The organism is Allobosea sp. P4_C6 (assembly GCF_056402015.1).
Map to the genome: position 1 here is coordinate 1 of NZ_JBFUIF010000025.1, position 55,446 is coordinate 55,446.

Annotated in this window: 56 protein-coding genes and 1 tRNA gene (1 of these 57 only partly in view); 34 read left to right on the plus strand and 23 right to left on the minus strand. The window is 66.0% G+C overall.

Going from position 1 to position 55,446, the window contains the following annotated elements; genetic code table 11:
- The first annotated feature begins 562 nt into the window (after positions 1-562).
- From AC1DVA_RS17825 to AC1DVA_RS17850, 6 genes are all read left to right on the plus strand, one after another.
- Positions 563-1,072, plus strand: coding sequence for an RNA polymerase sigma factor (locus AC1DVA_RS17825; RefSeq protein WP_265050204.1), 510 nt, complete (start codon positions 563-565; stop codon positions 1,070-1,072).
- Positions 1,073-1,171: 99 nt separating this feature from the next.
- The gene (locus AC1DVA_RS17830) at positions 1,172-2,014 is read left to right on the plus strand and encodes a FecR domain-containing protein (RefSeq protein ID WP_476806768.1); all 843 of its coding nucleotides are present in this window, start codon (positions 1,172-1,174) and stop codon (positions 2,012-2,014) included.
- Between the two features lie 213 nt (positions 2,015-2,227).
- Positions 2,228-3,481: a TonB-dependent receptor gene (locus AC1DVA_RS17835; RefSeq protein WP_476806769.1), complete on the plus strand. Its 1,254-nt coding sequence runs from the start codon at positions 2,228-2,230 to the stop codon at positions 3,479-3,481.
- On the plus strand, positions 3,478-4,500 hold the full coding sequence (locus tag AC1DVA_RS17840) for a TonB-dependent receptor domain-containing protein (protein WP_476806770.1): 1,023 nt from the start codon (positions 3,478-3,480) through the stop codon (positions 4,498-4,500). The genes AC1DVA_RS17835 and AC1DVA_RS17840 overlap by 4 nt, the downstream gene beginning before the upstream one ends.
- Positions 4,500-5,609 (plus strand): ABC transporter substrate-binding protein, encoded by a 1,110-nt coding sequence (locus AC1DVA_RS17845; protein WP_265050207.1) that lies wholly within the window; start codon positions 4,500-4,502, stop codon positions 5,607-5,609. Before AC1DVA_RS17840 ends, AC1DVA_RS17845 begins: the two co-directional genes overlap by 1 nt.
- Before the next feature lies 1 nt (position 5,610).
- Positions 5,611-5,943, plus strand: a complete 333-nt coding sequence (locus AC1DVA_RS17850) for a DUF2218 domain-containing protein (protein WP_265050208.1) — start codon at positions 5,611-5,613, stop codon at positions 5,941-5,943.
- 77 nt (positions 5,944-6,020) lie between these two features.
- On the opposite strand, the gene AC1DVA_RS17855 is transcribed toward AC1DVA_RS17850, so the two are convergent.
- From AC1DVA_RS17855 to AC1DVA_RS17865, 3 genes are read right to left on the minus strand one after another with little or no spacing between them, the layout of a single operon-like run.
- The gene (locus tag AC1DVA_RS17855) at positions 6,021-7,712 is read right to left on the minus strand and encodes an SUMF1/EgtB/PvdO family nonheme iron enzyme (protein WP_476806771.1); all 1,692 of its coding nucleotides are present in this window, start codon (positions 7,710-7,712) and stop codon (positions 6,021-6,023) included.
- 22 nt (positions 7,713-7,734) lie between these two features.
- Complete coding sequence (locus AC1DVA_RS17860; protein WP_265050210.1) at positions 7,735-8,178, minus strand: DUF4399 domain-containing protein; 444 nt, start codon at positions 8,176-8,178, stop codon at positions 7,735-7,737.
- Positions 8,175-9,428, minus strand: coding sequence for a DUF4399 domain-containing protein (locus AC1DVA_RS17865; protein ID WP_476806772.1), 1,254 nt, complete (start codon positions 9,426-9,428; stop codon positions 8,175-8,177). Before AC1DVA_RS17865 ends, AC1DVA_RS17860 begins: the two co-directional genes overlap by 4 nt.
- 149 nt (positions 9,429-9,577) lie before the next feature.
- Here AC1DVA_RS17865 and AC1DVA_RS17870 point away from each other — a divergent pair, with 149 nt between their 5' ends.
- From AC1DVA_RS17870 to AC1DVA_RS17900, 7 genes are all read left to right on the plus strand, one after another.
- On the plus strand, positions 9,578-11,035 hold the full coding sequence (locus AC1DVA_RS17870; RefSeq protein ID WP_265050212.1) for a caspase family protein: 1,458 nt from the start codon (positions 9,578-9,580) through the stop codon (positions 11,033-11,035).
- 48 nt (positions 11,036-11,083) lie between these two features.
- Positions 11,084-12,259: an OmpA family protein gene (locus tag AC1DVA_RS17875; RefSeq protein ID WP_476806773.1), complete on the plus strand. Its 1,176-nt coding sequence runs from the start codon at positions 11,084-11,086 to the stop codon at positions 12,257-12,259.
- A 445-nt stretch (positions 12,260-12,704) separates the two neighbouring features.
- Positions 12,705-13,223, plus strand: coding sequence for a (2Fe-2S)-binding protein (locus AC1DVA_RS17880; RefSeq protein ID WP_476806774.1), 519 nt, complete (start codon positions 12,705-12,707; stop codon positions 13,221-13,223).
- Positions 13,220-14,242, plus strand: a complete 1,023-nt coding sequence (locus AC1DVA_RS17885) for an FAD binding domain-containing protein (RefSeq protein ID WP_265050214.1) — start codon at positions 13,220-13,222, stop codon at positions 14,240-14,242. Before AC1DVA_RS17880 ends, AC1DVA_RS17885 begins: the two co-directional genes overlap by 4 nt.
- A gap of 13 nt (positions 14,243-14,255) precedes the next feature.
- Complete coding sequence (locus tag AC1DVA_RS17890) at positions 14,256-16,496, plus strand: xanthine dehydrogenase family protein molybdopterin-binding subunit (RefSeq protein ID WP_476806775.1); 2,241 nt, start codon at positions 14,256-14,258, stop codon at positions 16,494-16,496.
- A 99-nt stretch (positions 16,497-16,595) separates the two neighbouring features.
- Entirely contained in the window at positions 16,596-17,372 is a 777-nt protein-coding gene (locus tag AC1DVA_RS17895) for a transglutaminase-like domain-containing protein (RefSeq protein ID WP_476806776.1), read from the plus strand.
- Between the two features lie 13 nt (positions 17,373-17,385).
- Positions 17,386-17,901 (plus strand): cupin, encoded by a 516-nt coding sequence (locus AC1DVA_RS17900; RefSeq protein WP_476806777.1) that lies wholly within the window; start codon positions 17,386-17,388, stop codon positions 17,899-17,901.
- Positions 17,902-18,028: 127 nt separating this feature from the next.
- On the opposite strand, the gene AC1DVA_RS17905 is transcribed toward AC1DVA_RS17900, so the two are convergent.
- A complete protein-coding gene (locus tag AC1DVA_RS17905; protein ID WP_265050217.1) occupies positions 18,029-18,544 on the minus strand; it encodes an invasion associated locus B family protein in 516 nt (171 codons plus the stop codon).
- 377 nt (positions 18,545-18,921) lie between these two features.
- Here AC1DVA_RS17905 and AC1DVA_RS17910 point away from each other — a divergent pair, with 377 nt between their 5' ends.
- Entirely contained in the window at positions 18,922-19,665 is a 744-nt protein-coding gene (locus AC1DVA_RS17910) for an aspartate/glutamate racemase family protein (protein ID WP_476806778.1), read from the plus strand.
- 94 nt (positions 19,666-19,759) lie between these two features.
- On the opposite strand, the gene AC1DVA_RS17915 is transcribed toward AC1DVA_RS17910, so the two are convergent.
- Positions 19,760-20,674 (minus strand): NAD(P)-dependent oxidoreductase, encoded by a 915-nt coding sequence (locus AC1DVA_RS17915; protein ID WP_265050219.1) that lies wholly within the window; start codon positions 20,672-20,674, stop codon positions 19,760-19,762.
- 95 nt (positions 20,675-20,769) lie between these two features.
- Here AC1DVA_RS17915 and AC1DVA_RS17920 point away from each other — a divergent pair, with 95 nt between their 5' ends.
- Positions 20,770-21,846: a LacI family DNA-binding transcriptional regulator gene (locus AC1DVA_RS17920; protein WP_265050220.1), complete on the plus strand. Its 1,077-nt coding sequence runs from the start codon at positions 20,770-20,772 to the stop codon at positions 21,844-21,846.
- Positions 21,847-21,853: 7 nt separating this feature from the next.
- Here the strand turns inward: AC1DVA_RS17920 and AC1DVA_RS17925 are convergent, their stop codons facing one another.
- From AC1DVA_RS17925 to AC1DVA_RS17945, 5 genes are all read right to left on the minus strand, one after another.
- Positions 21,854-22,759: an NAD(P)-dependent oxidoreductase gene (locus AC1DVA_RS17925; protein WP_265050221.1), complete on the minus strand. Its 906-nt coding sequence runs from the start codon at positions 22,757-22,759 to the stop codon at positions 21,854-21,856.
- Positions 22,760-22,852: 93 nt separating this feature from the next.
- Entirely contained in the window at positions 22,853-23,755 is a 903-nt protein-coding gene (locus AC1DVA_RS17930) for a carbohydrate ABC transporter permease (RefSeq protein WP_265050222.1), read from the minus strand.
- Positions 23,748-24,704, minus strand: a complete 957-nt coding sequence (locus tag AC1DVA_RS17935; protein ID WP_265050223.1) for a carbohydrate ABC transporter permease — start codon at positions 24,702-24,704, stop codon at positions 23,748-23,750. The genes AC1DVA_RS17930 and AC1DVA_RS17935 overlap by 8 nt, the downstream gene beginning before the upstream one ends.
- A gap of 66 nt (positions 24,705-24,770) precedes the next feature.
- The gene (locus AC1DVA_RS17940) at positions 24,771-26,072 is read right to left on the minus strand and encodes an ABC transporter substrate-binding protein (protein WP_476806779.1); all 1,302 of its coding nucleotides are present in this window, start codon (positions 26,070-26,072) and stop codon (positions 24,771-24,773) included.
- A 113-nt stretch (positions 26,073-26,185) separates the two neighbouring features.
- Positions 26,186-27,238 (minus strand): ABC transporter ATP-binding protein, encoded by a 1,053-nt coding sequence (locus AC1DVA_RS17945; protein WP_265050225.1) that lies wholly within the window; start codon positions 27,236-27,238, stop codon positions 26,186-26,188.
- 237 nt (positions 27,239-27,475) lie between these two features.
- On the opposite strand from AC1DVA_RS17945, the gene AC1DVA_RS17950 reads away from it, so the two are divergent.
- The 3 genes from AC1DVA_RS17950 (at position 27,476) to AC1DVA_RS17960 (ending at position 30,160) form a co-directional block, all read left to right on the plus strand.
- Positions 27,476-28,252 carry a FadR/GntR family transcriptional regulator gene (locus AC1DVA_RS17950; protein ID WP_265050226.1) on the plus strand — a complete coding sequence of 259 codons (777 nt, stop codon included), beginning with the start codon at positions 27,476-27,478 and terminating at the stop codon, positions 28,250-28,252.
- A gap of 145 nt (positions 28,253-28,397) precedes the next feature.
- On the plus strand, positions 28,398-29,372 hold the full coding sequence (locus AC1DVA_RS17955; protein WP_265050227.1) for a 2-hydroxyacid dehydrogenase: 975 nt from the start codon (positions 28,398-28,400) through the stop codon (positions 29,370-29,372).
- Positions 29,357-30,160: an AprI/Inh family metalloprotease inhibitor gene (locus AC1DVA_RS17960; protein WP_476806780.1), complete on the plus strand. Its 804-nt coding sequence runs from the start codon at positions 29,357-29,359 to the stop codon at positions 30,158-30,160. Before AC1DVA_RS17955 ends, AC1DVA_RS17960 begins: the two co-directional genes overlap by 16 nt.
- A 170-nt stretch (positions 30,161-30,330) precedes the next feature.
- On the opposite strand, the gene hppD is transcribed toward AC1DVA_RS17960, so the two are convergent.
- Entirely contained in the window at positions 30,331-31,467 is a 1,137-nt protein-coding gene (hppD, locus tag AC1DVA_RS17965; protein WP_265050229.1) for a 4-hydroxyphenylpyruvate dioxygenase, read from the minus strand.
- A gap of 126 nt (positions 31,468-31,593) precedes the next feature.
- On the opposite strand from hppD, the gene AC1DVA_RS17970 reads away from it, so the two are divergent.
- The 5 genes from AC1DVA_RS17970 (at position 31,594) to AC1DVA_RS17990 (ending at position 35,867) form a co-directional block, all read left to right on the plus strand.
- A complete protein-coding gene (locus tag AC1DVA_RS17970; protein ID WP_476806781.1) occupies positions 31,594-32,064 on the plus strand; it encodes an Lrp/AsnC family transcriptional regulator in 471 nt (156 codons plus the stop codon).
- 99 nt (positions 32,065-32,163) lie between these two features.
- Positions 32,164-33,048: a tellurite resistance TerB family protein gene (locus AC1DVA_RS17975; RefSeq protein ID WP_476806782.1), complete on the plus strand. Its 885-nt coding sequence runs from the start codon at positions 32,164-32,166 to the stop codon at positions 33,046-33,048.
- Between the two features lie 217 nt (positions 33,049-33,265).
- Positions 33,266-34,156, plus strand: coding sequence for a UbiA family prenyltransferase (locus AC1DVA_RS17980; RefSeq protein WP_265050232.1), 891 nt, complete (start codon positions 33,266-33,268; stop codon positions 34,154-34,156).
- Positions 34,153-35,466 carry an FAD-binding oxidoreductase gene (locus tag AC1DVA_RS17985; RefSeq protein ID WP_265050233.1) on the plus strand — a complete coding sequence of 438 codons (1,314 nt, stop codon included), beginning with the start codon at positions 34,153-34,155 and terminating at the stop codon, positions 35,464-35,466. Before AC1DVA_RS17980 ends, AC1DVA_RS17985 begins: the two co-directional genes overlap by 4 nt.
- A gap of 107 nt (positions 35,467-35,573) precedes the next feature.
- On the plus strand, positions 35,574-35,867 hold the full coding sequence (locus tag AC1DVA_RS17990; protein WP_476806783.1) for a hypothetical protein: 294 nt from the start codon (positions 35,574-35,576) through the stop codon (positions 35,865-35,867).
- 86 nt (positions 35,868-35,953) lie between these two features.
- On the opposite strand, the gene AC1DVA_RS17995 is transcribed toward AC1DVA_RS17990, so the two are convergent.
- From AC1DVA_RS17995 to AC1DVA_RS18010, 4 genes are read right to left on the minus strand one after another with little or no spacing between them, the layout of a single operon-like run.
- On the minus strand, positions 35,954-37,402 hold the full coding sequence (locus AC1DVA_RS17995; RefSeq protein WP_265050235.1) for an aspartate aminotransferase family protein: 1,449 nt from the start codon (positions 37,400-37,402) through the stop codon (positions 35,954-35,956).
- On the minus strand, positions 37,399-38,403 hold the full coding sequence (locus tag AC1DVA_RS18000; RefSeq protein WP_265050236.1) for an NAD-dependent epimerase/dehydratase family protein: 1,005 nt from the start codon (positions 38,401-38,403) through the stop codon (positions 37,399-37,401). Before AC1DVA_RS18000 ends, AC1DVA_RS17995 begins: the two co-directional genes overlap by 4 nt.
- Positions 38,404-38,407: 4 nt before the next feature.
- A complete protein-coding gene (locus AC1DVA_RS18005) occupies positions 38,408-38,533 on the minus strand; it encodes a hypothetical protein (RefSeq protein ID WP_476806784.1) in 126 nt (41 codons plus the stop codon).
- A 7-nt stretch (positions 38,534-38,540) separates the two neighbouring features.
- Positions 38,541-38,909, minus strand: coding sequence for a DMT family transporter (locus AC1DVA_RS18010; protein ID WP_265050238.1), 369 nt, complete (start codon positions 38,907-38,909; stop codon positions 38,541-38,543).
- A 205-nt stretch (positions 38,910-39,114) separates the two neighbouring features.
- On the opposite strand from AC1DVA_RS18010, the gene AC1DVA_RS18015 reads away from it, so the two are divergent.
- The 4 genes from AC1DVA_RS18015 (at position 39,115) to AC1DVA_RS18030 (ending at position 43,433) form a co-directional block, all read left to right on the plus strand.
- A complete protein-coding gene (locus AC1DVA_RS18015) occupies positions 39,115-39,765 on the plus strand; it encodes a hypothetical protein (RefSeq protein WP_476806785.1) in 651 nt (216 codons plus the stop codon).
- Positions 39,766-40,047: 282 nt separating this feature from the next.
- On the plus strand, positions 40,048-40,989 hold the full coding sequence (locus AC1DVA_RS18020) for an ABC transporter ATP-binding protein (RefSeq protein ID WP_265050240.1): 942 nt from the start codon (positions 40,048-40,050) through the stop codon (positions 40,987-40,989).
- Positions 40,986-41,762 (plus strand): ABC transporter permease, encoded by a 777-nt coding sequence (locus AC1DVA_RS18025; RefSeq protein WP_265050241.1) that lies wholly within the window; start codon positions 40,986-40,988, stop codon positions 41,760-41,762. The genes AC1DVA_RS18020 and AC1DVA_RS18025 overlap by 4 nt, the downstream gene beginning before the upstream one ends.
- Before the next feature lie 48 nt (positions 41,763-41,810).
- Entirely contained in the window at positions 41,811-43,433 is a 1,623-nt protein-coding gene (locus AC1DVA_RS18030) for a peptide chain release factor 3 (RefSeq protein ID WP_265050242.1), read from the plus strand.
- 126 nt (positions 43,434-43,559) lie between these two features.
- On the opposite strand, the gene AC1DVA_RS18035 is transcribed toward AC1DVA_RS18030, so the two are convergent.
- The gene (locus AC1DVA_RS18035; protein WP_265050243.1) at positions 43,560-44,864 is read right to left on the minus strand and encodes an aminotransferase class V-fold PLP-dependent enzyme; all 1,305 of its coding nucleotides are present in this window, start codon (positions 44,862-44,864) and stop codon (positions 43,560-43,562) included.
- 95 nt (positions 44,865-44,959) lie between these two features.
- The gene (locus tag AC1DVA_RS18040) at positions 44,960-45,439 is read right to left on the minus strand and encodes an Lrp/AsnC family transcriptional regulator (protein ID WP_265050244.1); all 480 of its coding nucleotides are present in this window, start codon (positions 45,437-45,439) and stop codon (positions 44,960-44,962) included.
- A gap of 187 nt (positions 45,440-45,626) precedes the next feature.
- Between AC1DVA_RS18040 and AC1DVA_RS18045 the strand changes: the two genes are divergently transcribed.
- Positions 45,627-46,148: a cysteine dioxygenase gene (locus AC1DVA_RS18045; RefSeq protein WP_265050245.1), complete on the plus strand. Its 522-nt coding sequence runs from the start codon at positions 45,627-45,629 to the stop codon at positions 46,146-46,148.
- A 113-nt stretch (positions 46,149-46,261) separates the two neighbouring features.
- Positions 46,262-46,852 (plus strand): glycoside hydrolase family 19 protein, encoded by a 591-nt coding sequence (locus tag AC1DVA_RS18050; protein WP_265050246.1) that lies wholly within the window; start codon positions 46,262-46,264, stop codon positions 46,850-46,852.
- Between the two features lie 116 nt (positions 46,853-46,968).
- Here the strand turns inward: AC1DVA_RS18050 and AC1DVA_RS18055 are convergent, their stop codons facing one another.
- Positions 46,969-48,123, minus strand: coding sequence for a trans-sulfuration enzyme family protein (locus tag AC1DVA_RS18055; protein ID WP_476806786.1), 1,155 nt, complete (start codon positions 48,121-48,123; stop codon positions 46,969-46,971).
- Positions 48,124-48,264: 141 nt separating this feature from the next.
- Between AC1DVA_RS18055 and AC1DVA_RS18060 the strand changes: the two genes are divergently transcribed.
- The gene (locus tag AC1DVA_RS18060; protein WP_265052611.1) at positions 48,265-48,729 is read left to right on the plus strand and encodes an Lrp/AsnC family transcriptional regulator; all 465 of its coding nucleotides are present in this window, start codon (positions 48,265-48,267) and stop codon (positions 48,727-48,729) included.
- 433 nt (positions 48,730-49,162) lie between these two features.
- Here AC1DVA_RS18060 and AC1DVA_RS18065 read toward each other — a convergent pair whose 3' ends face one another.
- Entirely contained in the window at positions 49,163-49,741 is a 579-nt protein-coding gene (locus AC1DVA_RS18065; protein WP_265052612.1) for a L,D-transpeptidase, read from the minus strand.
- 176 nt (positions 49,742-49,917) lie between these two features.
- Positions 49,918-50,847, minus strand: a complete 930-nt coding sequence (locus tag AC1DVA_RS18070; protein ID WP_476806787.1) for a lytic transglycosylase domain-containing protein — start codon at positions 50,845-50,847, stop codon at positions 49,918-49,920.
- A gap of 137 nt (positions 50,848-50,984) precedes the next feature.
- On the opposite strand from AC1DVA_RS18070, the gene AC1DVA_RS18075 reads away from it, so the two are divergent.
- Positions 50,985-52,043 (plus strand): hypothetical protein, encoded by a 1,059-nt coding sequence (locus AC1DVA_RS18075; RefSeq protein ID WP_476806788.1) that lies wholly within the window; start codon positions 50,985-50,987, stop codon positions 52,041-52,043.
- Positions 52,044-52,057: 14 nt separating this feature from the next.
- On the opposite strand, the gene AC1DVA_RS18080 is transcribed toward AC1DVA_RS18075, so the two are convergent.
- Both AC1DVA_RS18080 and gph read right to left on the minus strand, forming a co-directional pair.
- Positions 52,058-52,132: transfer RNA gene (locus AC1DVA_RS18080), tRNA-Val, on the minus strand.
- Positions 52,133-52,168: 36 nt separating this feature from the next.
- Positions 52,169-52,858 (minus strand): phosphoglycolate phosphatase, encoded by a 690-nt coding sequence (gene gph / locus AC1DVA_RS18085; RefSeq protein ID WP_476806789.1) that lies wholly within the window; start codon positions 52,856-52,858, stop codon positions 52,169-52,171.
- A 168-nt stretch (positions 52,859-53,026) separates the two neighbouring features.
- Between gph and AC1DVA_RS18090 the strand changes: the two genes are divergently transcribed.
- The 3 genes from AC1DVA_RS18090 to AC1DVA_RS18100 all read left to right on the plus strand — a co-directional run bounded on the left by AC1DVA_RS18090 (position 53,027) and on the right by AC1DVA_RS18100 (position 54,838).
- Complete coding sequence (locus AC1DVA_RS18090) at positions 53,027-53,413, plus strand: hypothetical protein (protein WP_265052616.1); 387 nt, start codon at positions 53,027-53,029, stop codon at positions 53,411-53,413.
- Positions 53,414-53,521: 108 nt separating this feature from the next.
- Positions 53,522-54,223, plus strand: coding sequence for a ribose-5-phosphate isomerase RpiA (rpiA, locus tag AC1DVA_RS18095; RefSeq protein ID WP_476806790.1), 702 nt, complete (start codon positions 53,522-53,524; stop codon positions 54,221-54,223).
- A 117-nt stretch (positions 54,224-54,340) separates the two neighbouring features.
- Complete coding sequence (locus AC1DVA_RS18100) at positions 54,341-54,838, plus strand: DUF2059 domain-containing protein (RefSeq protein WP_476806791.1); 498 nt, start codon at positions 54,341-54,343, stop codon at positions 54,836-54,838.
- An 81-nt stretch (positions 54,839-54,919) separates the two neighbouring features.
- On the opposite strand, the gene AC1DVA_RS18105 is transcribed toward AC1DVA_RS18100, so the two are convergent.
- A protein-coding gene (locus AC1DVA_RS18105) for an APC family permease (protein WP_476806792.1) crosses the window boundary here: on the minus strand, positions 54,920-55,446 show its end. 712 nt of this gene lie beyond the right edge of the window; the window shows 527 of its 1,239 coding nt (coding positions 713-1,239); its start codon lies beyond the right edge, outside the window — the gene reads right to left on this strand; the stop codon is at positions 54,920-54,922.

The window sequence follows — 55,446 nt, forward strand, 5'->3', positions numbered from 1 at the left end:
GACAGAGCGGTGATGACGCCGACGCCAGGAGCCGTCATTAGCAACCGAGCCGTCTCCGCGACAAAATTTTTTGCCGGTGCGACAATCTGTCGTTCGTCTGGGCCTGCCACCGCTGGCAGTCGCCGCTGTTCGCAGAAAATTGATGGCCTTTATGGTGGCCTTCATGACCACGAGCCGACGCAGACATATTTTAATTCAGTCACTTAGATCAAAAATTCGATCCCGGCCAGGGGCACCACTACCTTCTTCACTGACCGACCCGATGCCCGCCCCCTGAAACCGCGAGTTTCCGGGGTGTTTTGCTCTATTTGCGTATGTTGACCGTCGTGTGAGCCGCAAAAATCGTTGGCCTCCCGCAGCGGCAGGCCAAAACATGCAGCCGAGCATCGCCATCGGGAATGCCAAAGCCCCGAGAGAGGTTTCGGGATCGGCATAAAACTCGTTGGAGAAGCTCCAACCTGGAATTGAAATCAATATAAAGTATTGATTTCGCAGTGTTTTCCCTTGTTACCGAGCCGGTTCGTCCAGCATAAGCGCGGCAATTGCCGAGAACCGCACGGGCATGAACGACAAGACGACCGGGATTGCTGCGATTTATGCAGCCGAGCGGCAGAATCTGCGGCTGCGGCTGATTCAACGCGGCCTCGATGCGCAGCAGGCCTCCGACGCCGTGCAGGATATCTTCCTGCGCCTGCTACGGTCTCCTCCCGCCGATCTTCGTGACCCCGGTGCCTACCTGCGTCGCTCGGCCGATACCATGGCCATTGACCACTGGCGGCGCCAACACCGCCATTTCGCTTTGTTCGCGCCCCTCCCGGCCGAGGAACTCGCGGTTTCCGACGAGGCGGCATCCATCGAAGGACAATTCGTGGCACGCGAACGCGACCAGCGTTTGCGACGCGCAATCGCGGAGCTCCCCCCGCGTAGCCGCGAGGTCCTGCTCCTCCACAAATACGAGGGCTTGAGCTACGCCGAGATCGCTCTCCGGCTCGGCATCGCGCGCAACACCGTCATGGTCCATCTCGCCAATGCGATGCGCAGCTTGCGCGCTGCGATGCGCGCCTCCGACTAATGCTTTCGCGCCTGCGGATCGTCTATTGAGAAGGGGCTATTCCGGGTGCCAAAGGTCAGGCCGTGGGCCGCAATGGTAAGTCCGGCCCAGGACATTGCTATGGAAGATCACGCTGAAGAAACGCCCGACGAGCAGGCGCTGCAATGGTTCGTCCGGCTGCGCGACGGCCAGGTGCGCCCCGCCGAGCAAAAGGCGTTCGACACGTGGTTGGCGACGAACCCTGATCATGCGCGCGCCTGGGCAGAGCTCGAGACCATCTGGCAGGACCTCGATCAAGTCGCACCCGCTGAACGGCCAGCCATCGCCGCGTCGTCGGTCGCGCCCGTGGCCAGACCGCGGCGGTGGCGGCAGGGCATTCTCGCGGTTGCGGCATCGCTTGTGCTGGCCGCGGGCCTGGCGAGCCTGCTCGCGCAGTCCGATTGGCTTGCCGATTACAGAACCGCAGCTGGAGAGCGCAGGATCGTCACCCTCACCGATGGCTCGCAGGTCGAACTGGCCCCTGCCTCCGCTATCGATGTCGATCTGACAACGACCCGGCGCACGGTCAGGCTGCTATCGGGCCAAGCTTTCTTCACGGTCGCGAGCGATCCGAACCGGCCCTTCTCCGTGACCGCGCGCGGGGGAACCCTGACCGCTCTCGGCACGGCCTTCGATGTCAAGCTGGGTCTTGGGGCAGCGGTTCGGTTGCAGTCGATGAGAGCCGCGTCGAGGTTCGGGTGCCGGGAGCTCCCGGCGTCGTCGTCGGCACTGGTCAGGGCGTCGGCTACGAAGGCACCGCGATCTCGCGGCCGGGCCCGCTCGACCCGGGCGAGATCGGCGACTGGCGCCGGGGCAGGCTGGTTTTCCATGATGTTCGGTTGGCCGAAGCTATTGCCGATCTTGAACGCTATAGCGGCGGCCATATCCAGATCCTGTCTGGCGCAGCGGCGCAGCGGCGCGTGACGGCCGTGCTCGACGCGCGCAGCCCTGCAGCCGGCATAGACATGCTCGCCAGCGGCCTCGGATTGCGGGTCGTACGCCCCTTCGAGTGGTTGACCTTGCTGCTGCCCTTCTGAAGATATTTTTCGCAACGCAATAATGACTCCGCCCGCCGCCGGCGTCTTACCCCTGCGAGGGCCCCGATAGTCACGGCCCTCGTATCGATGGGGATCGACGATGGGTATTCGGGTTGGGGCGCGGCTTGTCCGCCGGGCAGGACTGGCTGCGGCGCTGTGCGGGACCGCTCTCGCGGCGGGAATTGTCGCCGTCCCGGCGATGGCGCAAGGCGTCCGAACGGTCGATATCCCCGCTCAATCCGTTTCCTCCGCGCTGATCGCCTTTTCGCGGCAAACCGGCGTCGCCGTCGTCGCCCCGGCCTCGGCGACCGCAGGAAAGCGGTCCACTGCGGTCTCGGGCCCCCTATCGTCCGAGGCGGCCCTTGCTCGTCTTCTGGCCGGCACCGGGCTCAACTTCCGCTTCACCGGCGCGACAAGCGTGACCATCAGCGCAGCGGTGCCTGTTGCAACTGCCGGCGCAGCCATTCCCGAAGGCGTGATCGCGCTCGATACGATCGACGTGGCCGGCAACCCGCTCGCACGCGGAGGCGTCAGCGAGATCCTCATCGGACCACGCGAGCTGGAGCGCAAGAACCCCTCGGATATCCGCGATGTCTTTGCCAGCGAACCGCGCGTGAAGGTCGGCGGCTCCACCCCGATGTCGCAGAAGGTCTATGTCAACGGCGTGGAGGAGACCAATCTGGCCGTCACCATCGACGGCAGCCGGCAGAACAACAAGGTCTTCCACCACAACGGCACGACGCTGATCGATCCGTCGTTCCTGAGGGCGGCACGTGTCGATGCCGGCGTGGCGCCGGCCGATGCCGGCCCCGGAGCGCTCGCCGGCGCGATCGCCTACGAGACGAAGGACGCGCGCGACTTCCTGACGGGCAACGGCGTCGGCGCTTTCGCGAAGACGCAGTTCAGCAGCAACGGCCCCGTCTTCACCAACAACCTGGCAGGCTATGCCCGGTATGAAGGTTTCGACATCCTCGCCTACGGAACGCTCGGCAAAGGCGACAACTACAAGGCCGGCAACGGCCAGGAAGTCCTCGGCACCAAGACCGATCTGTTGAGCGGCCTGTTCAAGATGGGCTGGGAAGCTCCTTCAGGCGACCGCTTCCAGATCAGCCATGAGCGCGTCCGCGACGATGCCCTCAGGCCTTTCCGCGGCAATATCGGCTTCATCACAGGCCGCCCCGTCTGGGAGCCGCGGGTTCGCCGCTACGAGATCGACCGGCAGAACACGGTCTTCACCTATAGCCGCACCTCCGCGCTCGGCTGGTGGGACCCAAGGCGGTCCTCGCCTACAGCCGAACGGATGTCGACACGCCGATCTTCGAGCGGCCGGTCGGCGCCAGCCCCCTCCCCGTGACGTATCCGGGCACCGGCGTCACCGACAGCTTCAACGGCAAGGTCGAGAACCGCTTCGGCTTCGGCGATTTCGGCAGCGTCACCGCCGGCGTCGACTTCTACAAGGACAAGGCACTCTACAAGGACCGCAACATGCGGGTGAACGAAAAGGCCAGCAATCTCGGCGTCTACGCGCAAGCGCGGCTGAAGCCGTTCGAGCGCGCGCGCCTCTCCTTCGGCCTGCGCGGCGACCAGCAGTGGTTCACCGGAACAACCGGGCAAGAGTTCGACAATGCCGGCCTGTCGCGCAACATCTCGGGCGAGTTCGACCTCATTCCCGAGCACCTGACGGTCAGGGCCGGCTATTCCCATGTCTGGGGCGGCGTCCAGCTCGCCGAGAATTTCATCATGAATCCGGCCTGGCGCTACGGCAACGGCATGCGACCGGCGACCTCGGACAATGTGATGGCCGGCCTCGTCGCGCGCTGGCACGGCTTCACCCTGGAGGGCTCGGTCTTCCGCACCGAAGTGGAGAATGCCCGCGCCGCGCGCTTTGCCGTCGCCAGCGCCACCTTGCTGCGCGACATCGAATCCCATGGCTACGAGATCGGCCTCGGCTATGCCTGGGAGGACGGTTTCATCCGCGGCAAATATGCGAGCGTGAACGTCATGATCGACGGGCAGCGCGCGGATTCAGACACCGGGACCTATCTTGCCACACCGATCGGAGACGTCTTCACGCTGACGGCCGCCCATACCTTCCGGCAATGGGGCGTGACCGTCGGCGGCGATATCGAGATCGTGCGCGACTACAAGAAGGTCGCCCCCGGCAACCTGCCGCTCAAGGGCTACGAGGTCGTCAATCTCTTTGCCGAGTACAAGCCGCTGCAGCTGCAGAACCTGATACTGCGTGCCGAGGTCAAGAACCTGCTCGACCAGACCTATGCCGATCGCGCCACCTACGGGCAGGAGTTCGGCACGGTGACACCGCTCTACCAGCCCGGCCGGGCGTTCGTCCTCAGCGCATCGGCGCGCTTCTGATGCGCCTGCTCGGCATCCTGGCCTTCCTGATCCTGCTCCTTCCGTCCGCGGGGACAGGCCGGGAGGTCGTCGATCTCGCAGGGCGCAAGGTCAGCGTGCCGGACAAGGTCGAGCGCATCATCATCGGCGAAGGCCGCTACCTGCCGGCCCTCGCGATCCTCGACCGGGGTGATCCCGTGGCCCGGCTTGTGGGAATGATGGGGGATTACGAGGCCGTCGATCCCGTCAGCTATGCCCGATATCGCGAACGCTTCCCGGCCCTCGACAAGGTCAAGCGGATCGGTCGCAACACGCGCGACAGCTTCAGCATCGAGCAGGCCATCACGGCCTCCCCCCAGGTCGCGATCTTCAGCCTTTACGGCCACGGCCCGGACACGCGCTCCGGCGAGGTCATCCGCGCGCTCGAAGCGGCGGGTGTCGCCATCGTCTTCATCGATTTCCGCAACGATCCGCTGGTCAACACGCCCCGGTCACTGGAACTTCTCGGAACGCTCCTCGGCCGCGAGGCGGAAGCGGCGGAGTTCATCTCGGTATGGCGGGCGGCATTGGCGGCCGTGACGGAGCGACTGGCATCGGCGCGGCCGAAACCGACGCGCGTCTTCGTCGAGAGCCGCGTCGGGCTCGGGATGGGGTGCTGCGAAACCATGACCCGGGGCATGATGGGGCGCTTCGTCACCGCGGCCGGCGGCGTCAATATCGCGGAGGACATCCTGCCGGGCGAGGCCGGCGTCGTCAGCCTGGAATGGCTCATCTCCAACCCGCCCGAGGTCTACATCGGCACAGCGATCGGCAGCGGCCTGCAGCACGACGAGGCTCCGTGGCTGGCTCTGGGGCCGGGTGTGGAGGCGGCCGCGTCACGCGAGCGTCTCGCTCGCTCGATGGCGCGCACAGGCATAGCCGGGCTCGATGCGGTACGCGACGGCCGTGCCCATGCCGTCTGGCACCACTTCTACAACTCGCCTTTCAACGTCGTCGCCGTGCAGGCTTTCGCGCAATGGCTCCATCCGCAGCTCTTCGCCGATCTTGACCCGAAAGCGCTGCTGGCAACGATGCAGCAGCGCTTCCAGCCCGTATCGCTCGACGGCACCTATTGGACGAGCCTTCGCTGAAATGGACGAGATGAACGACGGCGCCAATCCGCGACACAGCCGAGCAGATATCGCGACCGGCAATGCCTCCCTTTATCTCCAGCAGCTCTGCAAACACTTCGCCCACAAACTAGACGTCGAATTCGACAAGCAGGTGGGAAGCGTCCGTTTTTCAATCGGGCATTGTAAGCTCCTGGCACAGGATGGCTGGCTTCGGTTGTGCCTGGATGCGCCAGATTCCGATGCTCTCCAGCAACTGCAAGAGGTCGTCGAACGTCACCTCGTCCGCTTCGCGTTTCGCGAGCACCTGTCCATCGAATGGCGACGGGACTTCCCGGTCAGGGATAGCCGATAGCGCGACACCTCATGCTGCGGCGACGTTCGTCCGCATCCAGCCGGATGCCGGGCGTCAGTTCCACGGTGGGATCTCGGCTATCTCTCGCGCGCGACGCGGAAACCGTTCGTATAGAAGCGCACATCGGCTTCGTATTTGAAGCGGGCGGCCGAGCGCAGGTAGCGCGGATCATTGTTGAAGGAGCCGCCCCGCAGCACACGTTCGCGGCATCCCGGAACCGTGTAGGCGCTGCCGTCGCGGGGCGCGCTGCGATAGGTTTCGCTCCAGCAGTCGGCAACCCATTCGGCGGCGTTGCCGGCCATGTCGTAGAGGCCGAAGGCATTCGGCGGAAACTGGCCGACCGGCACGGCGCTGCGGCGCGTCTGGTCGTTGCAGCCGAGGCAGTTCGCCCGGTCTTTCGTCATGGACTGGCCCCAAGGGTAGACTGTCGTCGTGCCCGCGCGCGCGGCATATTCCCATTCGCTTTCGGTCGGGAGGCGATATCGCTTGCCTGTCCGCGTCGAAAGCCAGGCGACATAGGCGCCCGCATCGTTCCAGTGAATGTCGGTGACCGGGCGTCTGCCGCGTCCCAGCCCGCGGTCATCCGGCCGATAGCTGCAGCCGCCCTGATCGACGCAGAGATCCCACTCCTCGAACGTCACTTCCCGCGTCCCGAGATAGAAACCCCGGACGGTCACGGGATGGACCGGCTTCTCGAACTCGTAGAGGTCGTTGGAGCCCATCTGGAAGGTGCCGGCCGGGATCTCGACCAGTTCCGGGCAGCCCGCACAGTCGCGTAGCGGTGCACCCGCGGGCTGGGATGACGACGAGGGACTCGAGGCCGCGGTCGGCGCAGCTGCAGCCGCCTTGCCGCGGTAGAGCTGCTCGCGGGTGCGGGCCAGTGCGGTGAAGCGCCCGTTCGGATAGGCGTCGAGATAAGCGCGGTACTCCGTCGCGTTCTCGCTGTTCCGGATCGATTCCCAGAAGGCGAGTTCATAGGCGTCCTGGGGTGCGCCCGCTGTTTCAGGAGGTGGAATCACCGCGCGGTTGGTCTGCGCCACCGCAACCGGGCGGGCGATGGGCGTGACCACGAGGCCTTTTGGCGGCTCGGAGGACAGCCAGGCCTGCTGGCTGCGCCGGCTTTCGCGCGCGATGGCGTCCCGCGTTTGCTTCAGCGCCGCGGTCATGTCGAGCCCGGGGGTTCGGATCGCCTTCAGCCAGGCTTCGACGGCGCGATTGCCGGCATCGGCAACGGTCCTGCCCGGTGCGGCCGGGAACAGCACGGCGATGCTTTCCATCGGCTCCAGCGGCAGCAGGCCCTTCCCCTTTCCCTGCCAGGGATTGTCCCGGCTGGCGTCGATGAAAAGCAGGGCGCTCGCCGGCCTGGCGACGATCAGCGGGTCGATGATCTCGTCGAGATCGACCGCGTCCTGGGCGCCGTTCTGCGGTGGCAGCAAAAAATTGCGGTTCCGCTGCTGGATCGCATGGCCGCTGTAGAAGACCACGGCCTGCGCCCCTCGCGTGAGCTTGCCCGTAAAGGCGGCTATGGCCTGCCGCAGCTCGGTGCGGCCGGCATTGTCGACGGCGACGACATCGAAGCCACCCGCGCGAAGGGTGTCGGCGACGGCGCGGCCTTGCGGGACCGCGTTGCCGATCGCCGCCTCCGGATAGGAGCCGTTGGCGACGACGAGCGCCACGCGCGCGGCCTCGCCCGTCTGCTGGGCGTGGCCGGGCACGGACGACAGCGCCTGCAGCACGACAGCCATGGCGAGGAAGCGCAACCAGCCCATCTGCAGATCGAATCCTTTCCGGCTAGCGCACATAAACCGTGATCTTCTGCGACATCACGGGCGGATCATGCGGCGTATGCGTATGGTCGCCCAGCAGCAATTGCAGCGTATGCCGCCCCTTGGGCAGCGTGACGACGACCTCGGTCTGGCCGTTGCCGAGGTGGATGTTGTTGTAGTCGGACGGGATGGGCTGGTCCGGCGGGCCGGGCTCGGTATCGATCAGCAGGTGATGATGCCCGGTCCTGGCATGGGCGACACCGGCCGGGGCAACGCCCATGCCGCGCAGGCCGATCCGCACTGTGAACCGTTCGGGGACGCTCAATCCGTCGAGCGGATAGTGGAAATAGACCTGGGCGCCGGCCGGAGCCTGCTGGCGTGCGGGCGTCTGTGCGGCGGCATCGGACGGCCATCCTTGCCAGGCGGCCAGCGCGATGAGAAGGGCGGCTGTGGCGGCTGAGCGGATCATCGACGCCTCGTCGCTCTGGGGCCGCCCGGCGCCACGGTCACCGTGATGCGCTCCGACATGACCGGCGGATCATGCGGCACATGGTTTTCATCGGCGAGCAGAAGCTGGAACGTGTGCCGGCCGGTTGGCAGCGTCAGGCGGTATTCGGTCTGGCCGCCGCCGAGATGGATATGGTTGAGGTCGGCCGGGATCGGATCGCCGAACGACGGCGGCTGCGTATCGACCAGCAGGTGATGGTGGCCGGTATTCGGCTTTGCGACACCGGCGGGGGCGACCCCCATGTTGCGCAGGCCGAAGCGGATCGTCGAGGTCGGGAAGATCGTGTCGCCGTCCTTCGGATAGATGAAGTAGACCGCGGCGTCGTTGGGCGATGCTGTCCGCGCGCGGCCGGCTGCGCCCGCCGGATTGGACGCGGCAGCCGCCTGCGCATCGGCGACCACGCGGACGCGGATGCGCTCGGACACCACAGGAGGATCGTGCGGCACATGCTCGTGATCGCCCATCAGCAGTTGCAGCGTGTGTTCGCCGGGCGGCAGGGAGAGCTCGACCTCGGTCTGGCCACGCCCGAAATGCAGATGGTTGAAGTCGCTCGGGATCTCGCGGTCGAGCGCCGGCAGCTCGGTATCGACCAGCAGATGGTGATGGCCGCCATTGTGGCTGGTCGTGCCGGCCGGCGTCACCGTGATGCCCGCCGCTCCGAAGCGTATTTTGGCCCGGCTGGAGATCGTCGCTCCGTCCTGGAGATCGATGAAGAAGACGCGGGCGCCGGGCTCGCCCGCCGAGCGCGGCTTCTCCGCCGCCGCCGAGACGTCCACCGTGATGCGCTCCGACACCACCGGAGGATCGTGCGGCACGTGGTTGTGGTCGGCGAAGAGAAGCTGGAGCGTGTGTTTGCCCGGCGTCAGGGCGATCTCGGCCTCGGTCTGGCCGCCGCCGAAATGGATGTGGTTGAAATCGCTCGGGATCGGCTGATCGAGCGGCGGCAGCTCGGTGTCGATCAGCAAATGATGATGCCCGGCATCGCGTTTCGCTTCGCCGGCCGGAGCGACGTCCATGCCGGAGATGGCGAACCTCACGGTGAATTTGCCCGGCACCTGCGCCTTGTCGGCGAGGCCGACGAAGGAGAGCCGGGCAGCAGCCGGGGCCGGGCTGCGCTGCCGGGCGCGCTCCTGGGCCGGCGCGGCGACGATCGGGATCGCCAGCGCCGCTGCCAGACTGAACCAGAGAACCGCCGGCGCAAGGCGAAGCATGAGCGTCTTCCTTCCCCGGGACGATGTGTCGAAGGCTATCAGCGGCGACTGGAGCCTTCAAGCAAAACGCCGTCACGTTTCGCCGAGGACTATGCTTTGTTCTGGAGGCGGCCAAGATCATGCATTAGCATGACGCAAGGAAGGCACCCATGATCTTCGTTGCCAGACTCTGCGGGCTCATCCTGCTCATCTTGTCCGGCTTGGCCATCGCCCAGCCGCTACCGGAGCGCCGCGTCGCGCTCGTGATCGGCAACTCCAGCTATCGAAACGCGCCCGTGCTGCCCAATACGGTGAACGACGCGCGCGACATGGTGGTGGCGTTGCGCAAGGTCGGCTTCGAGGTGGTCGACGGCATCGATCTGGACAAGCGCGGCATGGATGCGGCGCTCACGCGTTTCGCAAGGCTCGTGCAGGATGCCGACACCGCGATGTTCTACTTCGCCGGCCATGGCTTCCAGTTCAACGGCGAAAATTATCTGGTGCCTGTGGAGGCAAAGATCGAGGACGAGGTCGGCGTCCAGTACGAGACGACCCGGCTCAACGACGTCGTCACCGCCTTGAACTACGCCAAGGGCGTCAAGATCATGGTGCTCGATGCCTGCCGCAACAATCCTTTCGTTGGCCTCCTCGCCAAGCGGCAGGCAACGCGCGGCTTCTCCGTCGGCTCGGGCCTCGCCCCGGTCCAACGGGCGCAGGGAATGGTCATCGCCTATGCGACGCAGGCCAACGATGTCGCCGCCGACGGCATCGGCCGCAACAGCCCCTTCACGGCGGCGCTGGTGCGCGAGATCGATCACCCCGGGCTGGAGGTGGCGACCCTGTTCCGCCGCGTTCAGAAAAGCGTCTACGACGCGACGGCGGGCAAGCAGACGCCGGAACTGTCGCTTTCCCTGCTCGGTGATTTCTATCTCAACCGCGAGGAGACGGATGCCGATGTCTGGCGCCGTATCCGCGCCAGCGACGAGCCCGCCGCGCTGCAGGCGTTCATCCAGCGCTATCCCGCGAGCTTTTTCGCCATCGACGCCCGCACGCGGCTGGACCTGATCGAGCGCCGATCCTCCGCGTCGAGCGAGCGCGACAAGCTTGCGCGCGAGTTCGCCGAACGCGAACGCGCTCTGCTTCAACGTCTCGAACGGGCGGAACAGGGCCGGCGCCAGGCCGCCGACGATCTCGCCCGCAAGGATCTCGGCGAAGCGGTCGTCGCCGCGCCGCCTGCGAAACCCACGGACTCCCCGCCGCCCGCTACCGCTGCCCCCGCCGCCCCCGCGCCCCGCGCCCAGGACAAGGCCGAGAGGGCACGCCTCGCCGACGAACTGGCCCGTCGCGAAACCGAGCTCGCGGCGATCGAAGTGGAGAAGCGGCGGCTGTCGGAGGAGCGTCAGGCCGTCGAGCAGGCGATGGCGGCGCGGCTCGGCGCTGCACCGCTGTCGCAGGATCGATCGACCCAGCCGGTCGCGCTGCCCGGCAGCGCCTCGCGCCTCCCGGAGACCGCACCCGGAGCGATGCCGAGGGGACGGGCGTCGGCGGGCTGCGCCGAACTCCTGCTGCGGGCCCAGCTCGGCGATCTGACACCGGCCGGGCGCGAGCAATTGCAGCACTGCCGCTGAGACAACGGGGCGGGGCTCGGCCACCGTCCTGAACCGGAAAGGTTAGGCATGACAGGCTTGTTCCGCTTCAAGGGTCTCCTGATCGGCTTGGCCCTGCTGGCCGGTGGCACGTCGGCCTTGGCCCAGACGACCCCGCCCACGCCCGTTCCGTTCCCGGATGCGCTCCGGAAAGCGGCCGACGATCTGTTCGGCAAGGCAGCGGTTTCCGGCCAGCAGGTCGAACTGGTCATCGACCCGCTCATCGACGCAGCCTCGGGCGCGCAGTCGACGGCGACGCGTTCGATGCAGCAGAGCTTGATGGAGATCGTTCGCTCGGCCTATCCGCGCTTCACCGTCCTGCCTTTCGACAGCGAGGCCCTGGCGCGCAAGCCGGTGGTTCTGGTCGGCACCTTCACAGCCATCAACAACCAGGGCGTACCGGACGGGCCGCGCGACGCCTATCGGATCTGCCTGACGCTTGCCGACCTGAAATCCAACAGCGTCGTTTCCAAAGGAGTATCGCGCGCGCGTGTGGACGGCGTCGACGCCACCCCGACGCCGTATTACCGCGACGCGCCGCTCTGGTCCAAGGATCAGGCCACGGAGGCCTACATCAAGACCTGCCAGGGCACGAAGCTCGGGGACCCGATCGACCCGTCCTATGTCGAGAAGCTCACGGCGAATGCGCTGATCAACGACGGCATCCTCGCCTATGAGACGCAGCATTTCCGCGAGGCACYCGCCTTCTACAGGACGGCGCGCAAGCTGCCGGGCGGCGAGCAGCATCGCGTCAGGATCGGCACCTATCTCGCGGCCACCAGGCTCGCGCGACGGGACGACATGGTCGATGCCTTCGGCGATCTCGTCGATTACGGGCTGGGGGCTGACCAGCTCATGGTCAAGCTGCTGTTCAAGCCGGGCACCACGCAGTTCATCGACAACTCGCAGGTCACGGAGCCCTATCCGATGTGGCTGAGCCAGATCGCGACGCGGGCGCGCCAGAAGGGCGCCTGTCTCGAGATCGTCGGCCATACCTCGCATACCGGCCTGCCGCAGGTGAACGAGCGGCTTTCCGTCTTGCGGGCGCAATTCGTCATGGACCTCCTGCTGACCGGCGCGCCCGACAACCGCGGCCGCATGATCGCGACCGGCCGCGGCTTCAAGGAGAACCTCGTCGGAACCGGCAAGGACGACGCCAGCGACGCGCTCGACCGCCGGGTCGAGTTCAAGGTGATCGGCTGCTAGCAATAACCCTTCACCGGGCAACGATGGCGACGGGCGTCCCGACAATCGGGCAGTTGAGCGCTGCATCCACGGGCGCAGTCCCAACTGTGCGCCGGATTCCATAATCTCGCCTGCCAGGTTCAATCCTCGATCGTTAAGCTCTGAATTGCGCCCGGTTCTCGCAAGAACCGCGAGGCGGGCGATCCCGCCGGCAGGCGCAGCACGTCTATGGGATCCTCCATCGAGCTCGGGCCGGCACCGGGAGTTCCACCGGGCTCCCCGCCGGCAGCGGCATAGGAATTGGCCCACGAATACGCCGCATCATCTGCCGTCTCGRACTATTCCGATTTGAGGGAACAGTTCGCCTGCGGGCGCCGTTGTCATCGCTATCAGGCCGCCGGCTCCCAAGCCTGGCCGCAGCCTCCAGACTTTCACCGCCCCTCGCCTATCGCATAGGAGATCGACCGTGACGCTCCGAACGCTGGCTCCCGATGACAAGATCGAGATCACGCTCAACCTGAACGGCCGTCCGGTTCGAACCGAGGTTGGGCCTTCGACGACACTGCTCGACCTGCTGCGCAATCAGCTCGGGCTGACCGGTACGAAGAAGGGCTGCGACCACGGCCAGTGCGGCGCCTGCACGGTCTTGATCGAAGGCCAGCGCATCAACGCCTGTCTGAAGCTCGCAGTGATGATGGATGGACGGGAGATTACGACGATCGAGGGGCTGGCGCAGGGCGACGATATGCATCCCCTGCAGCGTGCCTTCATCGAACGCGATGCGTTCCAGTGCGGGTACTGCACACCGGGCCAGATCTGCTCCGCGGTCGCGCTCCTGGCCGAGGGGCACGCTCACGACCGCGAAGAGATCCGCGAGCTGATGAGCGGGAACATCTGCCGTTGCGGCGCCTATCCGAACATCGTCGATGCGATCGAGGATGTGATGGGGCAACGGCAAGGCTATATCCGGGAGGCGGCAGAATGAACCGCTTCTCTTACCTCAGGGCCGAAAGCGTCGAAGGGGCCCTGGCCGCCCTGGCCGCCGATCCCGCCGCGAAGATCGTGGCTGGCGGGACAAACCTCCTCGACCTGATGAAATACGATGTCGAGCAGCCGAGCCGCCTGATCGACATAACCCGCATCGAAGGCCTCGACGAGATCACTCAAAGCGAGCGCGGCATCATGATCGGCGCGCTCGTCTCGAACACGACGATCGCCTATCATCCGGCGGTTGCCGAGAATTTCCCGCTGCTGTCGAGCGCCATCCTGGCGGGCGCCACGCCGCAGCTGCGAAACGCCGCGACCGCGGGCGGCAACATCAACCAGCGGACGCGCTGCTATTACTTTTACGATGCCGCGCTGCCCTGCAACAAGCGCGAACCAGGCAGTGGCTGCCCGGCTTTGGAGGGCGTCAACCGCAACCACGCCATTCTGGGTGCGAGCGACGACTGCATCGCCACGCACCCATCCGACATGTGCGTCGCCCTCGCCGCGCTCGATGCCCTCATCCATATCGCCGGCCCGCAAGGGCAGCGGACGATTCCGATCGCGCAATATCATCGTCTGCCCGATGGCTCGCCGGAACGCGACACGACGCTCGGCGCCGATGAACTGGTGATCGGCATCGAAATCCCCGCCGAGGCCCGACGCTTCATGGGCAACCATACCTATCTGAAACTTCGTGACCGGCTGTCCTATGCATTCGCGCTGGTCTCGGTCGCCGCGGGCCTGCAGATGGAAGGAGATACCATCGCCGACGCGCGCATCGCGCTTGGCGGAGTCGCTCACAAACCCTGGCGCCGCCCGCAAGCCGAGGAGGTGTTGATCGGGCGCGCTGCCGACGAGACCAGCTTTGCCGCGGCCGCCGACGTGCTGCTGGAAGGCGCCCAGGGCCGCAAGCACAACGCCTTCAAGATCGAGCTGGCCCGTCGCGCCATCATTCGCGCTCTCGGCCAGGCTGCGGCCGGCACGCCGCAATCCCAGTCCGACAAGCGCATCGCCTGAAGGAGCCGGCATCATGCTCAGGAACGATCCCCATGTCGGCTCGCCGCGCAGCCGCATCGACGGTGTCGCCAAGGTCGCCGGCCGTGCCACCTACGCCGCCGAATTCGACGCGCCCGGCCTGGTGCATGGCTACATTGTCGACAGTGCCATTCCACGCGGCCGCATCGTAGCGCTCGATCTGAATGCGGCTCTTGCGATTCCTGGCGTCATCAAGATCTTCACACATGAAGACCGTCCCAAGACCGCATGGTTCGACAGGAGCTACCGCGACCAGGTCGCACCGCCCGGCAAGCCGTTGCGGCCTCTCTATGATGATCGGATCCACCACAGCGATCAGCCGATCGCGCTGGTGGTCGCGGAGACCCTGGAGGCGGCGCGCGAAGCGGCCTCGCTGATCGGCGTAACCTATGAGCGCGCGCCTCACGAGACCGATCTTGAACGCGCCCGCCATGACAGCTATGTGCCGCCCAAGAAGCGTTCCGGCATCGCCCCGCCGCCCGATCCCAAGGGCGATGCGGCCGGCGCCTTCTCAGAATCTCCGATCAAGGTCAGCGCCGAATACGAACTCGCGATCGAGCATCACAATCCGATGGAGCTCCACGGCACGACGGTGGTCTGGGAGGGCGGCGGCAAGATAACCGTCCATGACAAGACCCAGGGCACCCTGAACACGCATGGCTATATCTCCTCGGTTTTCGGCCTTGCGAGCGACGATGTCAGGGTTGTCTCGCCGTTCGTGGGCGGCGCCTTCGGCTCGGCGCTCAGGCCGCACCACCAGCTCTTTCTCGCCGTGATGGCTTCGCTGGCGCTCGAACGCTCCGTTCGCGTGGAGATGACGCGAGCCCAGATGTTCAGCCATGTCCATCGCCCGCAGGCGATCAACACGGTGGCGATCGGTGCGGACGCCGACGGACATATCCGCTCGCTGCAGCATAATGCAGTCGCGGCGACATCGCGCTACGAGGACTACCAGGAGAACGTCGTCAACTGGTCGGGCATGCTCTATCACAGCGACGCGACGCAGCTGGGCTACGAACTCGCCAAGCTCGACATTCCCACTCCCGGCGACATGCGCGCTCCGGGTGCGCCGACAGGGCTTTTCGCTCTCGAGAGCGCGATGGACGAGTTGGCCTATGCGACCGGCATCGACCCGATCGAGTTGCGCTTGCGGAACTATACCGATCGCGACGAGAACGACGACAAGCCGCTGACCTCGAAGGAACTGCGCGCCTGCTATGCCGAAGGGGCCGCCCGCTTCGGCTGGAGCAAGCGCAATCCAGCGCCACGTGCGACGCGCGCCGGCAAGGAACTCGTCGGCTGGGGCATGGCCAGCGGTGTCTGGGAAGCGATGATGATGAAATCATCGGCCCGGGCCAGATTGGGCCGCGACGGCCGCCTCGAAATCGGCTGTGCGACGTCGGATATCGGAACGGGCACCTACACGATCCTGGCGCAGATCGGGGCCGACGCGCTGGGGCTGGATCTCGATGCGGTGAGCGTGAAGCTCGGCGATTCATCGCTCGCGATGGCTCCCATCCAGGGCGGCTCCTGGACCGCCGCTTCCTCCGGCAGCGCGGTCATGCTGACCTGCAGGAAGCTTTGCGAAACCCTGCTCAAATACGCTGGGGCCGTTGAAGGATCGCCGCTCGCAGGCGCTGCGATAGAGGACATCGCCTTCGGCGGGGGCTACATCCGCTTGCGCACCGCGCCCGACCGAACTGTGTCCATCGCGGACGCGCTGACGGCCGCCGGCGTCGACCATGTCGAGGCGGAAGAGACTGCAAGCCCCGGCCTTATCGGCCCGCTGCGGCACGCCTCCTATACGCATTCCGCCGTCTTCGCCGAGGTTCATGTCGATGAGGAACTCGACATCGTGCGCGTGACGCGTGTGGTCAGCGCGGTCGCCGCCGGGCGCATTCTCAATCCGAAGACCGCACGCAGCCAGATCATGGGCGGCGTGGTCTGGGGCATCGGCATGGCCCTCCACGAGGAGACGATGACCGACCATCGCTTCGGCCGGTTCATGAACCGCAACCTCGGCGAATATCATGTGCCTGTTAATGCCGACATCGACGGGATCGAGGTGATCTTCGTCGAGGAGCACGACGAGAAAGTCAGCCCTATCGGCGTGAAGGGGCTCGGCGAGATCGGCGTCGTCGGGACCGCTGCCGCTATCGCCAACGCGATCTTCCATGCGACCGGCAAACGGGTCAGGAGCCTGCCGATCACTGTCGACAAGCTGATGGCCGCCTGACGGCGCATGCTTGCTACTCCGGTCGCTCGGTTCCCTGCCGCCGGCTGGGAACATCGTCCAGCCGTTCCCGTTGTCCGCAGGCTGAAAGAGGGGTGATCGATGCGGCTGCGGGCCAAGGCTGAACTGAAATATTCCTTTGCCGAGCCGACCCAGATCATCGGGCTGTTGCACGCGGCGAAATCGCCCGACCAACTGCTTTTGTCGGAGGTGCTCGAAGTCAGCCCGGACACACCGGTTTCCGTGGACGAAGGCCTTTCGGGAGATCGCCGTTTCCGTGCCTGCCTTTCGGGCGAAGTCTCGGTTGCCTATCAGGCCGAAGTCGAGAACAACGCCCGGCAACTGTTGCCCGTAGCGGGACGCCAACATGTCTGGGGCGAGTTACCCGTCGAGGTTCTCCCCTACCTGCTGCCGAGCAGATTCTGTCCCAGCGATCAGTTCCAGCGGTTTTCGCAGCGGGAATTCGGAGCGGCCGGCGATGGCGTCGCGCGCGTCATGGCGATCCTCGACTGGATCAATCGCCACGTCGACTATGTCCACGGCGTCAGCACGGCCGAGTCGACGGCAGCTCATACATTCACGGTCCGCGCGGGCGTCTGCCGCGACTTCACCCATCTCGGCATCACGCTCTGCCGGGCACTTTCCATCCCGGCACGGGCTGTGAGCGCCTATGCGTTCGAGCTTGATCCACCCGACTTTCATGCCGTCATGGAGGTCTATCTGGAAAACGACTGGTGGTTGATCGACACGACACGGCTGGCGCCCGTCGAAGGTCTCGTGCGCATCGCTCATGGCCGAGACGCGGCAGACATCGCTTTCCTGACCACCGACAAGCCCTGCCAGTTGATCAATCAGACCGTCCAGGTCGAACGGCTGTGAAGGAGAGTGCGCCGTGAACCAGGCAACCGTCACCGCGCTTCATCTCGAAGAACGGGATGGCGTACCGAACAATCCCCGGCTCCCGGTGCTGGTCTATGAGGCGGCCTTTTCGCCCGAGACACCCGATCTGGCTGCGGCGATGGAAAAGCGCTTTGCCGAGAACGGCTGGCCGCCACAATGGCGAAACGGCATCTACGATTTCCACCACTACCACTCGCAGGGACATGAAGTGCTCGGCATCGCCGCAGGATCGGCCGACATCACGCTGGGAGGCCCGTGCGGCCGAGACCTGACGATCCGGGCCGGCGATGTCTTGCTGCTTCCCGCCGGCACCGGTCATTGTCGCGTCGAAGCATCGGACGATTTCCTCGTGATCGGGGCCTATCCGCCCGGCCAGAGCGCCGACATCCTGCGCGATGCGCCGACTGCGGCGATCCGGGCTGCGATCGCACGTCTCTCGTTCCCTCCGACCGATCCGGTTCGCGGCGAAGACGGCCCACTCAGCCGGTACTGGGGCGAAATGCTCTGAGGCTCGGCGCTCGTTCTGAACGAATTGCGCCGTTCCGGAACCGTATCCAGCCATCTCTCCTCGTGCAGCGCCGACCAGCAGCACACCGGCACCTGCCGACGCCGGCAGGTGCCTGGGCCTCAGGCGCCTAGCTCTGCGTCGCGTCCGAATTGCAGCGCTGCAGCATGCGCGAGGCGGCCGTGACACCCGTCAGCGAGAACGTATAGGTCGTCGCGTTGCCGCGGGCGGAGCGTGCTTCCAGCACCATGTCATTGCCGGCCCGCATCGCGGCGAGCAGCGCCGGCTCGCGTTCGAGGCGTTCGATCCAGGCATTGCTACCTTCGGTCAACATGCGGAAGCTGTTGTCGCCGATGGTGACGGTCACGATGGAATCCTTGGCGAAATCGTAGCCCGCCTGGAAACTCGATTCCGTGTCGCTGCCGCGCGCACCCGTCTGCACAAAGAAGAGAACCTCGCCATGGCGCAGCTCCGATGGTTCTTCCATCTGCGGCTTGCTCATGATGAAGCAACGCTGCGTATCACCGTTTTCATAGGCAGCCGCATTCCAGGCGTTGAACTGCCCAAGCAGTTTTGGGGTGGCGGCTTCAGCTGCCGAGGCTCCCAGAACGACGAGGAATATCGCCGAGAGTGCATTTTTGATCATCGTCTCATCTCCTTTGCCCGATCAAGGTGGAAAGAAGAGCCTTACCGAGGCGTTAACATGGCCTCGATAATGTGTGCGTCGATGCAGCGCAGGTTTCCGATCGCGACGTGCTCACCCTCAGTGACAGCGCCTCTGCGGCTGATGTGAGAGAGGAAGTTCTGCGCCGTTTTCGAGGCCGGAGGAGGCGGCTAGACCGGCCATATCGTCGAGCCGGCCAAGGGCAGTGACCTTGCTGTGTGAAAGCCGGAATGCGAAAAGGGCTCGTCGTCGGCGTCCCGTCGGCTCGGCGCTGAATACTGCCTGGTCGGCAGCGTTTGCGCCCTGCGGGATCGGGCCGGCGCTCAGGATCGGATCGATCGTAGCGGCTGGACCAAACCTTGCGCATCCTCGTCATCAATCCCAACACCATGCCGGAAATGACGGCCCTGGTCGGGCGCGTGATCGAGCCCTATCTGCCGCCACAGGCGACGCTCGTGCCGGTGACAGGGCGTTTCGGTGCGCATTACATCGCCAGCCGCAGCGCCAGCGTCGTGGCCGCCCACGCCGCGCTGGAGGCCTTCGCCGAGCATGGGCAAGGCTGCGACGGTGTCTATCTCGCCTGCTTCGGCGATCCCGGCCTGCTCGCGCTCAAGGAAATGGCGCGCATCCCGGTCGTCGGCATGGCGGAAGCGAGCAGCCGTCTTGCCGCTGAACAGGCGGAGCGCTTCGCCATCGTCACCGGTGGCGAGCGCTGGGGGCCGATGCTGCACGAATTCGTCGGCTCGATCGGCCTCGGCGACCGCCTCGCCGCCGTCGAGACGGTCGCTCCCACCGGGGCCGACATCGCCCTCGATCCCGATGGCTCCATCGCGATGCTGGCGGAAGCCTGCCGCCGTGTGGCGCGGCGCGACGGCGCCGGCGCGGTCATTCTCGGTGGCGCCGGCCTGGCCGGACTTGCCGCCCGGGTCCAGCCTCATGTCGACATTCCCGTGATCTGCTCGGCCGAAGCCGGCATCCGGATGCTGCTCGGCGCGCTCGACCAGCCCTTGCGCAAGCCCCTGAGCGGCGATCTCGCCCTGCCGCCCCCCGTCACCAGCACGGGGCTTTCCGACGGGCTGGCCCGCCTGCTGGCGCACCCCTGAAAGAGCCGGCGTCATTCTCGGGCGGCGCGAAACGCAGACCCGAGAATCCCGATCAGGAGATGCTCGGGTCGAGCCCGAGCATGACGGCGCCAACCTATTTGCCGGCCAGTGATGTGCCGTTGAGCCCGGCGATCCAGTCCGACAACATCGGCACGTAGTCGTCGCCATGGCCGCTCGCCACCGCCGCGGCGTAGCTGTTCTTCACCGCGTTGCCGATCGGATTGGCGACGCCGGCCTTGTTGGCCACGCTCTCGAGATAGCGCACATCCTTCAGCGCGTTGCTGAGCGTGAACTTGTGGGCGTCCCTGTCGCGCTCCAGCACGTATTTCATGAAGGTCTGGTAGAAGCCGCAATCCATGCGGCTGCCGCGCAGCACGCTGTCGAAGGTCTGGGGCGAGATCCCGATCTTCTGGCCGAGCGTCAGCGCCTCCGCATAGATCGCGGCATAGCCCAGCGACAGGAAGTTGTTGATCAGCTTCATCTTGTGGCCGTCGCCGACCGGGCCGAGATGCACGATCTTCTGCGCCCAGGCCTCGCAGGCCGGCTTGATGCGCGCGAAGATTTCGGGCGAGGCGCCGATCATCGCGGAGAGCTGCCCTTGCGCCGCCTGGGCCGGCGTGCCGCCGAGCGGCGCGTCGGCGAGATGCAGGCCCTTCGCCTCCAGCTCCGCGGCAAGCCTGACCGTCACCGTCGGGTCGGAGGTCGAGCAGTCGACGATCACCGTGCCCGGCTTTGCGCCGGCGATGATGCCGTTCTCGCCCGTCACCACGGCCTCGACCTGGGCCGAGCCGGTGACGCACAGGAAGATGATGGTCGAACGTGCCGCCAGTTCCCTTGGCGTCTTCGCCTCGACCGCGCCGGCCGCGACCAGCTCCTCGACCGGCTTGCGGTTGCGATGTCCCATCACGGTGAGCGGAAAGCCCTTGTCGACGAGATTGCGGGCCATGCCCTGCCCCATCAGGCCGACGCCGATGAAGCCCACGGACTCTTTGGTTGCAGTCATCTTCAAATTCTCCCGCTGATATGGTTGAGATGAAACGTGACGTGGAGAAAACGACCCGACTCGCCGGCTATCGCGAGGTCAGCGCTCACAATGGACGAGACATGACTGCCGACGGCCCGCCCGAGACCAGCCGGACCAGAAGCCCGACCGCGGTGGGTCCTTCCGGCCGCAACCGTGTGACCCTGCAGATCATCGCCGACCATCTTTCCGTCTCGACCGCGACGGTGTCGCTCGCTTTGCGCGGCTCGCCGCTCGTCGCCGAGGCGACGCGCGAGCGCGTGCGGGAGATCGCCCGCTCGATGGGCTACAGCTACAACCGCAGCGCCGCCTCGCTGCGGACCGACCGGACCAACATCATCGGTGTCGGCTTTCACGACATCACCAATCCCTATTTTGCCGAGCTTCTAGCTGCGATCGAGGAAACCGCCGGCCGGCACGGCCGTTCGATCCTGCTCGGCACCTATGCCGAGAATCGCGACAAGCAGGCCCGCGTGCTCGGCATCCTCTCCGAGTATCGCCCGGACGGCATGATCCTCTGCTCGGCTGGCGGCAGCACCGTGGAGAGCCTGGCTCCGCTGATCGATGCCGGCGTGCCGATCGTCCAGCTCTCGCGCGAGATCGCCGGGGCCGACCTCGATTTCGTCGGCTCCGACGACCGCCACGGCACGACCCAGGCCATGGAACACCTGATCGGGATCGGCCATCGCCGGATCGCCTTCCTCTGCGCCAATGAGAGCATCTCGACCGGGCGCAACCGCTACGCCGGCTATCGTGCGGCGCTCGTACGCTTCGGCCTGCCGTTCGACCCGGCTCTCGTGCATTTCGACTATGGCACCCGCGAAACCGGCCTGAAAGGCATCCAGAACGTGCTCGATGCTGCCAACCCGCCGACCGCGGCCGTCTGCATGAACGATCTCGCCGCCTTCGGCGCCGTGCTCGGCCTGCGCCATCGCGGGCTCGAGGCCGGCCGCGATTTCTCGATCGTCGGCTGCGACGACGTGAAGGAGGCCGCCCAGTGGTTTCCCGCCCTCACCACCGTCCACAACTTCCAGAACGAGATGGGCGCGAAGTCGGCCGAGTTCCTGCTGAACCGGATCGCCAACCCGGCCGCGCCGACCCAGCGCCTGCTGCTGACGCCCGCGCTGATCATCCGCGGGACGACCTGCCCGCCGCGCTGAGCCGAGCTCAGGCATCGTTGGCGGGCTTCGCGTTGAGCGCCCGGTAGGCCCTGACCACCTGCGAATCGTCGCGCCCACCATGGCCGAGGCCGGACGAGGCGAGGAACATCTGATGGGCGGCCGCCGCCAGCGGCAGCGCCGTCTTCGCCGCGCGCCCGGCGTCGAGCACGATGCCGAGATCCTTGACGAAGATGTCGACCGCGCTCGCCACGGCCGGATCGGGCTCATGCATGCGCGGCCCGCGATCCCTGAGCATCCAGGACGAGGCGGCCGAGCCGCCCATGATCTCGAACAGCAGGCGCCCGTCGATGCCGGCCTTCTCGGCCAGCGACAGCGCCTCCGCGGCGACGGCGATATGGACGCCGCAGAGCAGCTGGTTGACGGTCTTCACCGTCGCGCCCTGCCCCGCCTTCTCGCCGACATGGAAGACCTTGTCGCCGAGCGCGTCGAGCACAGGCTTCGCCCGCGCGAAGCTCTCGCTCGGCGCCCCGACCATGATCGTCAGCGTCGCGTTGCGCGCGCCGTTGACGCCCCCCGAGACCGGGGCATCGATGAAATGCCGGCCTGTCTTCACGACCTCCGCCGCGATCGCCTCCGCCTCACCCGGCGGGCAGGTCGCCATCAGGATCACGGTCGCGCCAGGAGCAAGCGCTTCCAGCGCGCCGGCCTCGAACAGCACCGCGCGCGCCTGGGCGGCGTTGACCACCATTAGCACCAGCGCTTCGGCACCGTCCGCGGCGTCCCTGGCACTGATAGCGGCGTGCCCGCCGGCGGCGACCAGCGCCTCTCGCACGGCCTCGCGCATGTCGAAGCCGGTGACGCGGAACTGCTTCGTGACGAGGTTCTCGGCCATCGGCGCGCCCATGGCGCCAAGCCCGACGAAGGCGATGGTGGAGATCGATTTATCGGTCATGCGAACGGGTACTCTTTGAACGAAAGCGGGCACGGCTCACGCCATGCCCGCGATGGGGGAAGCCGGCCCGCGCCAGGCCGGCGCCGAAGCCGGTTACTCCTTCACCGCACCCGTCATCGAGGCAACGTAATAGTCGACGAAGAAGGAATAGAGGATCGCGACCGGGATCGAGCCCAAGAGCGCGCCGGCCATCAGCGAGCCCCAGTGATAGACGTCGCCCTCCACGAGCTGGGTCAGCACCGCGACCGGCACCGTCTTCTTCTCCGCCGACTGGATGAAGGCGAGCGCGTAGATGAACTCGTTCCAGGACAGGGTGAAGGCGAAGATGCCGGCCGAGATCAGGCCGGGCATGGCGAGCGGCAAGGTGATGCGCCACAGGGTTTGCAGCCGCGTCGCCCCGTCGATCATCGCGCATTCCTCGAGCTCATAGGGGATCGACTTGAAATAGCCGATCAGGAGCCAGGTGCAGAAGGGGATGAGGAAGGTCGGATAGGTCAGGATCAACGCCAGCGGCGAGTCGAACAGGCCGAACTGGAAGATCAGCGTCGCCAGCGGGATGAACAGAATCGAGGGCGGCACGAGATAAGCGAGATAGATCGCGAGTCCGACATATTGCGAGCCCTTGAACCGCAGCCGCTGAATCGCATAGGCGGCGAGCACGCTGGAAAACAGCGAGAGCGCAGTCGCCACCGCCGCGACCATCATCGTGGTCCAGAGCCATTGCGGATAATCGGTCTGGAACAGCAGCTTGTTGATGTTCTCGAGCGTCGGCGACTTCACCCAGAACGGGTTGTTGTTCTTGTAGTCGAGCAGCTCCGCGTTCGGTTTGATCGCGGTGATCGCCATCCAGTAGAACGGGAACAGCAGCACGAGCAGGAAGAGCGACAGCGGCAGGTACAGCATGATGAAGCGCCGCGGGCCGGACGACCAGTCGATGACGCCTTCACGCTCCTTGTCCTTGAGATGCGGACGCGCGCTGAGGGCCTGATCAGTCATTGTCTTCCCCCTGCTGCCACTTGCGCCGGGCAAGGCCGAAATAGCTGAACAGCGTCGCCATCACGAGGAACGGGATCATCGCCACCGCGATCGCCGCGCCCTCGCCGAGCTGACCGCCTGGAATGCCGCGCTGGAAGGCGAGCGTCGCCATCAGATGCGTCGCGTTCACCGGTCCGCCGCGGGTGATGGCGTAGACGAGCTGGAAATCGGTGAAGGTGAACAGCACCGAGAAGGTCAGCACGATCGCCAGGATCGGCATCAGCATCGGGAAGGTCACGTGCCGAAAGCGCTGCCAGGCATTGGCGCCATCGAGCATCGCTGCTTCGTACAGCGCCGGCGAGATGGTCTGCAGGCCGGCGAGAAGCGAGATCGCGACGAAGGGGATGCCGCGCCAGATATTCGCCGCGATCAGCGAGAAGCGCGCCGGCCAGGGCTGTCCGAGGAAGTCGATATAGGTGTCGCGCCAGCCGAGCACGTCGACCAGCACGTAGGAGATGATCGAGAACTGCGGATCGTAGATCCACCAGAAGGCGATGGCCGAGAGCACCGTCGGCACGATCCAGGGAATCAGGATGATCGCCCGCAGCAGCGACTTCATCGGCAGATGGTTGTTGAGCAGCAACGCCAGCCACAGGCCGAGGGCGAATTTCCCGATCGTCGCCACCCCCGTATAGAGCAGCGTGTTCCAGACTGCGGTGATGAAGACCCGGTCGTACCAGAGCGATTGGAAATTCTCGAACCCGATGAAATTACCGGCGCGGCCGATGCGCGTATCGGTGAAGGCGAGCCAGATGCCCAGGCCCAGCGGGTAGCTGAGAAAGACCAGCAGGAAGCCCGCCGCGGGCAGCAGGCAGAGGAAGATCAGGAACGGTTTATAGTCGAACAGACGCACCAGCCAGTTTTGCTGCAGGCTGTAGACGGTTCGCGATTCGACGGCAGCTATCGCCATGGCGCGCTCGCATTTTGGACCGGCATTCCCGGCCGCCGACCATGGACGGCGGCCGGGAAAAGCGGGTCAGGTCCGATAGTAGCGCTTGGCGCGGCGCTCGGCTTCAGCAGCGGCTTCCTCCGGCGTCGCCTGGCCGGCGCAGACCGAGGCGACCATCTGGACGACGACGTATTCGGCGTTGACCGTGCCGGCGGCCTCGTTGATCGAGCCCTTGTAGCCGCTCCAGAGCGCGCGCTCCCAGGTGTCGCGATAGACCAGGATCTTCGGGTCGCCCGACCACACCTTGCTCTCGGCGAAGCCCTTCAGCGGCTGGGTCCAGTAGCCGAAGCAGCCGGTCAGCCACTTGTCGTACTGCTCCTTCTCCATCATGAAGCGGAGATATTCCTTGGCCGCGTTCGGGAACTTGGTGTGTTTGAACGCCATGGCGTTGATCACCAGGGCAGGCTCGGACGGGCGTCCGAACGGGCCGACCGGCATGGTCGCGTGGTTCAGGTCCTTGGCGATCGCCGCGGTCTTCTCGTCCTTCGAGTTCTTGATCGAGAAGTAGAGTGAGACGCCGTTCTGGGTGACGCCGATTTCGCCGGCCGTCAGCGCCTTGTTGTTGCTGATGTCGAGCCAGGAGAGCGTGCCGGGAATGAAGGTCTCGTAGAGCGCCTTGGCGTATTTCAGTGCCGCGACCGTCTCCTTCGAATTGATCGCGACCTTGTTGTTCTCGTCGACCATGTAGCCGCCATGGGTCCAGACGAGCCAGTTGCAGAAGGCGTTGCCGTCGCCGACCGCGTTGCCGAGCGCGAAGCCGGCCGGATGGCCGTTGGCCTTGAGCTTGCGGCAGAGGTTGAGAAAGCCGTCGAGATCCTTCGGGAAGGTATCGAAGCCCGCTTCCTTGACCCAGGATTCGCGATACACCGCCGGCGCGCCGGAAGCGCCCATCGGGATCGAGATCCACTGGTTGGTCTTGTCCTTCTTGCCGTATTTCTCGGCGATCGGGTACCAGCCGCCATATTTCTTGCCGAGATCCTCGGCGATCGGCGTGAGGTCGATCAACTTGTCGGAGAAGATGTGCGGATCATCCGCCCAGCCGACGACGATATCGGGCCCGGCACCGGTATTGGCGGTGACCGCCGTCTGCGGCCGCAGGTCTTCCCAGCCGGCATAGTCGACCCGGACCGGCACGCCCGTCGCCTTGGTGAAGGCCTCGGTGTTCTCGTTGAAGATCGCCTGGTCGGGATCGACGAATTTGGTCGGGCGCAGGACACGCAGTGTCGCGCCCTTCTCGATATTGGCCTGTGCTATCGCAGGCGCCAGCGGCAGCGTGGCCCCTGCTGCAAGCCCCGCGCCGATCAGCACGTCTCTTCTGGAAATGCTCATGAAACCGTCTCCTCCGTTGGCGCGGCGGAGGCCTGCATGGGACCTCCGTCCTGCATGGATTATGGGCATTGGACAGCCGTCATCCGCCGCCCGGCTCGCGGGCGGCGAATTCGTTAGAGCCGCTTGCCGGTCGCAGCGTCGAAGAGATGCGTCACGCTGGTGTCGGGCGTGATGCCGATGGTCTCGCCCGGCTTGGCGGTGATGCGCTCACGGAAGATGCAGGTCAGGTCCTGCCCGCCGCAGCGGACGACGACCTGCGTCTCCGAGCCCATCGGCTCGACGACCGCGACCTGGGCCTTCAGGCCATTCGGATCGAGCTGGAAGTGCTCGGGGCGGATGCCGAGCACGGCCGCGCGCCCTTCGGAATCCGCCGGATGCTGGCCGATCGGCCAGACGACGCCGCCTTCGGTCTCGAAGCCGTTGGCCGTGATCTTGCCCTTGAGCAGGTTCATCGACGGCGAGCCGATGAAGGCCGCGACGAACAGGTTCGCCGGATTGTCGTAGAGATCGAGCGGCGCGCCCATCTGCTCGACGATGCCGTCATGCATGACGACGATCTTGTCGGCCATGGTCATGGCCTCGATCTGGTCGTGCGTGACGTAGACCGTCGTGGTCTTCAGCCGCTGGTGCAATTCCTTGATCTCGGTGCGCATCTGAACGCGCAGCTTGGCATCGAGGTTCGAGAGCGGCTCGTCGAACAGGAAGACCTGCGGATCGCGGACGATGGCGCGACCCATGGCGACGCGCTGCCGCTGGCCGCCCGAGAGCTGGCGCGGAAAGCGCTCGAGCAGATTGTTCAGCCCGAGGATCTGCGCCGCCTTGTTGACGCGCTCGTCGATCTCGGCCTTCGGCGCCTTCCGGAGCTTCATCGAGAAGGCCATGTTGTCGGCGACCGTCATATGCGGATAGAGCGCATAGTTCTGGAACACCATGGCGATGTCGCGCTCCTTCGGAGGCACGTCGTTCACCACGCGCGGCCCGATCCGGATCTCGCCGCCCGAGATGTTCTCGAGCCCGGCGATCATCCGCAGCAGCGTCGACTTTCCGCAGCCCGAGGGGCCGACGAGGATGACGAATTCGCCGTCGTTGATGTCGATGTCGACGCCGTGGATGACCTGCGTAGACCCGTACGCCTTGCGTACATCGGCGATCTGGACTGAAGCCATGCCGTCTTCCCTGCTTTCCGTTCCCTGTCGCACCGCCCGTCGAGCAGGCAGTTAGCGACCACAATCGGTTTCTTGTGACCGAATGATGAAAGCGGACCTCGCCTGCTTCTGGCGATTGTGTCCGTTCCAGTCTGCGATAAAGTCATACGATAGAAGCGGGCGTGTCAAGCGCCGCCATGGCCTGCACCTCGCGCCCGATACGGGGCCGCGGCGAGGCGATCGAGGGAGGGGCTACCGATGCGCGTGCGCGACTTCTCGCGGCCGACGACTCTCAATCCGGACCGCCTCTTCGGCCAGGTCGCACAGAAGCTCGCGGTCGCGATCATCACCGGCCGCGTGAAGGCGGGCGAGGTCCTGCCCAACGAGGACGATCTGCGCTCGGACATCTCGGTTTCGCGCACCGCCTACCGCGAGGCGGTCAAGGTCCTGACGGCCAAGGGGCTGGTGGAGGCCCGCCCGAAGAGCGGCACCCGCGCCGCGTCGCGCGAACGCTGGAATCTGCTCGATCCGGACGTCCTCTCCTGGCATTTCGAGGCCGACCCGAACGAGCGATTCATTCGCGATCTCTTCGAGTTGCGCCGCTTCGTCGAGCCCAGCGCGGCCCGGCTCGCCGCCCAGCGCCGGACCTCCGCCGACATCGCCCGGATCGAGGCGGCCTATCGCGGCATGGTCGACAATCCGCCCTATGCCGAAGCGACGATCCGCGCCGATCTTGCTTTCCATGAAGCGATCTTCTCCGCGGCGCAGAATGCGGCGCTGCAATGCCTCGCCAGCGCCGTCATCGCCACGCTGCAATGGTCGCTGCTGCTCAAGACCGGCGACGAGGTCGCCTATGTCGAGTCCCTGCCCGATCACGAGCATGTGCTGCTCGCCATCATCGACCGCGACGGCGATCTGGCCTCGGCCCGCATGGCCGGGCTGGTGATCGATAGCCTGAACACGACCCTGGCCTCCATCGGCACGCACAACGCCACGGAGACCGGAAAAATCATGCGAATAAAGCATACTAAATAAGCGCCCGGCGCTCTGCTGCGGGGCGTCTTCGGGTATCGCTTATGCGACGGCACGGCTAGATTGGCCTGCCAAGCTGCGTAGTTTCATTTTAATCGATTCATAAGCCACGAATCAACGTTCCTCCCAGACTGATGGACAGCGCGAGATGACAGCCTCCGACAAGCCCGAGATCATCCAGACCGGCCCGCTGATGGCCTATGCCGCCGATCAGCTGAAAAGCCGCTTCGTCGTGCATGAACTCTGGAATGCGCCGGACCACGCCGCCCTGCTGCGGCAGGTCTCGGGCCGCGTGCGCGGCGTCGCGGCCGGCGGCGGGCACAACCGGGTCGATGTCGCACTCTTCGACGCGCTTCCCAAGCTCGAGATCGCATCCAGCTTCGGCGTCGGCTACGATCACGTCGACGCGGCCGAAGCCGGCCGGCGTGGCGTTGTCGTGACGAACACGCCCGACGTGCTGACCGACGAGGTCGCCGATCTCGCGATCGGCCTCCTGCTCGCCACCGTCCGCCAGTTGCCGCAGGTCGACCGCTACCTGCGCGAGGGCAAGTGGCTGAAGGCCAACTATCCGCTGACGACCTCGCTGCGGAAGCGTTCGGTCGGCATCGTCGGCCTCGGCCGCATCGGCAAGGCCGTCGCGCATCGTCTCGAAGCCTTCGGGCTCTCGGTCGCCTATCACGGCCGCTCGCGCCAGGAGGACGTGGCCTATCGCTATTATCCGTCGCTCGTCGAGATGGCCGCGGATGTCGACACGTTGATCTCGGTCGCGCCGGGTGGGGCCTCGACGCACCACATCATCAACGCCGAGGTACTGAAGGCGCTCGGACCGAACGGTATCGTCGTCAATGTCGGCCGCGGCACCGTGATCGACGAGCAGGCGCTGATCAAGGCGCTGCAGGACAAGACTATCCTCTCCGCCGGCCTCGACGTCTTCGAGGACGAGCCGCGCGTGCCGGCCGAGCTGATCGCGATCGAGCATGCCGTGCTGCTGCCCCATGTCGGCTCGGCCTCGGTCCACACCCGCGAGGCGATGGGCCAGCTTCTGGTCGACAATCTGGTTTCATGGTTCGATGGCAAGGGCCCGCTGACGCCCGTGCCGGAGACCCCATGGAAAAAGGCCTGATTCGCCGGCTGCTGCCGCTCATCCTCCTCGGCGCCGGCAGCCTGCCGGCCATCGCCCAGACGGCGCCGCTTCCACGCGGCGCCGACAAGGCCCCGGAGGCGATCCGCCGCTGGCTCGGCGCCTGGGATCTCGAAATGGAGGGTGCGACGCGCAGTTGCACCGTCACTCTCGGGGCGGAAACCACCGGCAATGTACGCCAGCTCCGCTTCCCCGCTACCTGCCGGCGCGCTTTGCCGATCCTCGACACGGCTGCGGCGTGGACGCTGGCCGCGAACGGGCAACCACTGCTGCTTGACGCCGGCGGCAAGGAAGTGATCGGCTTTCAGAAAGGCTCTCCCGAAGCCGGCAGCGACGGCAAGGGGCGCGATGGAAAAGCCTATCGGCTGGTCTCGAAGGATCATCCGCGCGCCGCAGCGCCCCGGCCTTCGAACTCCGCAGCCGCCGCGGCGACGGCCGCCCAGCGTCCAACGATCGTCGACCCGGCGAAAGCGCCGGCGGCCGAGGCATTGCCCGGGCGCTATTCGGTGATGCGCCAGCAGAATCGCGAAGCCTGCCGCCTCGTCCTTTCCCCGCCATCGGCGAACGGGAGCGCGACGGCCGCCTTCGAGGGTTCCTGCCAGGATACCGGGCTCACGATCTTCGACCCTGCCGGCTGGCGCTATGCCGGCGGCAGGCTCACGCTGGTGGCGCGCCGCGGCCACGGCACCGATCTGGTCTTCGAGAACGGCCAGTGGCGCAAGGACCCTGCGGTCGGCGCGCCCCTGCTGATGCGCAAACTCAATCCGTAGCGCTTGCTCGTTTTGTACGGAAACACCGTCATTCCGGACAAGCCGCGTTAGCGGCGCCGACCGGAATCCATCTGAGGGCTCTGCGCTCTAAGATGGATTCCGGGCCAAGCCCGGAATGACGGCACATTTACGTCGAAAGACGGCGCGATCCAGCGCCTCCGGCCGAAGCCCTATTCCGCCGCTTCCGCAGGCTTCAGCACGCCCCGGCGGATCTGGTCTTCCTCGATCGACTCGAAGAGCGCGCGGAAATTGCCCTCGCCGAAGCCGTCGTCGCCCTTGCGCTGGATGAACTCGAAGAAGATCGGCCCGAGCACGGTTCCCGAGAATATCTGCAGGAGCACCTTGCTCATCCTGCCTGCCTTTTCGCCAAGTGCGACCGCGCCCTCCCCGTCGATCAGGATGCCGGTGGCCTTCAGCCGATCGACCGGCTCGCCATGGTTCGGCACGCGGCCGTTGACCTTCTCGTAATAGGTCTCGGGCGGCGCCGGCATGAAGGGCAGGCCGTTGCGGCGCAGTTGCTCGACGCTGGCATAGATATCCCGCGCGCCGAGGGCGACATGCTGGATGCCCTCGCCTTTGTACTGGCGCAGGTATTCCTCGATCTGGCTCTTGTCGTCGAGCGACTCGTTGATCGGGATGCGGATCTTGCCGCAGGGCGAGGTCAGCGCCCGCGAGATCAGGCCGGTCAACTTGCCCTCGATGTTGAAGAAGCGGATCTCGCGGAAGTTGAAGAGCTCGCCGTACCAATCGGCCCAATGATCCATGCGGCCGCGCATGACATTGTGGGTCAGGTGGTCGAGGTAATACATCCCGGCCTGTTCGGGATGCGGATCGCGCTCTCCCAGCCACTCGAAATCGACATCCCAGATCGAGCCCTTCTCGCCATAGCGATCGACGAAGTAGAGCAGCGATCCGCCGATGCCGCGCACGGCCGGAATCGCGAGTTCGCCGGGGCCGATCGCGCTTTCATAGGGTTCGGCACCGAGCGACACCGCCCGCTCGAAGGCATGCTGGGCGTCGACGACGCGAAACGCCATCGCGCAGGCACAGGGGCCGTGCTCCGCCGCAAAGGCCTGGGCGAAGGAATCCGGCTCGGCATTGACGACGAAATTGACGTCGCCCTGCCGGTAGAGCGTCACCTGCTTCGAGCGATGGCGGGCGACCGGCTGGAAACCCATCGTCTCGAACAGGGCGCCGAGCTTCTCAGGCTCGGGATGGGCGAACTCGACGAACTCGAAGCCATCCGTCCCCATCGGATTGGCATCGGAGATTTCGGGCGGAGCGGCATCATGCGGAAAGGGGCCCATGGACATTCCTCCTGTTCTGTTGATGGCCCATGGTCGCGCAGAAAAGGAGAATGAGGCGTGCAAATCTGTACGCAGACTCGCAAATGATGCATCATCCGCGCGTAGCAGATCGAAACAGCGCACGATATGACCACTCTCGACACACTCGACTGGCGCCTGCTCGATGCCTTGCAGCGCGACGCCTCGCTGACCAACGCCGCCCTTGCGGAGCAGATCGGGCTCTCCGCCAGCCAGGTCTCGCGCCGCCGCCAGCGCCTGGAGCAGGATGGCGTCATCCGCGGCTATCGCGCCGCGCTGGAACCCGCCGCCGTGGGCCTCGGCGTCATCGTGTTCATCCATGTCGCGCTCGATACCCATTCGCGCGACAACGCCCGGCGCTTCCGCGATCTCGTCCGGCTGACCCCGTCGATCCTCGAAGCCCACGCATTGACCGGCGAGGCGGATTACCTGCTGAAGGTCGCGGTCGGCGACCTCAAGGCGCTCGCCCGGCTCRTCAACGAAATCCTGATGCCGCATGAAAGCGTGGCGCGCGTTCGCTCCGAGATCGCGCTCGAGACGCTGAAGGAGCCGGGGCTACTGCCGCTGCCCATGACATAGCGCAAAGCCCATGCAGACTGCTCCATTGTCATGCCGCTTTCATAATGCTGATCGATCCCGACCGCTCCATATTGCACTGCGCCACGACAGGAGACTCCCATGTTCAATGCCAAATCGCTGCTCGACGCCCTGATCAGCGCCGGCAGCCAGGCAGGTGCGCAGGCGGGGCAGCAGGGTGGCCTTGGCGGGATGCTGGGCGGTCTGGCGGAGCAGGTGCAGCGTTCGGGCGGTCTCGGCGGTCTTGCCGGCCAGATCATGACCCAGGCTACGCAGGGCGTCGGCGACGCCGCGCGCCAGACCGGCGTGCAGCAGGGCGCCAACGACGCCCTCGGCAAGGTCACGGGCGGCCGGACGCCCGACCAGCTCATCGAGCAGGCGAAGGGCCTGTTCAGCAGCAACCCTGCGCTGGCGACGGCCGTGCTCGGCGGCCTCGGCGCGCTGGTGTTCGGCACCAGCACCGGGCGCTCCGTGGCAGGTTCGGCCGCAAAGCTCGGCGGTCTCGCGCTGATCGGCGGCCTCGCCTACAAGGCCTACCAGAACTACCAGGCCGGAAAGCCGCTGCTCGACAGCCGCCAGCAGGAGGTTCTGCCAGCCCCCGCCGGCACCGGCTTCGAGCCGCAGGCGGCGAGCGAAGCCACCGCCCTCGTCTTCATCCGCGCCATGATCGCCGCGGCTGCCGCCGATGGGCATATCGACACGGAAGAGCGCAGCACCATTCTCGGTGGGCTCAAGGAAGCCGGCCTCGACCGGGAGGCTCATGACTGGCTGGCCAAGGAAATGGCGAATCCTGCATCGATCGATGCCCTCGTCGAGGCCGCCGAAAGCCCGGAACTCGCTGCGCAGATCTATACGGCCGCGCGCATCGCCATCAACCCTGAAACCGCCCCCGAGAAGGACTTCCTGGCCGGTCTGGCCGGCTCTCTCGGGCTCGACGCAGAGCTGGTCGCCAATATCGACGCCGCCGCCAGCGCCGCGAAGGTCTGAACACGCCGCTTCAGGCAACGCCCGCCGGAAGCGATGCAGCCGGGGTTCGCCGCCTGCGGAAGCGGGCTGTTAAGCATGGATTTGAAATCAGTGCTCGTTTTTGACGCCATATGCACCCCCGTTTAGGAGTTTGGCGCCGATAACGCCCGCGCCGGGGTAACCGGCCGCCGGGCCTGCCATGCGCGCCGGCGCATGCGCAGGAGCGACGGGCCGGGCTATGTCTTTGACCGCAATGATCTGGGCGATGCGGCCGCTTCACTGGCTGAAGAACGGCCTGGTCTTCATTCCGATCCTGCTGAACCATGACGTTTTCGACATCGAGGCGCTCTGGCATGGCCTGATCGCCTTCGTCGCCTTCAGCCTGATCGCCTCGGCGATCTATCTCCTGAACGACATCATGGATGTCGAGGCCGATCGACACCATCCGACGAAGTGCAAGCGGCCGCTCGCAGCCGGCGAGATCACGCAGACGCAGGCTTACGCTGCCGTCCCCGTGCTGCTCGTCGCGGCCTTCTCTACGGTCATGTTCGTACCGCAGCCGAAAATCTTCGCGCTTTCGCTGCTGGCCTATCTCTTCCTGGCGCTCGCCTATCTGCTGTTCCTGAAACGCAAGCTCCTGGTCGACGTGCTTGGGCTCGCCGCCATGCATACGCTGCGCATCCTCGCCGGCAATGCCGCCGCGGCCATCCCCGTCTCGTCCTGGCTGCTTGCCTTCTCGATGTTCCTGTTCCTCAGCCTCGCTCTGGTGAAGCGCTATGCCGAGCTGAGGATCACCCAGGATCAGTCCGGGCTGAAGAAGGCCGGGCGCGGCTATCATGCCGAGGACATCGAGGCCCTCTCCCAGCTCGGCATGGCGTCGGGCTGCACCTGCGCACTGATCATGGCGCTCTATGTCGACAGTGCCAATGTGAAGCAGCTCTACCGGCACCCCGAGCTGATCTGGCTGGTCTGCCCGATCATCCTCTACCAGATGGCGCGGATCTGGTTCCTGGCACGTCGCGGCCACATGCCGGACGACCCGCTCGTCTTCATGATCCGCGACTGGCGCAGTCAGGTCATGGGCTTGCTGGTGGTCGCGATCATGATCGCGGCGACACTCCTGCCGTGACAGATCCCCTCGCCGACTACCGCTCCTGGGGCGGGCTCGCGGCCCGCGACAGCGAGATCGTCGATGCGCGGGATTGGCTCGATGCCCCTGGCCGTTATCGGCAGCCTGCGCTCGCCTACGGCAATGGCCGCTCCTACGGCGATTCCTGCCTGAACGAGGGCGGCGCGCTGATCGACACGCGCGGAATGGACGAAATCCTGTTCTTCGATCGCGAGACCGGCCTGCTGACCTGCGGGGCCGGCCTGCTGCTCGACCGCCTGCTCGAACTCACCGTGCCGGCCGGCTGGTTTCCGCCGGTCACGCCCGGCACCAGCTTCGTCACCATCGGCGGCGCGCTCGCCAACGATGTCCATGGCAAGAACCATCACGGAGCCGGCACCTTCGGCCGCCACGTCCGCGCCCTGGAGCTGGTGCGCTCCGATGGCCAGCGCCTGATCTGTGCACCGGATCTGAACCCGGCGCTTTTCGCCGCGACGGTCGGCGGCCTCGGCCTCACCGGGCTGGTGACGCAGGTGACCGTGCAGCTGATGCCGATCGCCTCGGCCGAGATGGAGCAGGAGGTGCTGCATTTCGACGGGCTCGCCCGCTTCTTCGAGATCTCCGCCGAATCCGACGCAACCCATGACTACACCGTCGCCTGGATCGACTCTCTGGCCAGCGGCCCCAATTTCGGGCGGGGCGTCTTCTTCCGTGCCAACCACGCACCGTCCACGGGCGAAGCGGCGCCCCGCAGCGCGCGCGGCCTGTCTTTTCCGCTGAAGCCTCCGGTTCCCCTCATCAACCGGATGACGCTTCACGCCTTCAACTGGCTCTATCGGAACGCCCAGCCCCGCGACGGCTCGATCCGGCGCGTGCCGTATCGCCCCTTCTTCTATCCGCTCGACCGGGTCCGCGACTGGAACCGCGCCTACGGCCCGCAAGGCCTGCGGCAATTCCAGTGCGTGATCCCGATGGCCCATGCCCATGAGGCCGTCGCGGCGATGCTGCACCGGACATTGGCCGCCGGCGAGTCCTCATTCCTCACGGTGCTGAAGCTCTTCGGCGACAAGCCCTCTCCCGGCCTGATGTCCTTCCCGATGCCAGGGGCGACACTGACGCTCGACTTTCCCAATCGCGGGGAAAGAACGGCGAGGCTGCTGACCGAACTGGACGGTATCGCCATCGCCGCCCGCGGCAGGATCAGCCCCTACAAGGATGCACGCATGCCGGCGGCGACTTTCGAGGCCTCCTTCCCCCGCTGGCGCGACTTCGCTGTTCATGTCGACCCGGGGTTCTCCTCGGATTTCTGGCGGCGCGTCAGCGCCGGCTGAGGCCTCCCAAAATAATCGACATCGGCTTTGAACCTTCCGGCCAGGCTCCGCGACCAATGAGCATGGAGGGCGAAGGTTCGCTCTCGCAACAGTCGGGAGAGACGAGCATGACGACGTTCCGCAAGACCGTGACCGCCACCCTCGCGGCCGTGACCCTGGCCACCACCCTGATCGCGTCCGGCGCCGAGGCGCGCCCGCGCTGGGGTTATGGCTACGGTGGCTGGGGCGTCGGAGCCGGTGTGGTCGGCGCGCTCGCCGCCGGTGCCATCATCGCCTCGGCCGCTCGCCCGGCATATGGCTACGGCTACTACGCTGCCCCCGTCCGCTCCTGCGACATGGTCGAGCGCTTCGACCGCTGGGGCAACGTCATCGGCTACCGCCGGGTCTGCGGTTACTACTGAGCTTCCCTGGACGACCCTGTTTCGAGACCCCACACTCAAAAGGCCGGCGCAAGCCGGCCTCTTTTTTGTTGGCGATGCTCGCGTCGTCAGCCCTTGGCGGCCGCGATCTTGCGCAGATAACCGGTGACGATTCCGGTAACGCCGCGCGACAGCACATCCTCGAACGCCGCGAGGAACTGATCGCACTGCTGGCGCGTGACGATCAGCGGCGGCTCCAGCCGGATGACATTTCGGTTGTACTCGGTGAAGGCGACGAGCACGTCGTGCTCCTTCAGGAGCAACGCGCCGACGAAGCCGCAGAGCGAGCCCTTCAACTTGTCGTCGAGCAGCGCGACCATCTGCTTCACCCCGAAAGGCATGGTCTCGCTGATGTCCTGGAACTCGATCCCGATCATCAGCCCGCGGCCGCGGATCTCCTTCAGCAGGGTCGGATACTTCGCACGAAGCCCGTTCAGTCGCTCGATCAGATAATCGCCCTGGCGCTGGGCATTTCCCATCAGGTCTTCGTCGTAGAGGACGTTGAGGGCCTCGATGGAGGAGATGCAGGCTTCGCCCATGCCGCCGAAGGTCGCCTGCGCATGGATCAGCGCGCTCTTCGGCTTGCCATAGGCCTTCATGTAGATCTCGCGACGCGCGATCATCGCGCCCATCGCCGCCTTGGAGCCGCCGAGCGCCTTAGCGAGCGCGGTGACATCAGGCACCACGCCGTCGCGCTCGAAGGCGAAGAACTGTCCTGTGCGGCCGAGCCCGCATTGCACCTCGTCGGCAACCCAAAGCACGCCATGCTTGTCGCAGAGCGCCCGAAGCTCGCGCCAGAAACCCTCCGGCGCCTCGACGATGCCGCCGCCGCCCTGGATCGTCTCCATCACCACGATGCCGATCGAGGGGTCGCTTTCCAGCGCCTGCCGGACCGCGGCGATGTCGCCGAACGGCACCTTGACCCGGTTCTCGACCAGCTTGAATTGCGACTGGTAGAGCGTCGAATCCGTGATCGAGAGCACGCCCTTGGTCTTGCCGTGGAAGGAGTTCGCGGCGTGCAGGATCTTCGACTTGGCCGGCCCCTGGGCCTGCTCGGCGACCTTCAGCGCCGCTTCCATCGCCTCCGAGCCGGTCGAGCCGAGGAAGACCATGTCGAGATCGCCAGGCGCGATGGTGGCGAGGTTCTTCGCCAGCGCCGCGGCGTATTGCGACATGAAGGCCATGCAGATCTCATGGCGGTTCTCGTCTTGGAACTTCTGCCGGGCCGCAACGATGCGCGGATGGTTATGGCCGAAGGCGACCGAGCAGAAGCCCCCGAAGAAATCGAGGATCTTGCGGCCGTCCCTGGTGATGTAGTGCATGCCCTCGGCACGATCGACGAGGATCTTGTCGAAACCGAGCAGCTTCAGGAAGTGCAGCTGGCCGGGGTTGATATGAGCGGCGAAGAGCTCCTTCACCTGCGCCGCGTCGAGCTGCTTGGCGGCTTCGACGCTGATGAGCTGCGGCCGGGCGGCGGTCATGGGGGCATCCTCGTGCTTGAAGGCGGGCATGCTCATGCTGCGAGGCTCCTCTCGGCCTGTTTCTGGCCGTCCTTGGCCTTGCGATATTCGGTATAGGCGGCGAGCAGCATGTCCTCATCGCGATGTTGCGGCCGCCAACCGAGCTCGCGCTTGGCCTTGGAGGTATCGAGGATGCAGATCTCGTCGGCGATCTTGTATTGCTCGGGGTCCATGATCGGCAGGTTGACGGCGTCGAGCGCATCGAGCGTCAGCTTCACCAGCGAGGCCGGCGTCGGCAGCAGGATCGATTTCGAGCCCGCATGCCTGATCAGGTCGCCGAGCAGCTTCTTCACCGGCGGCGGATCGTCGGAGCCGAGGTTGTAGGCCTCGTTCGGGAAGCCGGCCTTCCAGGCCGCCACGCAGGCGCTGGCGCAGTCGAAGACCGAGATGAACTGGTAGGGGTTGTTGCCCCCGCCGATCATCGGCACCGGCAGGTTCATGTCGATCAGCTTGAACAGCTTGATCAGGATGCCGAGCCGGCCCGGCCCGATGATCAGCCGCGGCCGGAAGATCGGAATGCGGAAACCCTTCGCCCGGTAGTCATCGGCGAGGCGCTCGGTCGCCAGCTTGCTCTCGCCATATTCGCCGAGCGGCTTGGCCGGATGCGTCTCGTCCTGCGGCACCCGCACCGAATGGCCATAGATCATGTCGGTGGTGAAATGGACGAGGCGGTCGGCGCCGTTCTTCTCCATCCAGCTCAGGATGTTCTGGGTGCCGTGATAGTTCACCGGCCAGAAGAAGTCGTGGCGTTCCGCGCGCGTCACGATCGGGGACAGCATCTTGGCCGAGAGGTTGTAGACCACGTCCGCCGGCGAGAGCGGAATGCTCTCGACGCTTTCCGCCCGGGTGACGTCGATCTTCAGGAACGGCACGGTGGCGTAATGCGGGTGATCGCTCTTCTGGATGTCCGCGACCAGCACCTCCTCGCCCATGGCGGTCAGGTCTGCCGCCAGATGCGAGCCGACGAAGCCGTCGCCGCCGATGATGATGTGCTTCATCGTCTCATCCCCTCGGAGCGACCGGCAGGCGCGGGCGCCGGTTGCGCACGGGCACGGGGATCGGCTGCGGCACGGCCGGCGGCTCGAACAGGGCGCCGAGGCGCAGGAACAGGCGAACGATCAGGTCCATGATATCCTCAGCTTTGTGCGATGAAGATGGTGCCGAGCACGATGAAGCCGATGCCGGCGATGCGCATGGCGCCCAGATCCTCGTGGAATACGAAGTAGGCGTAGGCCGCGACCACGACATAAGCGAGGCTCAGGAACGGGTAGGCGTAGCTGATCTGCACCTTCGACAGCACGATCAGATGCGAGGCCATGCTGATGACGAAGGTGCATAGACCAGCCAAGACGAAGGGGTTGAAGACGACACGGAAGACCGTGCCGATCAGGCCGTCGCCGGCGACATCGAGCGAGCCGACCCCGCTCATGCCGCGCTTCAGCATGAGCTGCGCGGCGGCATTGGTCAGCACCGTGAACAGGATCAGGGGAAGATAGGTGTTCATCGTGGTGCTGGCCGGCTCCGCATGGCTGTGTCGCCCATGGGAATGCAGCGGAAAATACTTCAAATGCCTTAGGGACCTGGACCGACTTGATCGTAGCGTTAAGGGGAAGCTGCTGCGATCATCGGAATTCGCCATTGATCAGATCGCTGACGCCATCTGACATCGGACGGAATAACCTTGCCGGCTCCCGGATCGGAGATCGGCCATGCCTCTTCCCAACCGCGTCAGGCCCGACGGCACGCTCTTCGCCGATCCGGCGCGCGGCCTGTTCTTCGGCAATCGCGGCGGCCGCTTCCACGATCCCGCACGGCAGGAGGTGCCCTCGCGCCTGCAGGCGACGCATCACTGGCTCTGCTGCGTGCTCTCCTTCAAGGACCGCCAGCGCCGGGTCTGGGGCCGCGGCTACACCGAGCTGTTCTTCTGCGACGAGGTGACGGCGTTCGCCGCCGGCCACCGCCCCTGCATGGAATGCCGCCGCCGCGACGCGCTCGCCTATCGCGATGCGCTCGTGAAGGGGCTGGGGCTCACGGAGACCCCGCTCTTCCCCGAAATGGATCGCATCCTCGATGCCGACCGCCGGATCGGCCGGACGAAGCGCACGCATCGGCTGGCCACCGAGCAACTGCCCGACGGCGCGATGCTGCTTTCCGACGATGGCAAGTCGTTTCTGGCGCTGCGCGGAACCTCGGCCCTGCTCTGGTCGCCGGCCGGCTATGTCGCGCGGGGCGACCGGCCGCAGGGGATGGCGACCGTCCTGACCCCGCCCGCCACGCTGGCGGCGTTGACGCAGGGCTATCGCCCTGTCTGGCACCCGAGCGCGGAGGCTCTGCTGACTTTGGGGCCCACCGGCACCTAGGAACTTTCGCCCACTGCCGAGCGTTGCCGCAGCATCATCGTTCCAACGAGGGGCTGCAAATGCGTTCCATTGTCCTGTGGCTTGTAGGTGTTCCGATCCCGATCATCATCCTGCTATGGTTCTTCATGAAATAGGGCCTTGCCCCGTTCATGGATCAAGGCCGGGCTCCTGCCCGGCCTTCTTCTTTTGGAACGCAGTACCGCCACCGGCTGACAGGCCATCATGTTTCACCCGCATGCTTCTCCGGTCGCAACGCAGCCCAACCTGGCCTATATGCGCTCCATGCCTCCATCCTCCGCACCCCCGATCATCTCGGTCTCCGGCCTGTCCAAGACCTATGATTCCGGCTTCAGCGCGTTGAAGACGGTCGATCTCGACATCAGGCGAGGCGAAATCTTCGCCCTGCTCGGGCCCAACGGCGCCGGCAAGACCACGCTGATCAGCATCATCTGCGGCCTGGTGCGTCCGAGCACCGGCACCGTCCTCGCCGACGGCCACGACATCCTGCGCGACTACCGCGCGGCCCGCGCCGCCATCGGCCTCGTGCCGCAGGAGCTGACCACCGACGCCTTCGAAACGGTCTGGGGCACGGTCAACTTCAGCCGCGGCCTGTTCGGCAAGCCGAAGGATCCCGGCCGGATCGAGCACATCCTCAAGGACCTTTCGCTCTGGGACAAGCGCGACAGCCAGATCCGCATGTTGTCCGGCGGCATGAAGCGCCGCGTGATGATCGCCAAGGCCCTCTCGCACGAGCCGCGCATCCTCTTCCTCGACGAGCCGACGGCCGGCGTCGATGTCGAGCTGCGGCAGGACATGTGGCAGATGGTGCGCCGGCTCAAGGATGACGGCGTCACCATCATCCTGACGACCCACTACATCGAGGAAGCCGAGGAGATGGCTGATCGGGTGGGCGTCATCTCCAAGGGCGAGATCATCCTCGTCGAGGAGAAGGCCGAGCTGATGCGCAAGCTCGGCAAGAAGCAGCTCGCGCTGCAGCTCCAGCAGCCGATCGCCGCACTTCCGGAGGCTCTCGCGAGCTTCGACCTCAGGCTTTCCGCCGGCGGCGACGAGATCGTCTACACCTATGACACGCAGGCCGAGCGCACCGGCATCACCACGCTGCTCCAGACCCTGTCCGAAGCCGGAATCCGCTTCCGCGACCTCAGCACCAGCCAGAGTTCGCTGGAGGACATCTTCGTCAGCCTGGTGAGGGAGCGGGCATGAGCGCCGCGAGCTTCAATCCGCGCGCCATCGCCGCGATCTACCGCTTCGAGATGGCGCGCACCTGGCGCACGCCATTGCAGAGCATCGTCTCGCCCGTGCTCTCGACCTCGCTCTATTTCATCGTCTTCGGCGGTGCGATCGGCTCGCGCATGCAGTCGATCGAGGGCGTGCCCTACGGCGCCTTCATCGTGCCGGGCCTGATCATGCTCTCGCTGCTGACGCAGAGCATCGCCAACGCCTCCTTCGCGATCTACTTCCCGAAGTTCACCGGCACGATCTACGAACTTCTCTCGGCGCCGGTCGCCTGGTGGGAGGCTGTGATCGGCTATGTCGGCGCCGCCGCGACGAAATCGATCCTGCTCGGCCTCATCATCCTGGCCACCGCGACCTTCTTCGTGCCGCTCCGGATCGAGCACCCCTTCATGATGCTGCTCTTCCTGGTGCTGACGGCGACGACCTTCAGCCTGTTCGGCTTCATCATCGGCATCTGGGCCGATGGCTTCGAGAAGCTGCAGGTCATCCCGCTGCTGATCGTCACGCCCCTCGCCTTCCTCGGCGGCTCCTTCTATTCGATCAGCATGCTGCCGCCCTTCTGGCGGACGGTGACGCTGTTCAACCCGGTCGTCTATCTGATCAGCGGCTTCCGCTGGAGCTTCTTCGGGCTCGCCGATGTCAGCCTCGGCGTCAGCCTGGGCATGACCGTGCTGTTCCTGGTCGCATGCATCGCCGCCGTCGGCTGGATCTTCAAGACGGGCTACCGGCTCAAGAACTGACCACCCATCGCCGTTGACTTCCGCGTCGCATCCGTCTTGAAGCGGGCCATGACCGATCTTTCGACCATCGAGGCGGCTGCAGCCAACGCTGCACCTCACGCGCGCCGGCGCACCTTCGCCATCATCTCGCACCCGGACGCGGGCAAGACGACGCTGACCGAGAAGCTGCTCTATTTTGGCGGCGCCATTCAGCTCGCCGGCGAGGTGCGCGCCAAGCAGGGCCGCCGCCAGACCTCCTCGGACTGGATGAAGATCGAGCGCCAGCGCGGCATCTCGGTCGTCACCTCGGTGATGACCTTCGAATATGGCGGCCACGTCTTCAACCTGCTGGACACGCCAGGCCACGAGGACTTCTCGGAAGACACCTACCGCACGCTGACCGCCGTCGATTCCGCTGTGATGGTCATCGACGCCGCCAAGGGCATCGAGGACCGCACCAAGAAGCTCTTCGAGGTCTGCCGCCTCAGAGACATCCCGATCGTCACCTTCATCAACAAGGTCGACCGCGAGACGCGCGACCCCTTCGACCTGATCAACGAGATCGAGACCACGCTGGCGCTCGACGTCGCGCCGATGACCTGGCCGGTCGGGCGCGGACGCGAATTCGTCGGCACCTACGATCTCAAGGCCAACACCTTCCGCCGCAACCAGAAGGGCGACGAGCGCGCCGAGGATCAGCGCGTCTCCGGCTGGGACGATCCGCTCTTCGACGAGCTGCTGCCGCACGGCGCCGCCGAGACCTGGCGCGAGGAGGTCTTCCTTGCCGCCGAGGGCCTGAAGCCATTCGATCTCCAGGCCTTCCGCGAGGGCCACCTGACCCCGCTCTATTTCGGCGCCGCGCTGCGCGACTACGGCGTGCGCGACCTGATCGATGCGCTCGGCGCCTATGCCCCGAGCCCGCGCGCGCAGATGGCCGACAAGCGCCCGGTCGAGGCCGGCGAGCCGAAGATGACCGGCTTCGTCTTCAAGATCCAGGCGAACATGGATCCGAACCACCGCGACCGCATCGCCTTCATGCGCGTGTGTTCGGGCAAGCTGACCCGCGGCATGAAGGCGAAGCTGGTGCGGACGGCCAAGCCGATGCCGCTCAACGCGCCGCAGTTCTTCTTCGCCCGCGACCGCTCGATCGCCGAGGAGGCCTTCGCCGGCGACATCGTCGGCCTGCCCAACCATGGCACCCTGCGCATCGGCGACACGCTGACCGAGGGCGAGGACATCGTCTTCAAGGGCGTGCCGAGCTTCGCGCCGGAAATCCTGCGCCGCGTCAAGCTCAAGGACGCGATGAAGGCCAAGAAGCTGCGCGAGGCGCTGCAGCAGATGGCCGAGGAAGGCGTCGTCCAGCTCTTCCTGCCGCATGACGGCGCACCGGCCATCGTCGGCGTCGTCGGCGCGCTCCAGCTCGACGTGCTCAAGGAACGGATGGACGCCGAGTATTCGCTCCCCGTCGATTTCGAGCCCTGCCAGTTCTCGATCGCGCGCTGGGTCTCCTCGGACGACAAGGCGGCGTTGGCGAAATTCGTCGGCCTGAAGCCATCCTCGATGGCCGACGATCTCGATGGCGATCCCGTCTTCATGGCATCCAGCCAGTTCACGCTGAAATACGATGCGGAGCGAGCTCCGGACGTCACCTTCTCCGACGTGAAGGACTACCAGAAAGTGACGAAGGGCTAGAGCATGCTGCGTTTGCCCGGAGCCATCGCGTCATCCCGGGCTTGACCGGGATGACGGTGCGTTCCCGTGAAAAATCAGCCGCGCTGGCCTTCCCTTCTCCCTTCGGAGGAGGGACGGACCTCCCGCTCAACCCGCCCGATTGCCTGACACCACCGCCAGCGCCGCGATGAACCTGTCGAGGTCTGCTTCCATGATGTAGGGCGCTGGCGAGATGCGGATGGTGTTGCCCTTGGCGACACCGCCGCGACGCACCGTCATCACCTTGTGCTGGTCACGCAGCGCCGCGACGATCGCGTTGGTGTCCGCCGCCGAGCGCTTGCCGGCCAGCGCGAAAGAGGTGATGCCGGCGACCATGCCCGGATCGTCGGGGGTCTGGATCTCGACGCCCTTCAGCTCGCGCGCCCTGGCGACCCAGTAATTGCGCAGGTGGCGGTAGCGCGCCTCCTTGGCCTGAGGCCCGATTTCCCGATGCAGGGCGAGCGCGGCCGGGACGGCAAGCTGCGCCGCGAAATTCGGCGTGCCGGTATGCAGGCGCGAACGAATGTCGTCGGCCTTGAAATCCTCGTCGGCCATGTAGCTGTCGATGTCGGCGAGGCGGTCCCGGGCGATGTAGATCATGCCGACGCCGAGCGGTGCGCCGATCCATTTGTGCAGGTTGAAGCCGATGAAATCGACGCCGAGATCCTTGGCCCTGAAGTCGACCTGGCCCCAGCTATGGGCGGCGTCGAGGATGACATCGGCACCGCGCGCCCGGGCCATGGCCGCGATCTCCTTCACCGGCATCATCAGCCCGGTGCGGTGGCTGATATGGGTCAGCAGAAGGAGCTTGGTCTTGGGATTCGCCTTCAGCGCGGCGTCATAGGCGTCGAGCACGGCCTGACGCGTCGCAGGTTCGGGAATGTCGAACTTGGCGACCTCGACACCGCGCCGGTCCTTGAGCCAGTTCATCGCGTACTGCATCGAATCATAGTCGAGATCGGCATAGAGCACGGTGTCGCCGGCCTTCAGCTTGTTGTAGCCGGAGATCAGGGCCTGCAGCGCCTCGGTCGCGCCCCGCGACAGCGCGATCTCCTCGCGGGCGACGCCTAGAAATTCCGCGAGCGGCGTGCGGACGTCGTCGAGATCCTTGCCGATCTTCGTCCGGGCATAGACCGTGTTCTCGAAATTCACGAAATCGGTCAGGCGCTTGTATTCCGCCTTCACCGGCTCGGCCATTATGCCCCAATAGCCGTTCTCGAGGTTCACCATCTCCGGCGTGACGCCGTAGAGGCCGCGCACGGCCTGCCAGTAATTCGTATCGGCTCCGAGGTTCGACGTCGGCAGCGCCGGCAACGAACGCGCGAGAACCGGCGCCGCATGAGCCGCCAGCGCAACGGTCCCCAACCCAAGCAACAGCGCACGGCGGCTGGTCTGCGGGAACGGGTTCGACATGCTCGTGATCTCCTGAGACGGCTTGCGCAGGGTTAGCGCCGGGCTGTCTCAGTCCTGTGACGGCCCGGCCCAACACCGGCCGGCCAGCCCGGCTCTCAGTTTCCCGACATCGCGAAGCCGAGCGGAATCGCGCTCGTCGACTTCAGCTCCTCCATGGCGAACATCGAGGTCACGTCGCTGAGGTCGATGCGGGAGATCAGCTTCTTGTAGAGCACGTCATAGGCCGCGATGTCGGCGACGCAGGCCTTGAGCAGATAGTCGATCTCGCCGCTCATCCGGTAGAAATCGACGATCTCCGGCAGGTCATGGACGGCTTGATGGAAGCGCTCCAGCCACTCCATCGAATGGCGCGCCGTCTTGACCGCGATGAAGACTGTGACGCCAGCCTTCAGTTTCTCCCGATCGAGCAACGCGACGCGCTTGCGGATATAGCCGGCCGCCTCGAGCTTCTGGACCCTTCGCCAGCACGGCGTCGCCGAGAGCCCGACAGCCTCGGCGAGCTCCGCCAACGGCAGGCTTGCATCCTCCTGCAGGCGCGCGAGGATACGCAGATCGAAGGCATCGAGTTTGGCCATGGCACCTCGGTGAATTGCAGATTCATATACCGGTCAGGGCGAACGGTGAGCAATAATTTTCCAAGTTCATGCGCAGAATGAGTATCTGGTTTCAATTATAGAAGAAAATTCCAAAGAGCTCGCAAACCGCTTTCCCAGGCAGCCGGTATCATTCGCTCATCGGGTCTTTCGACGGGAGTGGACGGGAATGCAGGGCTTTCTGAGCGAGGAGCGGCGCGGAGCCGTGCTGAGCAGCCTGCGGACCGACGAGGGCACGCTGTCGCGCGATTATCTCGCCGCCGCGCGGGAGGTTCTGCACGAGCTCGTCGCCATGCCGGATCTGGTCCGGCGCCTGCCGCTCGACCGCAAGCCCGGCGGCTACACGCGCAACCTGCTCGCTGGCAACGACGCCGTCAGCGTCTGGGCGATCGTCTGGGGCGAAGGCTCGGCCACCTCGATCCATGACCACCACTGCTCGTGCTGCTTCGGCGTCGTCTCCGGCGCCGTCACCGAGACCTGGTACCGGGCGATCGAGGCGACGCGGGCCGTGCCGACCGAGGAACAGGCGCGCGGGGCCGGCTATGTCGCCTGCATGCTGCCCACCGGGCCGAACATCCATCGCATGCGCAATTTCGGGCCGGGTGAAGCGATTTCGATCCACATCTACGGCTATGATCACGAGGAGCACGCATCCTCGGTCGAGACCGAATACACCGCCATCGGCGGCTGACCCGGCATGCCCCGCCCGAGCGAGGGCTTCCCGTATCGCCGGGGATAGCGCCACATCCTTATCCCCGCCCTCTCGGCGACAGCGATGATGCCTTCCTTTCGGGAGGGTCATCCATGTCGATGCGCGCCATCGGAGCCTTGATCGGTGTCGGCGCTTCGCCCGACCCCGCTCTGGCCGTTACCAGAGAACGCCTGCTGCGGCTCGCGCCGTCTGCGAACATCGCGATCGTCGCCGGCATCGCCGCGCGCTTCGACGCGCTGGCTCGCGAATACGACGTCACGACAGTGCTGCGCATCTGCCATTTCCTGGCGCAGGCCGCTCACGAGACGGACGGCTTCCGCACCTTCCAGGAATATGGCGGCCCGTCCTATTTCGCCCGCTACGAGGGCCGGCGCGATCTCGGCAACATCCAAACTGGCGATGGCGCCCGCTATCACGGCCGCGGCATTTTCCAGCTCACGGGCCGGGCGAATTATCGCCGCTTCGGCCAAATCCTCGGCATCGACCTCGAAGCCGAGCCCGAACGCGCCAGGGAACCTGCGGTCGCACTGGCCGTCGCCTTCGCCTATTGGCGCGAACGCGGCATGGCGGCAGCCGCCGACGCGGACGATGTCGAGCGCGTGACGAAGCTCATCAATGGCGGTCGCAACGGGCTGGCGGAACGCGCACGCTACCTCGCGACGGCAAAGCGTATCTGGGTGTGACGGTGTCCTCATTTTCGGGCGGCGCGCAACGCCGGCCCGATAACCTCATGACCCGGAACCACTGGATGGCGAGATGGTCGGATCAAGCCCGACCATGACGGCTGGCAGCCGCGCGTTCAGCGGTGCGCTGCCKTCAGCGCCTGGTCGAGATCGTCGTAGAGATCGSCGACATCCTCGATGCCGGTCGAGAGGCGCAAGAGGTCGGTCGGGCAGGGCGAGCCCGCGCCCTCGATCGAGGCGCGRTGCTCGATCAGGCTCTCGACGCCGCCRAGCGAGGTCGCGCGCTTGTACAGCGCGACCTGCGCCGCCGTGGCGATGGCCGCCGCCTCGCCGCCGGTGACCTGCACCGAGAGCATGTAGCCGAAGCCGTTCTCCATCTGCCGCGCCGCGATGTCGTGGCCGGGATGCTGCGGCAGGCCGGGATAGAGCACGCGCGCCACCATCGGATGCGCGGAGAGCCGCTGCGCCAGCTCCAKCGCCGAGGCCGCCTGCCGCTCCTGCCGCAGATGCAGCGTGCGCATCCCGCGCATCAGCAGATAGGCCTCGAACGGGCCGAGGATGCCRCCCTGGCCCTTGCGCACCGTCTTGATCCGGYTCCAGAACTCGTCGTCCTCGCGRGCGCAGAGCGCYCCGGCGACGACGTCGGAATGGCCGTTCAGCACCTTCGTCGCCGCATGCATCACGATGTCGGCGCCGAGCGTCAGCGGGCGGGTGTGGACCGGCGAGGCGCAGGTCGAATCGACCGCGAGCCTGGCGCCGGCCTGGTGCGCGATCTCGGCCGCSSCMGCGATGTCGGTGATGGTCCAGAGCGGGTTCGACGGCGTCTCGACCCAGATGAGCTTGGTCACGCCCGGCTTCACCGCGGCCTTCAGCGCGGCGAGATCGTCGGTCTCGACGAAATCGACGCTCAGGCCCCAGCGCGTCGCCTCGGTCAGAAGCCAGGCCCGCAGCGCCCAGTACATCACCTTGGAGGCGACGACATGGTCGCCCGGCGAGAGCGCCTGGAAGACCGCCGTCGCCGCCGCCATGCCCGAGCCGAACAGCAGCGCCCCGGCCCTGGCCTCCTCCAGTATGGCGAGCACGGCCTGCGCCTCATGCACCGTCTCGTTGTCCGGCCGGCCATAGATGAAGCCGGAGGAATAGCCATTGTCCGGGTCGCGCAGATAGGTCGTCGCGACATGGATCGGCGGCACCACCCCCTTCGTCACAGGATCGACCTTGCCCAGAGCCTGCGCGGCAAGGGAGCGCTTCGTCCAAGTCTTCAGTCCCATGACGCATTTCCGACGCCCTCTCCGGGGCCGGCCGATCCGGTCCTCGCTGATTGGCTGCCCGTCATCCTGTTCGGAAACGCATGGTCATTTTCGCGGGATTTAGTTAGATGGTGACGAATTTCGCCGTTCTGAATGGGCTCCATGGCAAAAACAGTCGAACTCGATCGGTTCGATCATGCTCTTCTCAGGGAGATGCAGATCGACAATCAGACTCCGGCGCGCGTTCTGGCGGAGCGGGTCGGCCTGTCACAGAGTGCGGTGCTTCGGCGCTTGCGCCGTCTGCGTGCCGAACAGGTCATCATGGCCGATGTCTCGATCGTCAGCCCGGAAACCCTCGGCGTGCCCGTCACGGTGCATGTGCTCGTCTCGATCGAGCGGGGATCGCGAACCTATGGCGAGTTTTCCCGCAAGCTGCAGGCGCGCCCGGAAGTCCGGCAGGCCTCCTATGTGACGGGAGGCGCGGATTTCGTCGTGCACCTGCAGGTCGAGAGCATGGCAGCCTATGCGGCCTTTGCCCGCGAGGTCTTCCACGACGACCCCAACGTCTCCGAATACCACACCTACGTCGCCATGCGCGAAGTCGTCGGCCCGGCATCGAAGCGATAGAACGACACCCTTCGATACAACCACGCCGTCATTCCGGGGCGGGCCGTATCCCCGAGCCCGGAACCCATGAACACGACAGCCCGTCAAAAGGCCGCCGATCTGACAAATCTTCTCGTCTGACCTCGTGTTCATGGGTTCCGGGCTCTTCGCTGACGCGAAGCCCCGGAATGACCCCGCGGTTCCGTCAAAACCCAGCAAGCCCCAGGCCGATAAAAGGCCTCTGCGTCATCCTCGGGCGACCGCAGGGAGATCCGAGGATCTCAAGCAGGGCAGGGCGCGGGAGCCTCCTTCGACCAGAGATGCTCGGGTCAAGCCCGAGCATGACGCGGAGGGTGGCGTCGGGGAGATTCCCATCGTGAGCGCAGTGGGGATACCGGCCACGAAAAAGGGCCGGCGTTTCCACCGGCCCTTCTTAATTCAATTCTGCGTCCGCTCAGCGGGCGACGACGACGCGGGTGCCGACCTTGGCGCGCTCGTAGAGGTCGATCACGTCCTCGTTCAGCATGCGGATGCAGCCGGAGGAGACGGCCTGGCCGATCGTCTCCGGCTCATTCGAGCCGTGGATGCGGTAGAGGGTCGAGCCGAGATACATGGCGCGGGCGCCGAGCGGGTTGTCCGGGCCGCCGGTCATGTGGCGCGGCAGGTCGGGGCGGCGCTTCAGCATCTGCGACGGCGGGGTCCAGCTTGGCCACTCGGCCTTGCGGGTGATGGTCTGGCTGCCGGCCCAGTCGAAGCCAGGGCGGCCGACGCCGACGCCGTAGCGCACGGCCTTGCCGTCTGGCATCACGAAATAGAGGCGGCGCTCGGCGGAATTGATCACGATCGTGCCCGGCCGCTGGTTCGTCTGATAGCTGACGATCTCGCGCGGAATCGCGGTGGCCTGCGCCTTGGCGGGGTCGACGTACTGGACCAGCGGCTGGCGGGTCAACGGATCGATTTCGGCCCGGGCGGCGGAGCCGAGGGCGAGCAGGCCAAGGCCGGCGAGCATGGCCAGACGGATGGAGCGGATCATCGAGAACCTCGGACGGTCGGGACGGCGTTGGACATGAAGTTGACATGGAAAAGTCAACGTCTCCTCAATGTCCTGTCAGCTTCGCCGGCCCCCGGCAATCGGACTCCAATCACAACGCTGAGAGCTTTCGAGCTTTGCCGTTCTGCGTTGCGCGCAAGCAACATGCGGCCGGCATCTCAGCTCCGCAGAACCACGCAGGCGCCGCGATCGGCCTGGATGCGCCGGCAGAGCGTGCTGGCCTCGGCGCGTGTCGCGGCCGGCAGCCGCACCCGGTAGAAGGCGCGCGTGCCCCGGCTGCGCAGCCGCGTGCCGATCACCATCGGCTGGAGCTCGCCGATGATCGCCCGGTGGCGCGCGCCGGCGCGTTGGAAGCTGGCGAGCGCGCGTGCCTTCGAGAAGTTGCCGGCGAGTTGCACGCCCCAGGGCGCGAAGGGCGCCTCCGCGATCATGGGCAAGGCCGGACGCGATTGCCGGATCGCGATCAGCGTCGGCGCGCATGCGGTCTGTGGATCACGCGTCGCCGGTCGAGGCGGCGGAGAGCGGCCGTCGCCATTGGCGACATTGCGTGCCTCCTCCGCCCAATCCTCGACCGAGGCGCCGGTGATCAGCAGGACATAGTTCTCCGTCTCCATCGGGAGAAAGCGGGATTGCCCGGCGGCGCGGGCGGCGAGCCAGCCGGCGAGGCGGTTCGGACCCCCATTATACGCGGCGGCCGCGAGCCCCCAATTGCCGAAGCGATCCCGCAGATCGGCCAGGAAATGCGCCGCCTTGGGCACGGCCTGCTCGGGGTCGAACGGATCGACAAGGCCGCGCTCGCGCGCCGTGCCGGGCATGAACTGCGCCACGCCCTGCGCACCTGCCGGGCTGGTGACATGCGGGCGGAAACTCGATTCCTGGAAGATCAGGCGGGTCAGGAAGGCCGGAGGTACCGAATGCGTCCGCGCGGCGTCATCGATCAGCCGGCAGAGCGCATCCTGGATGCCGGAGGATGGCGGCAAGGGCTCCTCGGCAGCCTGGCCCGAGCCGGGCAGCAGACTGAGCGCGAGCAGCATCGCGGCGAGCCGTTTCGCAGGATTGGCCAGGCGGCGGAGGGCGCCGGAGATCATGCGGCTTCTCTCGCATGTTCGCGGGCCGGCTGCCAGCGGGGGCGCCTTTCGGTTGTGGCCGGGGCGCCGCCTGTGCGAAGAGGGCGCCGCGCCGGCGCGTCGGTCGGTGCTGCGGGAATTGGGAGTGCACGGCCGCAATGGCGAAGGCCTGGGTCATCTGGTCGCGATGGTTCCTGGTAGCGGCCGCAGGCTGCGCCGGCCTGCTGTTCGCGTTCATCGCCGTGCTCGATCCCTTCGGCTTACGGGTTGTCGCAGGGCAGGCGGCGCGGCCGATCATGGATATCAACCAGCGCTTCATGTACCCGCAGCTCGTGCGCTCCGGCCGCTTCGACGCGGCGGTGCTCGGCACCTCGACGATGCGGCTGCTCGATCCGCAGACGCTGTCGCGCGGGCTCGACGCCCGTTTCGTCAATCTCGCGATGAATGCGGCGACGCCCTGGGAGCAGCTACAGATGGCCGGGCTGTTCCGGGATCAGGTCCGGGCGCCCAAGCGAATCATCTGGGGCTTCGATACGACCTGGTGCGAACCCGACGCCACCGATCCGGCAAAGCGCCTGACGCCGCGGCCCGTGCCGGCCTGGCTGTCGCGCGACGTGCGCTGGACCGATTGGCCCAAGCTCCTCAACCTGACCAATATCGAGATCGCCGGCCGGCTGATGGCCTATCGTCTCGGCTGGTCGCGGGAGCGCATCCGGGGCGACGGCTACGAGGTCTTCACGCCGCCGGAGGCGAGCTATGATCTCGCCCGGGCGCGGAGCCACATCTATGCCGGCAGCGGCGGCAAGCCGGTCGACCTGGAACCGCTCGCGACCCCGGAGGCGGTCCCCGAGACGGAGCGTGCCGGCTGGCGCTTCCCGGCGCTGGCCTGGCTGGAGGAGGCGATCGCCGCCTTCCCGAAGGAAACGCAGGTGATGCTCGTCCTGCCGCCGGCCCATCTGACGGCCTATCCGCGCGAGGGCTCAGCGGGCGGGCAGCGCTACGCCGCCTGCAAGGCCGGGATCGCCGCTTTGGCCCACCGCCATGGCGCGACCCTCGTCGACTACGCCCACGCCTCGCCGATCACGACGCAGGATGCGAACTACTGGGACCCGCTGCATTTCCGTCTGCCGATCGCCGCACGGTTCGGCGACGAACTGGTCGCGATCGCGAAGGGAAATCCGCCGCTCGCGGATGGCGCGGCGCGCGTCTTGCGCTGACGATGTCGGGAAAATGGTGGGCGATACAGGGATCGAACCTGTGACCCCTCCCGTGTGAAGGGAGTGCTCTACCGCTGAGCTAATCGCCCGGACCGGCCCTCTCCTAGTCGGCGCGTCTCATGCCGTCAAGGACGTGCGGGCACCAGATTGAGCGCGCGATCCACAGCTTGGGGCAGCTCGCCGAAATGCTGGATGATGAAATCCGGCTCCAGCGTCTCGATCGGCACGTCGGTATAGCCGAAGGGCACGCAGATCGAAGGAATGCCGGCCGCGCGTGCCGTGGCGATGTCCGTGCGCGAATCGCCGATCATCACGGCGCGCGCCGGATCGGCCTTTGCCGCCTCGATGGTCAGGGTGAGGTGGCGCGGATCCGGCTTGAAGAAGGGGAAGCTGTCGCGCCCGGCGACGGAGGCGAAGCGCTCGCTGATGCCGAAATGGTCTAGGATCAGGCGGGTGTGCAGGATCGGCTTGTTGGTGCAGACCGCAAGCGCATAGCCTTCACCGGCAAGCGCATCGAGGGCGCCGAGCACGCCGTCGAAGAGATGGCTCTGCGAAGCGACATCCTCGGCGTAGATCAGCAGGAAATCCTCGAACAGCCGTTCCAGCGTCTCGGCCGTGAGCGGGCGCCCCGACACCTTGAAGCCGCGTTCGATCAGCGCGCGTGCGCCGGCGCCGACGAGCTCGCGCGCGCGCTCCAGCGGCAGTGCCGTCAGACCCTCGCGCACCAGGATGACGTTCAGCACCCGCATGATGTCGGGCGCGGTCTCTGCGAGCGTTCCGTCGAGATCGAACACGACGATCGGGGGCAGGCTCATGACATGACCTTCAGGGCAGGGCGGCGGATGGCTCGCTTATCAGATGGCTGGCTTAAAGGAGTTCGCGGGCCTGCTGGCAAGCACTTCTCGACCACCTCCCCAAATTCGCCGCGCATGATGGTATCGTTCGCGCGATTCGTCGCACCCTCGGCGGCAGGGGAAAGTGTCATGTCGAAGATCATCGCAACACGGGCCGGCGTGGCGCGCCTCGCGCTCGGAGCCGGGCTCTCTCTGCTGTGCGCGGGCTCTGCCCTGGCAGGACCGTTCGAGTTCGCCCCGGCGCCGCAGAACGACCTCAACCGCGTCTACCGCATCGACAAGGCGACCGGCGAGGTCGGCGCCTGCCAGTTCCAGCTCAAGGAGGGTGGCGTCGGCGTCACCGTCTGCTTCCCGGCGGGAGAGGGCGCCGGCCCGCAGGCGCCGAGCGACTATGGGCTGATGCCGTCCCGGCACGAGCGCGAAGGCGGCATCTTTCGCGTCAATATCCGCACCGGTGAGATGAGCATCTGCTACGTCTTCGACGACAAGACGGTGTGCACGCCGCAGACGAAATGAGGTTTTGCGCCGTTGGGATGCTGGACATGGGGCATCCGGCGCGGCAGGAGAGCGGCGCTATCCGCTGCGGATGGCGGCCGGTTTCCGCAATTCGACCCAGGCAGTGCCATGAACGCCGATGATCTGAAGAAGCAGGCTGCCGCCCGCGCCCTCGAACTCGTGCGGCCCGGCATGCGGCTGGGCCTCGGTACGGGCTCGACGGCGAAGCACTTCGTCGACCTGCTCGGTGTGAAGGTCGCCTCCGGTCTCGATATCCTCTGCGTCGCCACCTCCGAGGTTACGCAGGCGCAGGCCGTATCGCTCGGCATTCCGATGTCGACGCTCGACGAGACGCCCGCGCTCGATCTGACGGTCGACGGTGCCGACGAGCTCGATCCGCAGCTTCGCCTGATCAAGGGCGGTGGTGCCGCGCTGCTGCGCGAGAAGATCGTCGCCGCGGCCTCCGCACGGATGATCGTGATCGCCGATGACGGCAAGCTGGTGCAGACGCTCGGCCGCTACCCGCTGCCGATCGAGGTCGTGCCCTTCGGCCTGGAGGCGACGCGCCGCGCGGTGGCGGAGGCTATTGCCGCGTCCGGAGCTGCCGGCGCGCTTTCGCTGCGCCAGCGGGCGGACGGCACGACGCTCGTCACCGATGGCGGGCATTTCATCCTCGACGCCCATCTCGGCGCCATAGAGCGGCCGGAATTATTGGCTCAGGCTCTCAACGCGGTGCCGGGCGTGATGGAGCACGGTCTGTTCATCGGGCTTGCCGCCGGCGCGATCCTGGCCGGGGCGGACGGGTTGAAGATCCTCGGCCAGATCGACTGATTCCATTCCTGCGCGATCCACGCTAAGGAACGCGCGAACAACGGTCGGCTCGGCACGGGCCGGTGGCGCTGCCGGGCTCATCGCCCGGCTCGTCCAAGATGAAGGGGTTTTGACCGCATGATCCGCCACACTCTCGCCAGCCTGGCAATCGGCCTCGTGCTTCTCGGTGCCGCGCCGGCTTCTGCCCAGGCGCCGACATTGACGCCGAGCCACCTCCAGCTCGCCCGCGAGGTCATGGATCTGACCGGCGTCACGCAGAACGTGAACAACATCTATCTGGAGTTCCAGGACAGCGCGAAGCAACTCGTCTCGACCCGGCCCGAAGCCACGAAGGACATGGAAGCCGTCATCAACGAGCTGAAGCCGGAGGCGGACAAGCGCACCGACGAGATGCTCAGGACCTCTGCCGCCGTATTTGCCAGCAAGATGACGGAAGCCGATCTCAAGGAGATCACGGCTTTCTTCAAGTCGCCGGTCGGGCAGCGCTACACCAGCCTGCGGACCGAGGCGATGAAGGATATCATTCCGCTGCTTCAGCCCTGGAGCGTGCAGACCAGCAACTATCTCTTCGACCGGTTCTCGCAGGAGATGCGCAAGCGCGGCCATACGCTCTGACGCTGCCTGCGATCCAAGACCGGATCATCTCATGAACGCCTCCCCTTCCATCGGAAGGGGAGGCGTTTTCGTTTCCGCTACTCAGTTGACCGGGCCGGTGCCGCCGATGTCTTCCATCAGCGGGTCGCCGGGATGCGTGCCGGTCCTGCGGTTGACCATGACGGTCACGACCCACAGCAGCACGCCGATGCCGAGCAGCACGCCGGCGATCGTGTATTGCACCGAGTCCCGCCCGGTCCACGGCCCGGCCAGGAAGGCGCAGGAGATCGCGCCGACGATCGGCAGGAAGGTCGGCGTCCGGAAATGGTCATGGTCAACCGTGTCCTTGCGCAGGACGAGCACGGCGACGTTGACCACGGTGAAGACGCAGAGCAGCAGCAGCGCCGTCGTGCCGCCCAGCGCCGGCACTTCGCCGACGAAGGTGATCAGCGCGAAGGCCAGCAGGCTGGTGAAGCCGATCGCGACATAGGGTGTCCGCCGGGTCTCATGGACCTTGCCCAGGATGGGCGGCAGCACGTGCTCGCGGCTCATGCCGTAGACCAGCCGGCTCGCCATCAGCATGTTGATCAGCGCGCTGTTGGCGACCTCGAACATGGTGATGAAGCCGA

Bases quoted from the DNA above. Each gene is read 5' to 3' on its own strand.
- AC1DVA_RS17825 (WP_265050204.1), top strand. From the start codon at position 563: ATGAACGACAAGACGACCGGGATTGCTGCGATTTATGCAGCCGAGCGG.
- AC1DVA_RS17830 (WP_476806768.1), top strand. From the start codon at position 1,172: ATGGAAGATCACGCTGAAGAAACGCCCGACGAGCAGGCGCTGCAATGG.
- AC1DVA_RS17835 (WP_476806769.1), top strand. From the start codon at position 2,228: ATGGGTATTCGGGTTGGGGCGCGGCTTGTCCGCCGGGCAGGACTGGCT.
- AC1DVA_RS17845 (WP_265050207.1), top strand. From the start codon at position 4,500: ATGCGCCTGCTCGGCATCCTGGCCTTCCTGATCCTGCTCCTTCCGTCC.
- AC1DVA_RS17850 (WP_265050208.1), top strand. From the start codon at position 5,611: ATGGACGAGATGAACGACGGCGCCAATCCGCGACACAGCCGAGCAGAT.
- AC1DVA_RS17855 (WP_476806771.1), bottom strand. From the start codon at position 7,712: ATGGGCTGGTTGCGCTTCCTCGCCATGGCTGTCGTGCTGCAGGCGCTG.
- AC1DVA_RS17860 (WP_265050210.1), bottom strand. From the start codon at position 8,178: ATGATCCGCTCAGCCGCCACAGCCGCCCTTCTCATCGCGCTGGCCGCC.
- AC1DVA_RS17865 (WP_476806772.1), bottom strand. From the start codon at position 9,428: ATGCTTCGCCTTGCGCCGGCGGTTCTCTGGTTCAGTCTGGCAGCGGCG.
- AC1DVA_RS17870 (WP_265050212.1), top strand. From the start codon at position 9,578: ATGATCTTCGTTGCCAGACTCTGCGGGCTCATCCTGCTCATCTTGTCC.
- AC1DVA_RS17885 (WP_265050214.1), top strand. From the start codon at position 13,220: ATGAACCGCTTCTCTTACCTCAGGGCCGAAAGCGTCGAAGGGGCCCTG.
- AC1DVA_RS17890 (WP_476806775.1), top strand. From the start codon at position 14,256: ATGCTCAGGAACGATCCCCATGTCGGCTCGCCGCGCAGCCGCATCGAC.
- AC1DVA_RS17895 (WP_476806776.1), top strand. From the start codon at position 16,596: ATGCGGCTGCGGGCCAAGGCTGAACTGAAATATTCCTTTGCCGAGCCG.
- AC1DVA_RS17905 (WP_265050217.1), bottom strand. From the start codon at position 18,544: ATGATCAAAAATGCACTCTCGGCGATATTCCTCGTCGTTCTGGGAGCC.
- AC1DVA_RS17920 (WP_265050220.1), top strand. From the start codon at position 20,770: ATGACTGCCGACGGCCCGCCCGAGACCAGCCGGACCAGAAGCCCGACC.
- AC1DVA_RS17925 (WP_265050221.1), bottom strand. From the start codon at position 22,759: ATGACCGATAAATCGATCTCCACCATCGCCTTCGTCGGGCTTGGCGCC.
- AC1DVA_RS17930 (WP_265050222.1), bottom strand. From the start codon at position 23,755: ATGACTGATCAGGCCCTCAGCGCGCGTCCGCATCTCAAGGACAAGGAG.
- AC1DVA_RS17935 (WP_265050223.1), bottom strand. From the start codon at position 24,704: ATGGCGATAGCTGCCGTCGAATCGCGAACCGTCTACAGCCTGCAGCAA.
- AC1DVA_RS17940 (WP_476806779.1), bottom strand. From the start codon at position 26,072: ATGAGCATTTCCAGAAGAGACGTGCTGATCGGCGCGGGGCTTGCAGCA.
- AC1DVA_RS17945 (WP_265050225.1), bottom strand. From the start codon at position 27,238: ATGGCTTCAGTCCAGATCGCCGATGTACGCAAGGCGTACGGGTCTACG.
- AC1DVA_RS17950 (WP_265050226.1), top strand. From the start codon at position 27,476: ATGCGCGTGCGCGACTTCTCGCGGCCGACGACTCTCAATCCGGACCGC.
- AC1DVA_RS17955 (WP_265050227.1), top strand. From the start codon at position 28,398: ATGACAGCCTCCGACAAGCCCGAGATCATCCAGACCGGCCCGCTGATG.
- AC1DVA_RS17960 (WP_476806780.1), top strand. From the start codon at position 29,357: ATGGAAAAAGGCCTGATTCGCCGGCTGCTGCCGCTCATCCTCCTCGGC.
- hppD (WP_265050229.1), bottom strand. From the start codon at position 31,467: ATGGGCCCCTTTCCGCATGATGCCGCTCCGCCCGAAATCTCCGATGCC.
- AC1DVA_RS17975 (WP_476806782.1), top strand. From the start codon at position 32,164: ATGTTCAATGCCAAATCGCTGCTCGACGCCCTGATCAGCGCCGGCAGC.
- AC1DVA_RS17980 (WP_265050232.1), top strand. From the start codon at position 33,266: ATGTCTTTGACCGCAATGATCTGGGCGATGCGGCCGCTTCACTGGCTG.
- AC1DVA_RS17990 (WP_476806783.1), top strand. From the start codon at position 35,574: ATGACGACGTTCCGCAAGACCGTGACCGCCACCCTCGCGGCCGTGACC.
- AC1DVA_RS17995 (WP_265050235.1), bottom strand. From the start codon at position 37,402: ATGAGCATGCCCGCCTTCAAGCACGAGGATGCCCCCATGACCGCCGCC.
- AC1DVA_RS18000 (WP_265050236.1), bottom strand. From the start codon at position 38,403: ATGAAGCACATCATCATCGGCGGCGACGGCTTCGTCGGCTCGCATCTG.
- AC1DVA_RS18005 (WP_476806784.1), bottom strand. From the start codon at position 38,533: ATGGACCTGATCGTTCGCCTGTTCCTGCGCCTCGGCGCCCTGTTCGAG.
- AC1DVA_RS18010 (WP_265050238.1), bottom strand. From the start codon at position 38,909: ATGAACACCTATCTTCCCCTGATCCTGTTCACGGTGCTGACCAATGCC.
- AC1DVA_RS18015 (WP_476806785.1), top strand. From the start codon at position 39,115: ATGCCTCTTCCCAACCGCGTCAGGCCCGACGGCACGCTCTTCGCCGAT.
- AC1DVA_RS18020 (WP_265050240.1), top strand. From the start codon at position 40,048: ATGCCTCCATCCTCCGCACCCCCGATCATCTCGGTCTCCGGCCTGTCC.
- AC1DVA_RS18025 (WP_265050241.1), top strand. From the start codon at position 40,986: ATGAGCGCCGCGAGCTTCAATCCGCGCGCCATCGCCGCGATCTACCGC.
- AC1DVA_RS18030 (WP_265050242.1), top strand. From the start codon at position 41,811: ATGACCGATCTTTCGACCATCGAGGCGGCTGCAGCCAACGCTGCACCT.
- AC1DVA_RS18035 (WP_265050243.1), bottom strand. From the start codon at position 44,864: ATGTCGAACCCGTTCCCGCAGACCAGCCGCCGTGCGCTGTTGCTTGGG.
- AC1DVA_RS18040 (WP_265050244.1), bottom strand. From the start codon at position 45,439: ATGGCCAAACTCGATGCCTTCGATCTGCGTATCCTCGCGCGCCTGCAG.
- AC1DVA_RS18045 (WP_265050245.1), top strand. From the start codon at position 45,627: ATGCAGGGCTTTCTGAGCGAGGAGCGGCGCGGAGCCGTGCTGAGCAGC.
- AC1DVA_RS18050 (WP_265050246.1), top strand. From the start codon at position 46,262: ATGTCGATGCGCGCCATCGGAGCCTTGATCGGTGTCGGCGCTTCGCCC.
- AC1DVA_RS18060 (WP_265052611.1), top strand. From the start codon at position 48,265: ATGGCAAAAACAGTCGAACTCGATCGGTTCGATCATGCTCTTCTCAGG.
- AC1DVA_RS18065 (WP_265052612.1), bottom strand. From the start codon at position 49,741: ATGATCCGCTCCATCCGTCTGGCCATGCTCGCCGGCCTTGGCCTGCTC.
- AC1DVA_RS18070 (WP_476806787.1), bottom strand. From the start codon at position 50,847: ATGATCTCCGGCGCCCTCCGCCGCCTGGCCAATCCTGCGAAACGGCTC.
- AC1DVA_RS18075 (WP_476806788.1), top strand. From the start codon at position 50,985: ATGGCGAAGGCCTGGGTCATCTGGTCGCGATGGTTCCTGGTAGCGGCC.
- gph (WP_476806789.1), bottom strand. From the start codon at position 52,858: ATGAGCCTGCCCCCGATCGTCGTGTTCGATCTCGACGGAACGCTCGCA.
- AC1DVA_RS18090 (WP_265052616.1), top strand. From the start codon at position 53,027: ATGTCGAAGATCATCGCAACACGGGCCGGCGTGGCGCGCCTCGCGCTC.
- rpiA (WP_476806790.1), top strand. From the start codon at position 53,522: ATGAACGCCGATGATCTGAAGAAGCAGGCTGCCGCCCGCGCCCTCGAA.
- AC1DVA_RS18100 (WP_476806791.1), top strand. From the start codon at position 54,341: ATGATCCGCCACACTCTCGCCAGCCTGGCAATCGGCCTCGTGCTTCTC.